The following is a 57,069-nucleotide window of genomic DNA, read 5'->3' on the forward strand; positions in this document are numbered from 1 at the left end:
AATTTGACCTGGGCCTGGTTATCGGGCGGGAATTGCGGATCTGCAGTCCAGCGCTGCAAGTCGAACTTCAACTGGTAGGTAGCGCCCGCGATCGTGGCGATGGTTTGCTGCAGGAAGCCAAGCTCGGTGGTGTTGAAGTCGCCGAACACGCGGTTGCTGGCGTTTGACAGCGGCGAACCTGTGGGATCGGTGCCGAAGGCCTGGCCGCCGCCGCCGGGGCTGACCAGCGTCCACATGCTGTAGTCGAGGTTTTCGAAATCACCGTTCGTGACCAGGTTGGGGCCAGCTTGCGCAAGTGATGCAGTCAGGAGCAGGATGGCGGTCAGTGCGGCACGGATTTTCATGGCTTGTTCCTTTTGGCGGATGGCTGAAGGTTGAGGTGGATCATACGACTGCGTATTGACAATCGAACATTTATTTGCATCAACGTGGCGCTTTTGCAAAGATTCCATATAATTTTGCAAGCCAGTTTGCGGCGCCCCAGAGTGCAATCTGCAATTCTTTAGATTGCAAGGGCTATAACAATGCCGCGTGGCAAATATTCATCAGTAAATTTCAGACTAAAAGACAGTTAATGCGCATCCTATTCCTCGCGCCCGCAGCCGTCCTGCTCGCGGGCTGCAGCAGCATTCCAGCGATACCGCCGCAAGGCTCGCAAGCCGCTTTCGTGATTCTCGAGACGACGGACTTGCACGCCAACGTGCGCGGTTACGACTACTACAAGCTGGCGCCCGACGCCTCGCTGGGGCTGGAGCGCACGGCGACCCTGATCCGCCAGGCGCGCAAGGAATTCCCGAATACACTGCTGCTCGATAATGGCGACACCATCCAGGGCACGGCGCTGGGCGACTACCAGGCATTGGTGGCGCCGGTCGGATGCGGCCAGCCGCTGGCCATCTACAAGGCCATGAATGCGCTGGGCTTTGAAGGCGGCTCGGTTGGCAACCACGAATTCAACTGGGGCCTGGATTACCTGGGGCAGGTCACAGCCAGCCGCTTCGGCGCGGAAGGCGCTTCGGTGCGCGCCCAGCCTTGCGCGGGCCCGGCATTTCCGGTGGTGCTGGCCAATGTGGTCGACGCCCGCACCGGCGTTCCGTTATTCGAGCCGTACCGGATCTTCGACAAGCGCGTGTCCGCTACCGGGCCGGATGGCAAGTCGCTTGCCACCACGGTCAAGGTTGGCATCATCGGCTTTACGACGCCGGCGATCATGGGTTGGGACAGGCGCTGGCTGGAAGGCCGCGTGCGCACGGAAGGGTGGCGCGAGACGGCGCAACGCTACATTCCCGAGATGCGCGCCAAAGGGGCAGAGGTGGTCGTAGCGATCTCGCATGCGGGGCTGGATGGTGCTGCCTACGTGCCGTCAATGGAAAACGGCAGCCTGTACCTGGCGCAGGTGCCGGCCATTGACGCGCTGCTGCTGGGGCATTCGCATGACGTGTTCCCTAACGCGGCGAGCAAGACCGCCGCCTTCAACCTGCCGGATGTCGATAAAGTGCAGGGGCGGGTGCATGGCGTGCCGACAGTGATGCCAGGCCTGTGGGGCAAGCATCTTGGCGTGATCCAGCTCGCGCTGCGCCATGACGGCAAGCGCTGGGTGTCCGACGCCGGTGCGGCGAAAGTCGAAACCCGCAGCATCCAGCGTCCCGACCGCAGCTTCGTCGAACCGGACCCGGAAATCGCCGCGCTGGTGAAAGCCGAACATGAGGCGACCATCGCCTACGTCAAAACGCCGATTGGCGATACGGACTTCCGCATGTCCGCTTACTTTGCCGATGTCGGCGACGTATCGGCGATCCAGGTAGTGAACCAGGCGCAGGCCGATTATGTGCGCCGCCATATCCAGGCCAGCATGCCCCAATATGCCCGGTTGCCGGTGCTGTCGATGTCAGCGCCGTTCAAGACTGGCGCGGCTGGCGTGGCCGATTACACCGACGTGGCGCCGGGCAAGCTGGCCCTGAACAACGCGGCAGACCTTTACCTGTACCCGAACGACCTGCACGCCGTGAAGGTCGACGGCGCGACGCTGAAGGCCTGGCTGGAGAAGGCCGCCGGCCGCTTCAACACCATCGATCCAACCCGCAGCGAGCCGCAGGAGCTGGTGAACACCGGCTTCGCGGGTTTCAATTTCGATATGCTGACGGACCCTGATGTGCACTACCAGATCGACGTGACGCAAGCTCCCGGCCAGCGCATCAAAGGCCTGACATGGCGCGGCCAGCCGGTGCGGGCAGACCAGGAATTCATCGTCGCAACCAATAACTTCCGGGCCAGCGGTGGCGGCGGTTTCCCGGGACTGGATGGTAGCAAGACCATTTTTGCGTCACCGGACAACAACCGTGCGGTACTGATCGACTACATCAAGTCGGTACAGCACTTGACCCGCCGGGCCAATGGCTCGGCGCGCAGTTGGCGCTTTGCGCCGGTAAAGACGAGTGGGCCGGTAGTATTTCATGCGGCGCCAGGCAAGCTGGCGCTGGCACGCGAGGCCGGGCTGGCCGGCGTATCGCTGCTGAAGGAAGAGGATGGAGGCGGTAAAGGTTACGCGCTGTATGCGATCGATCTCAATGCGGCTTCCGCTTCTCCTGCTGGACGAGAATAAACGGGCTGACGACGCTGGCCCACAGGTTGGCGTCGCTCGCGATCCATTCCTGGCACTGCTGGTCGGAGACCTTGGCGACCTGGCCGGCCTCCATCCAGGCTGAAATGCTGGCCTTGTCGTCGTGGGCGATGCGCACGGCGACGTCCACCAGGTCCAGTTCATCGGCCACCCACACCACATTGCCCTGGGCGAAGTGCTTCAGCAGTTCGCTCCACGGGATGCGTGCGGTTTCGCGGTTGACTTTGGCGCGGAGTTCCGCGTCTTTTTCTGGTTTCAGCTGCATTTTCAACTCTTAAATCGTGGGAATCTGCTCGACGATGGCCGTCGGCGAACCCCGCCATGTTAACCGATACGCCGGGCCTTTGCGAACATTGCCCACCAGCGCTGGGCGGAAGCACGCCAGGTTGGTCCCGCCAGCGCGGCGCACGCTTGGATAGATGATGCCGGTGGAGCCTTCGGCCAGCAGGCTGCGCGCCAGCCGTTGCGAGGCGACGTAGCTGTCCGGGTCCAGACAAGCGGCATATTCGGGCTGGCCGCAGATGTCGTGGAACTGGGCGCTGAAGTCCGAGAGCAGGGCCTGATAGCTGACGCTGTCGTCGAAACGGTCGATTTCGGCGTATTCCACGGTCTTGTGGAAGATCACTTCCGCCAGCGCCGTTTCGTGCTCGAAGGCGCAATACCAGGCGCCGCGCTGCCCGTCGTTGAAGCGGCTGCCTTGCGGACGGGCGTAGGTAAAGGCCGCATTGATGCTGCGGTAATTGGGGACGTAATAAACCAGTTCTTCGATACCGATACCGATAGCGCCGCCGTGTTCGGCGCGCAGGCGGGCATTGGTGGCGTTATCCAGTTCAAACAGCTGGTGCAGCTCGGCGTCGTTATCGGCGAGGGCGGCCAGCACGGAATCTTCTTTATAGACGAAGCGCGACGGAATCAAGCGCACGGTGTCGAATTGGCGCAGCAGGCGAAATGGCGGCAATTACAGGCCTCCGCGACGAGCGTCGAGCAACTGGCGCACGGTTTGCATGGCGAGCAGGCCGCCGGCTTCCATGTAATCGAGCGGGGTTCGGCCGCCGAAAATGCTGTTGCGGTTGGCAAGGCTGACCCACTCGTCAGCCAGCTTGTCGCCGTAAATGATGTGCAGCGACTTGTAGATGCCAAGCAGGTAGGAAATACGGGTAATGCGGTCGACTTCAAGCACGCGGTCGGGGTGCTTTTTCCACTCATAGAAGGCGCTGCTGGACAGGCCGCCCAGCAATTCGCGGGCGTCGTCGTCGCGTAACTTCCAGGCGGCGACCAGTTTGAAAAAGCCCTTGAGGGCGGCGTGCGACAGGCGTTCACGTTCTTCTTTGCGACTCAGGTCGACTGGTTGAGGAATCGTGTATTCGCTGTCGGGGTAGGCAAATGCGGGATTCATATGTCCTCCGTTTATGGATTATTTATACTCCATTTCCGTATTTGTTTCAAGTTGAATGTGTTTGTGCAGTGTCAAAACGCGGTTTGCTGCCCGCTGCCAATATTGCATTAAATCATCGAACAAGGGCGCGCGATGGAGAAAATGCTTGCTGCGCTGGAGGGCCAACTGCGACGATTCGCGACGAATGCCGGCAGCATGGCTGAGCGGCATCCCGGCTTGGCGGAGCAGCTTGGCTTCCGCGATTGGCCGCAGGACGCCCATGTCGACCGGTTGGTGCAGGGCGTTGCCACCCTCCACGCGCGGACGGCACTGGCCTTGCAGAGGGCGCGTTGCCAGCAGGATGAGCATTTGCTGGGTTTGCATTTCCCGGGGCAGTTGCAACCGTTCCCGGCGTGCTGGATTGGCTTGTCGCCTGCTGCAGGGCCGGCCGCAGCAATCGTCTCCGCCAGTTACCACCACGGCCCGCAGGCCTCGGTCGAATTGGTGCTTGATCTCGGCAAGGCCATTCGCCCGGGCGGCCCTGCCAACGCCCTGGACATCTTCATTGACGGTGACGCCGCTTTCAGTGCGGCCTTGCGCAGTGTCTTGCTTGGCGAGACAGGCTCGGCGCCTGCCCTTCGCGGGAATGATGCCGGCGAGTGGCTGCCGATTGCTCGCTGGCCATTCGAGCCATCAGGCCTTGATCCTGTGGAAGCGCTGCTCCACCGTGCGCCTGGCGCGCATGCCGGGCTGGCGCTGCTGCGCGAGTACTTCACTTTTCCCGCGCGCTTCAATATCCTGCGCCTTGACCTGTCGCCCTTTGCAGGCGCCAGGAGCGCGAAACTGAGGCTGCCGGCGCCCCCGGCGCGCCTCCTGCAGGCACTGCAAGCGGGCCACCTGCGCGCCGGCTGGACGGCGCGCGCCTGTCTGCAGCGTGTCGCCGCTTCGCCCATCCGCATCGATGGGCGCCGAACCGAATACCTGCTGTCGGTCCCGCCCGAACTGGAGATCTTCAGCATTGACCGGGTCCATGTCGGCGGTGCGGAGGACGTGGGATGGAGCGTGCGCAATGTCGACGATGCACCGGCAGGCCATGAATGGCGCATCGCCTTCCACGGCGCGTACGCCTGGCCGGCCGGCACAGTCGCATCGGTCGACGTGACCTGCTGCGAGCGGGACAAAGTGCTGGCACGGCCGGCTCGAGGTCCCGGCTGCCGCTGGCAGCTCAACGCCTTGCTGGCGCTGGACCGCCTGCCGCTTGATGCCGATGCCTTGCGCGAACTGATGGCCAGCCAGGCAATCGATCATTCCCCGGCGAGCCGCGCAATCATCAGCGCAGTGAGAGGGCTGGAGTTGCGGCCCGCGCTGTTGTGCCCCGGCCGCGCCTCGCCGCTTGCTGGCACTGAAATCCGATTGCAAGTCGAGGAAGGGGCATTCGCAGGCTGCGGCATGCTGCTGTTCGCGCAAGTCATGGACCGCTTCTTTGGCGAGTGCGCGCACATGAACACATTTAGCCGGCTGGTCCTGGTGTCGGCCGCCACCGGAGAGGAGCTGATGCGATGCAAAGCGAGGAACGCCGGCAAGCTGATGGAATGATCGCGGCCGATGCAACCGGATATGCCATCTTCCAGCTGGCAGGAATGCTTGGCGCGCCGGAATGGCGCAACAGCCTGTCCCTGGCATTCCCCGCCTGCGACGTGGTTGCGCTGGACAGCAGAGCGGTCACTCCAGGGTGCATAGGCTTGCTCGGCATGGCGGGCGCGCTGCCGTACTACTACACGGAGGCCGTGGCGCGCGCCGCCGGCGCCGGGGCACGCGCCTTCATCGACTTGTTGTCGGCGCCGGCAATCGATGCATTTTGCGCCGCATGGCGTGAAGGCCGTCCCGAATACACACCCTTGCCGCAATTGCCGCTCCAGCGCGGCCCGCTCAGGGCAAGGGCGCTCGGAGAGCGGCTTTCGCATGCCCTGGGCGTGCCGGTATGGATCGAGCAGTTTGCCGGGCGCTGGGAAATGCTGCCGCCAGGGCAGGCCAGCGCCCTCGGAAGCGGCAAAGCATGCTGCGGCGACGGGGCGCTCCTCGGCGAACGCCTGTGGCGGATCGATAGCGCCGTGCAGGTCCATGTCGGCCCGCTTGACGCGCAATCGGCCCAGGCATTCCTGCCCGGCGGCAGGGACGCGCTGGCATTGGGCCGGCTATGGCGGGCCTCCGCGGAGGATAGCGGCATCCAGGCCGAGGCTCGTGTACACCTTGGCGCTGGCGTGAGCGCAGTTGCGCAACTGGGTGCCGTGGCACGCCTGGGACATGACGCGCTGTTGGCCACGCAGCCGCCCGGCGAAAGGGATGACTTGCGCTACCGGCTTTGCTAGTATTTGGCCAGAAAACAAAGCGAGGAGGCAGAATGAAGAAGATGATCCCGCTGCTGGCGTTTGCGGCGACGGCTGCGTGCACCACCATCAAGGCACCGCCCAGTAACGCGGAGTTGAAACAGCAGGTCGCCGATACCGAGCGCGCCTTCGCGGCCACCATGGCCAGGCGCGATCATCAGGCATTCGCCTCCTTCCTGGCGGACGAGGCGATTTTCTACAGCGGCCCCAAGGTCTTGCGCGGCAGGGATACCGTAGCCGCCGAATGGAAAGCGTTTTATGAAAAGCCGGAAGCCCCGTTCAGCTGGGAGCCGGACCAGGTCGAAGTACTCGACTCCGGCACCCTGGCGCATTCGTCCGGCCCGGTGCGCGACCAGCAAGGCAAGGTTACCGGCCGATTCAACTCCGTCTGGCGGCAGGAAGCGCCAGGCAAATGGCGCATCGTGTTCGACAAGGGCGAACGTGTTTGCGATTGCAGGAAGCCGTAATCAAGCCGGTTCGGCGTGCTCCACCAGCAACTGGACGCGGGTCACGCCGTTGTATTCATTGGCATCCAGGCGGAAGGCCACGCGCGCCCGTTCGCCCAGCGCATCGGTATGGCCGAACCAGATGGCGTCGTAGCGTACGCCTTTCTTTTCCAGCATCAGCTTGAGGTGGCGGTCCTTCAGGATGCGCTGGCTTAGCACGCGGAATTCATCGCAGAACACCGGGGGCGCAAAGCCCTGGCCCCATACCTGGCCATCCAGCAGTTCAATGAACTGGGTGGTGTAGCAGTTGTCTTCCAAGGGACCATCGGTTTCGACCACGCGCTCCAGTTGCGATTCGCTCAGCCAGGCCTGGCCGACCGCCTCGAAGGCGGCGCAGAAATGCTCGAAGGCTTCGGCGCGCAAGCTAAGGCCCGCTGCCATGGCATGGCCGCCGAACTTGTCGATCACGCCAGGCGCCCGCTTGGATACCAGGTCCAGCGCGTCGCGCAGGTGGAAGCCGGGGATCGAACGGCCGGAACCCTTGATCATGCCGTCGCCCGCAGGGGCAAAGGTGATGGTGGGGCGGTAGAAGCGTTCTTTCAGGCGCGAGGCCACGATGCCGATCACGCCCTGGTGCCAGCTATCGTCGTAGACGCAAATCGTGGTGCTGTCTGCGGGCTGGAAATCGTCCAGGTGCAGCAGGGCGGCGTCCTGCATCTCCGCCTCGATCTCGCGGCGCTTCAGGTTGATGTCGTTAAGCTGCTGCGCCAGTTCCCAGGCGCGCGTCTCGTCGTCCGTCAGCAGGCATTCGATGCCGAGCGACATGTCTTCCAGCCGGCCTGCTGCGTTCAGCCGCGGGCCGAGAGCGAAGCCGAGGTCGAAAGGAGAGGCGGTGCGCACGGCGCGTCCGGAAACGCGGAACAGGGCAGCCACGCCGGCATGCATGCGGCCGGCGCGCATGCGCTTCAGTCCCTGGGCGACGAGGATGCGGTTATTGCTATCCAGGCGCACCACGTCGGCGACCGTGCCCAGGGCGACCAGGTCCAGCAGCGAATCGAGCTTTGGCTGCGACTGTGCGTCGAACACGCCGCGGCGGCGCATTTCGGCGCGCAGCGCCAGCAGCACGTAGAACACCACGCCCACGCCGGCCAGGTGCTTGGACGGGAAGCCGCAAGCGGGCTGGTTGGGGTTCACGATGACGCGGGCGTCGGGCAGGCTGTCGCCGGGCAGGTGGTGGTCGGTCACGACGACGTCGATGCCGCGCCGTTTGGCTTCTGCCACGCCTTCGATGCTGGCAATGCCGTTATCGACGGTAATGATGATGTCGGGCGCTTTCTCACGCGCGGTCAGGTCGACGATCTCCGGCGTCAGTCCGTAGCCGTATTCGAAGCGGTTGGGGACGATGAAGTCCACCTTGGCGCCCATGGCGCGCAAGCCGCGAATGGCGGTGGCGCAGGCAGTGGCGCCGTCGCAGTCGTAGTCGGCAACGATGACCATGCGTTTGCCGGCAGCGATGGAGTCGGCCAGGAATTCGGCAGCCCGGTCGATGTGCAGCAGGCCGGAGGGCTGGATCAGCGCAGCCAGTTCGCTGGAGATTTCTGCCGGGTTGTTCAGGCCTCGCGCGGCAAACAGGCGGGCCAGCACGGGATGGATGCCGCCCTGGCGCAGCAGTTCGGCTTCCTGCGACGGGCAGGGACGGATGGCGATACGGGTCATTGCGTGAGGTTCTTCAGGTTCTGTGCGCGCCAGAATTTGCGCAGCGCGGCTTTGCTGGTGCGGATTTCAGTCCAGCCTTCGCGGCTGGTCAGGATCATTGTCAGTTCATTTGTGCTGCCGTTGCGCAGGGCGGCCAGCAAGGGGGCGAACCATTCGTGTTCCAGTTGCTGCATGGCGCCCAGCCAGGCGCCCCAGTCATTGCCGGCGCCCATGGGAATCAGGTGTGGCAGCACGACCGGTCCATGTGCACCGGGCGCCGCCGCAGTACTGCCCGCCGAGAGGGCATTCAGCCAGGATGGCACGACCGCCGCCGCGGGCGTGGCTACGGCCATCGGCTGGTGCTCGGCCATGGGGGCTTCCGCCTGTGCGCCGCCCCACATCCAGAACGAATTCACGGGTGCAAGGCCGCGCTGCTGGCGGGCTTCGTTGACGGAATGCTCGTGCCACAGCATCTGGATCTCATTTTGCAGCTTCTTGAAGGCCAGGGCGTTCGGGCCGGCCGGCATCCAGTCGGCCAGGTTGCTGCCCATGGCGGCATCGGGCGAGGCGGCATCCAGGCCTTGCCAGCTATCGGCGCGCATGAACCAGGTCTCGGCGTCGCCCCAAAGCAGTTCATCGAAAAACGGCCTGGCCAGGTCGAACAGCACGCGCGAATCCGCCTCGTCCAGGCGCAAACGGCGCGAATCGGCCAGGACCAGGTGGTTGCGGGCGAGCTGGATGTGGACTGGATGGACGATGAACCAATAGCCTTCCTTAGGTGCCAGGCCGAAGCCGCGCATGACGGCTGCGGCAAGGCCGCCGCGCGCACGGGCCAGCCATGCTTCATGCGGCAATATGCGGCTATCGTCGGCGATAACATGCTTTTCCAGCAAGCTATTGCGTGAAAGTAACATCGCCAGGGACGGCGCCTGCAGGTTGCGGGAGAGTTCCGGGGCCAGTTCGGCGGGCGGCAATGCGAAGGGGAGGACGACGGTCGTGGAAGCCATGCGGCATTGTAGTGGAAACTCTTTATATGGCAAACTGCGGGCTTTACTGTGTCAATTTATTAAAAATGCCGTTTGAATGGCTGGTTGGCTTGCGCTACACACGCGCTGGCAGGCGCAATGGGCGCAATAGCTTTATCTCTTTTATCTCCGCGATTTCGATGGCAGGCATCGCTCTTGGCGTCACGGCCTTGATTGTCGTGCTATCGGTCTATAACGGCTTCCAGACGGTGGTGACCGAGCGCATGGTTTCCGTGCTTGGGCATGTGGAAGTCTATGAAGTGAGTGGGGCTGGCCTTGGCGACTGGCGTGCCACCGCGGCTTTGGCGGCCCGCAACCCGCAGGTGAAGGGGGCAGCGCCGTTCATCGAATTGCAAGGGATGCTCGTGCATGGCGGCGACTTGATGCGTCCTTCCATCGTGCGCGGCATCCTGCCGGGCGAAGAACCCAGGGTTTCCGATATCGGTAAGCAGATGAAACAAGGCGCGCTGGAGCTCTTGCAGCCCGGCTCTTCCCACATCATCCTCGGTGCGGAACTGGCCAATGAACTGGAAGTGAAGCCGGGCGACAAGGTGGCGCTGGCGATGGCACAGGGGAATTCCACCTCCAACATGGCGCCCACTCTGCACTCCTTCACCGTGGCGGGCACTTTCGAATCCGGCCACAACGAGTTCGACTCCGCGCTGGCGCTGATCCACCTGGCGGACGCCCAGGAACTGATCAACGTTGCCGGCCCGTTCGGCATGCGCCTGCGTTTGCAGGATATGCAGAAGGCTCCAGCCGTGGCGAATGAACTGCGCACCGTTTTGCCGGGCCAGTTGGTGATTCGTGACTGGACCAAGCTCAATGCCGGCTGGTTCGCAGCCGTGAAGTCGCAAAAGAACATGATGTTCATCATCCTGACCTTGATCATCGCGGTAGCAGCCTTCAACCTGGTCGCCACGCTGGTGATGACGGTGACCGACAAGCAGGCCGATATCGCCATCCTGCGCACGCTTGGGGCATCGCCGTTTTCCATCATGAAGATCTTCGTGGTCCAGGGAGCCCTGGTGGGAGTGGCCGGCACGGCCATCGGCGTTGTCTGCGGCGTTCTGCTGGCACTGAACGTAGGGACAATCGTGGGCGGGCTGGAAAGCCTGTTCGGCGTGCACTTCCTGTCCAAGGAAATCTATTTCATCAGTGCCGTGCCTTCGGACCTGCGCTGGGGCGATGTCGCCTCGATTGGCGTAACGTCCTTGCTGCTGGCACTTGTCTCGACCCTCTACCCAAGCTGGTGGGCCGCCCGCGTCAAACCTGCGGAGGCCCTGCGTTATGAGTAAAAACCTGCCTTTCGAATGGATCGTCGGCCTGCGCTATACCCGTGCGGGCAAGCGCAATAGCCGCAACAGCTTCATTTCCTTCATTTCGCTGATTTCGGTCGGCGGCATCGCGCTTGGCGTCGGCGCCATGATCATCATCCTGTCGGTGATGAACGGCTTCCGCAAGGACGTCACGGGCCGCATGTTGTCGGTACTGGCCCACGTGGAGGTCTTCGAACGGGGCACGAGCTTGCCGGACTGGCAAGACCTGGCCAAAAAGCTGCAAGCCAATCCCGAAGTGAAGGGCGCCGCGCCGTTCGTGCAGGCCGAGGCCATGCTGTCGCACGGCGGCGAGGCGCTGCGGCCCGCGGTGGTGCGCGGCGTGCTGCCCGAGGTGGAGCCGAACGTGTCCGACCTGGCAAAGACTACCCGTTACGGCAGTTTCAACGACCTGAAGCCGGGTGAGTTCCGCATCGTCCTGGGCATCGACATGGCCCGCGCCTTGCAAGTCAATCTCGGCGACAAGGTCACCATGGTGCTGCCGCAGGGGACGGTGACCCCGGCCGGCATCGTGCCGCGCATGCGCACCTTCACCGTGGCCGGCGTTTTCGTGGCGGGGCACCAGAAGTTCGACGAAAGCATGGCCTTCATCCATCTCGAGGATGCCCGGAAGCTACTGAGGCTTGAAGGCCCGGCGGGCCTGCGCCTGCGCTTGGCGGACATGCATCGCGCGCCTGAAGTGGCTGGCGAGCTGCAAAAGCTGGTGCCGAAGGAAATGACTGTACGGGATTGGTCAAAACTCAATGCGACCTGGTTCGCAGCGGTGCAAACTGAAAAGCGCATGATGTTCGTGGTGCTGGCGCTGATCGTGGCGGTAGCGGCTTTCAACCTCGTCTCGACCTTGGTCATGACCGTGACCGACAAGCAGGCCGATATCGCCATCCTGCGCACGATCGGCGCTTCGCCGCGCTCGATCCAGAAGATCTTCGTGATCCAGGGCGCGTTGGTCGGCTTGCTCGGCGCCGTGCTTGGCGTGGTCGGCGGCGTCTTGGTGTCGCTGAATATCGACGTCATCGTTCCATTTATTGAAAACCTCCTGGGAGTGCAGTTCTTGCCTAAAGATATATACACAATCAGCTCCGTGCCATCGGACATGCATTGGTCCGATGTTGGCGTGATCGGCGTGGTTGCCGTGTTGCTGGCGTTCGTGGCGACCTTGTACCCGAGCCGCTGGGCGGCCAACGTCAAACCTGCGGAGGCGCTGCGCTATGAGTAATGTGTTGACCTGCCGCGACCTCGGCAAGACCTTCACCCAGGGCAGTTACAAGGTCAAGGTGCTGGAAAAGATCAACCTGTCGGTCGCGCGCGGCGAACGCGTGGCGATTGTCGGGGCTTCGGGCTCAGGCAAGTCGACGCTGCTGCACCTGCTGGGCGGCCTGGATACGCCAACCAGCGGCAACGTGGTACTGAAAGGGAGCGACTTCGCTTCGATGAACGAGGCGGCGCGCGGCGACCTGCGCAACCGCGAGCTGGGCTTCGTCTACCAGTTCCATCACCTGCTGCCGGAATTCTCGGCACTGGACAACGTGGCAATGCCTTTGCTGATCCGTCGCGTCAAGCGCGCAGAGGCGGAGCAGGCGGCGCGTGAAATGCTGGCGCGCGTGGGCCTGGAAAAGCGCGTAACGCACGTGCCGGGCGAGCTCTCCGGCGGCGAACGCCAGCGCGTGGCCCTGGCGCGCGCGCTGGTAACGCAACCCGCTTGCGTGCTGGCCGATGAGCCGACCGGCAACCTGGATCATTCGACCGCGGAGAAGGTGTTCGACCTGATGCTCGAGCTGTCGCGCACGCTGGGCACGGCCTTCATCATTGTCACCCACGACGCAAGCCTGGCGGAGCGCTGCGACCGCATGCTGCGCCTGACCGACGAAGGCTTGAATCCTGCCTGAGGACCGCGCCATGTGGATCGATACCCATTGCCACCTTGACGCGCACGAATTCGGCGGCCAATCGCTGGCGCTGGCTGCGCGGGCGCAGGAACGCGGCGTGGGGATGGTGGTGATACCTGCGGTCGACAGCGCCAATTTTCCGGTGGTGCGCGAGCTGGCGCACCAGGCGCCGAATGCCAGTTACGCGCTGGGCATCCATCCCATCTACGTGCCGCATGCCGTGGAGGACGACCTGGCGTACATGCGCGAGGCCGTAGCGCAGGCGATGGACGATCCGCGCTTCGTGGCGGTCGGCGAGATTGGCCTGGATTTCTTTATTCCCATGCTGTGCGAGCCGGATATGCGCGAGAAGCAGGTGTTCTTCCTGCGCGAACAGCTCAAGATCGCACGGGATTTCGAATTGCCGGTGCTGTGCCATGTGCGCAAGTCGCAGGACCAGGTGCTGAAGCATGTGCGGCAGGTGGGGCCAGCGGGCGGCATCGCACACGCGTTCAACGGCAGTTTCCAGCAGGCGCAGGCCTATATCGATGCGGGCTTCAAGCTGGGGTTTGGCGGCAACCTGACTTTTACCCGCGCGCTGCAGATCCGCCGCCTGGCGGCTGAATTGCCGCTGTCCTCCATCGTCGTTGAGACGGATGCGCCGGACATTGCGCCTTCCTGGGTGCACCCGGGCGTGAACACGCCGGCCGAGGTCGCAGGGATCGGCGAAGCGCTGGCGGCCTTGCGTGGCGAGGAGCCAGCCGGGGTCGCTACGGCGACAACGCAAAATGCGTTGGATGTGATGCCGCGCTTGCGGGCCTTGATGGCCGCCTGACCGGCCAGCCAGCCGGGGAGGGGGAGATGCGCTGCGCAATCCTCGGCCTGATCGGCGGCGTGGCGTGGCTGCAGGGGCAGGCAGCCTTGCCGGGAGCGGGCGTCCAGCTGGCCTGCGTGCTCGGCGCGGTGCTCGCTGCCCTGGCCGTCCTGGTGCCTGCGTGGCGCGCCCGCCTGGCCTTTTCCTTCCTGCGCGCAGGACTTGCCGCTACGGCCGGTGCACTGGCCGGTTTCGCCTGGGCCGCCCTGGTCGCACAAGGCGCCCTGTCCGATGAACTTGCAAAGGCGGACGAGGGCCGCGACTTCGAGATCGTCGGCACGATCGACAGCCTGCCAAGCCGGCAGGACGGCAGCATTCGCTTCAATTTTGCCGTTGAATCGCCATCGGCCGTTCCGCCCCGTATCGTCCTGTCCTGGTATGCCGGGCCGCGCGCTGGCGGCGGCGCGCCGCCGCCCGAACTGCTGCCGGGCGAGCGCTGGCGCCTCAAAGTTCGCCTGCAGCGGCCGCATGGCAATGCCAACCCCTTTGGATTCGACTATGAATTGTGGCTGCTGGAGCAGGGTATCCGCGCCACAGGGTATGTGCGGGCCGAGGGCAGCAACGAACGGCTGGCCGGTTTCATGCCGACCGCGCACAACGCCGTCGAGCGCGCCCGTTACGCAATCCGCGAGCATATCAACGCTGCGTTGCCGGATGCGCGCTATGCGGGCGTGATAGTCGCGCTGGCAATGGGCGACCAGCGCGCGATCTCGCCGCAGGACTGGCAAGTGTTCAGCCGCACGGGGATTTCGCATCTCGTTTCCATATCAGGTTTGCACATCACCATGATCGCCGGCCTGGTGGCATGGCTGGCCGGCTGGCTTTGGCGAAAATCGTTCTTCATGCCGGAATGGCAGTTGCCGTTGCTGCTGCCTGCGGCGCGGCTGGCAGTGATTGCCGGCTTTTTTGCAGCGTGGGGCTACGTGGCGCTGGCGGGTTTCGGGGTGCCGGCGCAGCGCACTTTGTACATGCTGGCCGTGGTGGCGCTCGCGGTATGGCTGGACCGGCTGTCAGCCATTTCGCATGTGCTGGCCCTGGCCGCAGCCGTGGTGGTAATTCTCGACCCTTGGGCGGTGATGTGGCCGGGATTCTGGCTGTCGTTTGGGGCAGTCGCTGCGATCCTGTACGCGACGGTGGGCCGGTTGTCGCTTGCAGGCTCCGGGCCGGCCGCCGAAGTCGCAACGGGTGCAGCGTCGGCGATGCCCATTGATGGCGATTCGAAGCCCGGTGGCAGGTGGAAAGCGGCATGGTTCATCCGCCTGCGCGAGAACCTGCGCCTGGCTGCCGTAACGCAGGTCGCAGTGACTGTCGGCCTTGTTCCGCTGACGATGCTGCTGTTTTCTCAAGTCTCCTTGATCAGCCCACTGGCGAACGCCATCGCCATCCCCGCCATCAGCCTGCTGGTCACGCCGCTGGCGCTTGCGGGCAGCGTCTTGCCGGCCCCTTTGGCCGCGCCGGTGCTGCAATGCGCGCACTGGCTGCTGGAGTCGCTGCTCGACGTGTTGCAATGGCTCTCGGCCCAGCCACTGGCCGTGTGGTCCGCCCCCACGCCGGCCTGGCCCATTTTTGTCTTCGCCCTTGCCGGAACGGCCTGGATGCTGGCGCCTCGCGGCTGGCCCCTGCGCTGGCTCGGCCTGGCCTGCTGGCTGCCCCTGCTGTCCGCACAGCCGGAAAGCCCGCCGGCCGGCGAGTTGCGCGTCATCGCCTTCGATGTAGGGCAGGGCATGGCCATGCTGGTTGAAACGAGCGGTCATCGCCTGTTGTATGACACCGGCCCGGCCTACACCCCCGAAACCAACGGCGGCAACCGGGTAATTCTCCCTTACTTGCGGGCGCGCGGCATCAACGCCCTGGACGGAATGATCGTCACCCACAGCGACACTGACCATTCCGGCGGCGCCCTGGCGATATTGCGCGACATCCGTACCGGCTGGGTGCTGTCATCGCTGCCGGCCGGTCACCCGATCGCGGAAGCGTCGCCGCGGCACGCGCACTGCCTGGCGGGGCAACAATGGGAGTGGGACGGCATCCGCTTCGAAATGCTGCACCCGTCGGCCGCCAGCTATGAAGACCCGGGCCTGAAGCCCAATGCCCGCGGCTGTACGCTGCGCATCGCGGCGAGGAGCGGCAGCTTGCTGCTGCCGGCCGATATTGAAGCCAAGCAGGAAGCAGCGCTGGTAGCGGCTGTGCCGGACAAGCTGCGTGCCGATGTGCTCCTTGTGCCCCATCATGGCAGCGGCACCTCGTCGACCCCGGCCTTCCTGGCTGCGGTACGGCCGCAGCATGGAATTTTCCAGCTCGGTTACCGCAACCGCTACCACCATCCGCGTGCCGACGTGCTGCAACGATACGTGGACCTGGGCGCCGGCATCTGGCGCACCGACGAGGCGGGCGCAGTGTCGCTGGCGTTCGGCGATCGAACGGACGTCAGCGCATGGCGCGCGCAACATCCGCGTTACTGGCATGGGCGCTGACCGATGCTGGGATGTGCTTGATGACAACGTTATTATGGTATTTGCCACAAATCAATGTTATCATCTTGACTATTTGACTATCGTTCGAGCGGAAGGTGCAGCATCGTGGCAACTGATTATTGCGGGTATCACGCGGACAGGGCAGCAAACTGGAATTGCGTCGCTTGCGGCACGCTCCTGTGCCAGGAGTGCTTCCCGGCCTCGCCCCAGGCGACCCATTCGCTGTATTGCACACTGTGCACCGGCAAGATGCGCTACCTCGGCGTCGGCAATGCGCAGCCCTCGTTCTGGTCGCAGATGCCCCGCTTCTTCGCCTATCCGTTTGCGCTGAACGGATTGATTTTCCTCGCCTTGCTCGCCGGCCTGGCCAGCGCATCGGCGAAACTGTTCGACCCGCACAGCATCCTGATCTTCCTGCCGATTTTCATCGTGGTTGCGCTGGGCATCCGGCAAAGCCTGCGCGTGATCGAGTTTTGCAGCCAGGGCAGGACGCGGCCGCCCAGCATTGCCGACCTGTTCGACGGCAATCCCACGACGCTCAAGATGCTTGGATTGATGCTGGCCTATGGCATCCTCGTGGTCTGCCTGGGGCGCTTCGGCTTGCCCGGCGCCGCCATGATTATCTGCCTCTCGGGCTTGCTGCCGGCCAGCATCATGCTGCTGGCGATCCACGGTACCTTGCGGGACGCCCTCGATCCCATCCAGGTAGTGCAACTGGCATGGCGCATCGGCTGGTCCTATCTCGGCCTGCTTCTGGTCTTGCTCATCACCGCGCAAGGCCCGGAACGGGCGATTGGACTCATGCCTGCTGCGACACTGACTCACCTGGCGGAGCACTATCCCTACGTGCTCATCGCAATCCTCGTCGCAAGCACTGCCTATTTCAACATGGTCATGGGCGCGATGATGGGATACCTGCTGTTCCAGCACCACGAAGACCTGGGCATCGAGCCGGACGACGAGCATGCGGCCGGTCCTGCGGACGATCGCGCCCTGGAGCTGGCCCGTGCGGTGATACTGGTGCGGGAATCGCGTTACCCGGACGCGCTGCGGCACATGGCCGGCATGGTCGCCGACTACCCGAATGACCTGCATGTCCTCGATTATCATCACAAGCTGCTCTGCCAGTCGCGCGGCGACCCGGACCGCGTGCAGCTGCATACCGAGCGCTATCTCCAGGCCTTGCTCGACATGCAGCGCAAGAGCCGCATGATCGCCGTCCTGGAAGCGGCATGCCAGGTGGTGCCGCAGTACAAGCCGAAAAGCATCGCCGTGCGGCGGGCCTTGGCGGAGGAGTACTTTATCCAGAAGCGGTTCAAGCCGGCGATTGCGCTGATTGGCATGCTGCACAAGGAGGCGCCGACCAGCGACGAGCTGCCGGCGGCCTATTACCTGCTGGCGCGCATCTACTCGGAAGGCTTGCGCGACGATGGCAAGGCCGTCATGATCCTCGATTTCCTGCTGAAGCATCATGCCGGCCATGCCATCGCCGGCGAGGTCGAGAAATACCGCAAGGTGGTCCTGTCGCTCGGGCAGATGAGTCAGGCGACCGTGTGAGTGGCCAATTGGCGCGCTTCTTCCGAATCGGGGAAGCGCTCCCGTAACTGGTCGCGGTAGCGCTGCGCCTGCGCCGTCAGCCGTGCCTTGGCGGACAGGTTGGCCACCGACTGCAAGATTCTTGGCATCATCTCGTGCCGGCATTGCCGTTCCAGCAGGCGTTCGGCCAGGACGGCGAGCGGCTTGATATGCTCGACGCGTCCGAGGCGCGGCGCCAGCAGGAGCGACACCGACTCCGTCAGCGCGGGTGTCGCGCCACCGTTCCCGGTGTATGCATGCGCCACCTCTTCGATCAGTTCTTGCAGCGCCGGATCGCGGGCGGCATTGCCGGCCTGCTTGAACAAGGCGTGCACGGTCTCATGATATTGCCGGCTCTCGGGCGAGATTTTCACGACGCCATACAAGGCGCGCCACGCACGCGCATCATGCGGGTGCGCCTTGACCAACTGCGCAGCCGCCTGTCGCGCTTCATCCAGCTTCATCTTGACGACCAGCTCCTGAATCCGCGACAGCGCGGACTTGAATGGCGCGTCGTGATCAATCTTCTCGACAAAATCGCGGTTGTACTTGAGGCCCAGGCGCATCCAGAGGGCCAGCAGCACGTAGCCGAACAACAGTCCGCCCGTATGGGCCCAGTGCGCTATCCCGTCATTGCCGTTGCTCGCCCCGAACAACTCATAGCCGACCCAGATGGGAAAGACGATGAGGGCCGGTGCCCGCAGCTGTCCGGTGAAGAAAATCACGTTGTAGAAGAAGTTGATTTTTCTCAGGCCGTACACGGCGATATACATGCCCATCAAGCCCGATATCGCACCCGACGCACCCACGACGCCGTGATCGGTACCAAGGTTCGACATCCAGAACAACAAAGTGCCGCCCAGTCCGCTGCACAGGTAGAGCAAGAGGAATACACCGCGCCCGATCGCGATCTCCAAGGCAAAGCCGAACAGGAACAGGAATACCATATTCCCCAGCAGGTGGCCAAAGTCGCCGTGCAGGAACATACTGGTGATCCAGGTATCCCAGCGCGCTTCCCTGGCATTGAACGCATACGCCTTGCCGCTGACAGAATTGACCAATTGTTCGAAGCGGCTGCGATCCTCCCGCCATTCAGGGTCGCCGTCCAGCTCCTGGTGCAAAGCCTGGGAAAATTGCGAATCGTAGGCCGCATACTGGAACTGCGCGTCGCGCAGCTGCGGCGTGGCCTGGTCGCCAGCCGCATCGAGATCCTCCCGCAACTCGGGTTTTGTACGGCTCAGGTAGTGGCGAAATGGCTCTTTCTCGCGCTCATAGAGGCCTGATTCGACATACCACCGATAGGACTGCTCCACCCGTTGCGGGTCTTTGCCCTGATAGAAAAAGAAGATCAGGACGTTGACGAGGATGAGCAGCAGAGTCGCAACGGGCGGATTTTTCCAATCGGGCCGGTTTTCTACGGGGACAATAATCATGAAAGGGGCGCTATGCTGTACAAGAGGCACATTTTATTGCTATTTGGATATTTCTCAAAGGTGTGTGTCCTTGTCCGCTACTGGCATGGGAGGTGATCCTGAGCGATAATTACATGCTTTGCACGAAACACTTGTTGCCATTGCTTTTAGTGTAAGTAAATGACGAAACCGAAAGTCCATTTCGCCCACGCGAACAGTTACCCGGCAGGGACCTACCGCCAATTCTTCGAGTACCTCGGACAGGATTTCGATGTGCAGGCGCTCGACATGCACGGCCATAACCCTCGTTATCCGGTGGAAGATGGCTGGGCCAAGCTGGTCGAGGAACTGATCGCAGAGCTCGAAACACGCTACCAGAAGGAACCGGTGATCCTGGTCGGCCACTCGCTTGGGGGGCTGCTTAGCCTGATGGCTGCGGCTCAGCGCCCTGAGCTGGTGCGCTGCGTGGTGATGCTCGATTCCCCCGTGGTTGCCGGCTGGCGCGCCCAATTCTGGCGCCTGTTCAAAGGCACCCGCTTCTCCGACCGTTATTCCCCGGCGCGCTTCTCGGCCAAGCGCCGCAACGTCTGGGCGAGCCACAAGGAAGCATTGCGTCACTTCGCCAGCAAGGAAATCTTCGGCGCCTGGGCGCCCGGCGTCCTGCTCGATTACCTGGAACACGGCCTGGTCGAACATCCGGAAGGCGTTCAACTGCGCTTCAGCCGCGAAACCGAAACCGCAATCTACCGCAGCCTGCCGCACCATATCGGCACGCTGGTGAAAGGCCAGTTCCCAGTGCCGGTGGGCTATGTGGCGGGCGACAACTCCATGGAGAACCGGCAGGCCGGCCTGGAACACACGCGCAAGCTGGTGGGGCGCAATTTCCGCATGATGCGCGGTTCCCACCTGTTCCCGATGGAGATGCCGCGCCTCGCGGCCGAAATGACACGCGATCTGATCCGCCAGATGCTGGGCAGCGAGCTGCAGGCCGGGGAAGCGCCCCAGCGCATGCGCGCCTGATGTAAAATCCGCACCATTATTTAAACCAGAAAGCACCTGCGATGACGATTAAAAGCGACAAATGGATACGCCGCATGGCGGAACAACACGGCATGATCGAGCCGTATGAGCCCGGCCAGGTACGTGCCGTGGACGGCCGCAAGGTGATTTCCTACGGCACTTCCTCCTACGGCTACGACATTCGTTGTGCCGATGAATTCAAGGTGTTCACCAACATTAACAGCACCATCGTCGATCCGAAAAACTTCGATTCGAACTCCTTCGTCGACGTGAAGAGCGATGTCTGCATCATTCCGCCGAATTCCTTCGCGCTGGCCCGTACCATCGAGTATTTCCGCATTCCGCGCAATGTACTGACCGTTTGCCTGGGCAAGTCGACCTATGCGCGTTGCGGCATCATCGTCAACGTGACCCCGTTCGAGCCCGAGTGGGAAGGCTATGTAACGCTGGAATTCTCGAACACCACCCCGTTGCCAGCCAAGATCTACGCCGGCGAAGGCTGCGCCCAAGTGCTGTTCTTCGAGAGCGACGAAATCTGCGAAACCTCGTACAAGGACCGCAACGGCAAGTACCAGGGCCAGCATGGCGTGACCCTGCCGAAGGCTTGAGCGTCAGGCACTGAGCAAAGGGAGCGAGAGCTCCACACAAAGCCCGCCGCCGGTTCGATTGGCGGCGGCGATGCGGCCGCCGTGCTGCTGTACCACCTGCTGGGCGATTGCAAGGCCCAGTCCATGTCCATCCACGTCCTTTTCCGTGTTGCTGCTGCGGTAGAAGGGCTGGAAAATCTTCCCCAGGTCTTCCTGTGCCACCCCCGGCCCGTTGTCCATGACGCGGATGCGGATGAAGCGCGCATCGAGCGCGGTTTCCACTTCGACCTTGCCGCCGGCGGGGCTGTGCTTGATCGCGTTGCGGACCACGTTTTCGATGGCGCGCGCCAGCAATTCGGGCTGGCCGGTCAGCTGTGCGTCGGCGGTGCCGCTGAAATGCACTTCGCGGCCGTTGGTGGCGGCTTCGAATTTTGCATCCTGCACGATGTCGTCGAGCAGTTCGCCGATGCTGAATTCCTGCTTTGGCGCGTCGAAGGCGCCGGCTTCCAGGCGCGACAGGGTCAGCAGTTCGCCGACCAGCTTGTCCATTCGTACGCTTTCGCGCTCGATGCGCTCCATCGAGGCGGCCGTCTTTTCCGGCTGCTGGTGGGCCAGGCCGATAGCCGCCTGCAGGCGGGCCAGCGGTGAGCGCAGTTCGTGCGAGACGTCGTGCAGGAGATTCTTCTGGCCGTCAAGCAGGGCGCGCAGGCGGCCGGTCATGCGGTCGAAATCGCGGCCCAGGGTGGTGAGTTCGTCGCCGCCGGCGCGTGGCTTGGCGGTGAAGCGCGGCGCGAGGTCGCCGCTGGCTGCAGCGTCGAAGGCCTGGCGTAATGCGCGGATGGGGCGCGCAAAGTACCAGGCGAGCAAGGCGGCGAACAGCAGGCTTGCCAGCACGGCGGCGCCAATGGGGATAAAGGGCGTCAGTGGCCGGAAGCGGGGTGGGGGAGCGCCTGCACCGGCGCCGGGTGGCGGCTCGGGCGGCTGCTGGCCCGCGGCGTGTGGAATCGCCGGCCCGTCCGGTGGAGGCGCTGAAGGGCGGCGGCTGTCCGGGCGGCGGAAGGCGCGCGGGTCCAGGCCGGGGATGCCCGATCCTGCAAGCAGGGTACGGGAGTCGGGCGCGTCCAGCGTGCCCTGGTGGCGCCGCGAAGGCAGGAACAGCAGGTAACGCTGGCCGTCTGGCGCAGTCACCTGGCGCACGCCGCGCGGGTCCGGGCTAACGAGCATTTTCTGCGCTTCGGACAGCATGCTTGGCGTCGTGATGCGCCCCAGCAACTCCTTGCCATCGTCGCCAACGGCATACACGCGATGCCGCGGCATATTCTCCAGCAACTGGCGCAAGCCGTCGGTGCCGCCAAAGGCCAGGGTCGCGGCGGCGGATTCGATCGACATCTCCGCCGGCGGACCGGTCTCGATATCGGAAGGCCGCGCTTCAGCGGCAGCGCGCGCCTTGAGCCACACGGCGCCGCCGATTGCGGCGGTGGCTGCGACCTGGGCGAGCAGGATCGAAAAGAAGAACTTCCAGAAAAGACGGCCCACGGCTTACTCCCGGATCAGCTGATAGCCGAGGCGGTACACGGTTTGCAGGCAGGAGCGCCCGTCCGAAATGGAACCGAGCTTGTGGCGCAAGCTGCTCATATGGACGTCGATATTGCGGTCGAAGCGCGCCATCGGCCGCCCCAGCCCCTGCTCGGACAGCACGTTCTTGCTCACCGGCTTGCCGGCATTGCGCGCCAATACTTCGAGCAGGTTGAATTCGGTGCTGGTCAGCTCCAGCGGCACGCCGCCCCAGGCAGCGCGGCGCTGCTCGGGCCACATGGTGAGCTGGCCGACAACCAGCGGCCCGGAGCCCGTATCCGGCACGGCCTGCGTGCGGCGCAGGATGGCCCGGATGCGCGCCGTCAGTTCGCGCGGCGTGCACGGCTTGGTCACGTAATCGTCCGCGCCCAGTTCGAGGCCGACAATGCGGTCGGTATCGTCGCCGCGCGCGGTCAGCATCAGGATCGGCATCTGGCTCACGGCCCGGATCCGGCGCAGCGTTTCGAGGCCGTTCATGCGCGGCATCATCACATCGAGAACGGCAATGGCGAACGCCCCGGTCAGCGCACGGGTGGTGCCGGTTTCGCCATCGTGGGCGGTACTGACCTCGAAGCCTTCCTGCTCCAGGTATTCCTGGAACATGCCGACCAGTTCGACGTCATCGTCAATCAACAGGACCTTGTTCATGGCGCCCATGATAACAAAACGCTCCTGCCGGGTTGCTCCATCTTTACACGTTTTTACCTGCCACTTACGGCGCTTTACAGGCTGTAGCCAGAGAATGGAATCTCACCATCACCACTGGAGATTCACAATGAAGAAGAGCAAATTGACCCAGCTGCTGCTGGCCGCCGCAATGACCCTGCCGCTGCTGGCCGGGGCGGAAGAAAACCTGCCAGCTGAGGGCGAACACCCGCAGCTTGCAGGCCCGCAGCCGGAAGGCCCTCGCGGAGAATTTCCTGGCCGCCATCGCGGCGGGCACTTCGGCGCCCCCGGTTTGCCATTCCTGCATGGACTCGAACTGTCCGAGAGCCAGGAAGACAAGCTTTTCCAGCTGATGCACAACCAGGCGCCTTACCTGCGCGAGCAGCAGCGCGCCCACGAGAAGGCAATGCGCGCCCTGCATGACATGCGCAATGCCGAGAAATTCGATGACGCGGCCGCGGCCAAGCTGGCCCAAGCCGCGGCACAGGCGGAGGCCAACCTGACCCTGGCCCATATCCGTACCCACCAGAAGGTGCTGGCCCTGCTGACCCCTGAGCAGCGCAAGCAGCTAGACGAACGCAAGGCGCGTCGCCAGCAAGGAGGCTTCAATGAACGTTAATTCGATCAGCTCCAGCAGCTTTGCCGGCCAACTGGCCGCCAGCGGCAGCGGGCAGGCGCGCCAGGCGCCACCGCCTCCGCCGCCCGGACCGCCGCCGGGAGAGGGCGGTTTCGTCAACGCGATCGGCTCGGCGCTGGAATCGCTCGGCGTAACCGATGTCGCCGCCACCGACAAGGAAAGCGCCGCTTCGGCCCTGGGCAGCTTCCTCCAGGAGCTGATGTCGTCCCTGCACGAACAGGGCGAGGCAAATGGCGGACAAGGAGAGGAGCACGGTGGCCCGGGAGGCCCCGGCCGCCTGGCCGAAGACCTGCAAAGCCTGATCTCGTCGCTGCAAAGCGACGATACCGAAAGCGGCGAGGCTTCGCCGCTGGAGACTTCGTTCTCGTCCCTGCTGTCCGCGCTTGGCGGCGACAGCAGCGATTCGCAGTCCAGGCTGACGACGTTCCTGCAAGCGCTGGCCGACAAGCTGCCGCAAGCAGGCAGCAGCGGCAACCTGATCAACACCACGGCATAAAAAGGAGAATCTTATGGACGCGCATGACCACGGCCTGGCCGCAGACCTGGAAGCAATGATGAACATGGGCAGCACCCGGCGCCGCTCGCTGCGTTGGCTGCTGGCCGGCGCGGCCACGCTGCCGCTGATCGCCTGTGGCGGCGGCTCGGACAGCACGAGCACTGGCAGCAGCGCCAGCAGCGGCAGCAGCACGGGCGCCGGCAGCACCGGCACCACGACCGGAAGCTGTACCGTCATTCCTGAAGAAACCGGCGGGCCTTATCCTGGCGACGGCACCAACAGCAATGCGAGCGGCATCGTCAACGTATTGACGCAGACCGGCGTGGTGCGCAGCGACATCCGAAGCAGTTTCAACGGCGCCAGCGGCACAGCCGGCGGCATCCCATTGACGATCAAGCTGAAGATCGTCAATGCGAACAATAGCTGCGGTGCTGCCGGCGAGTTCGCGGTCTACCTGTGGCACTGCGACCGCGAAGGGCGCTATTCGCTGTATTCGAGCGGGGTAGCGGACCAGAACTACCTGCGCGGCGTGCAGGGAGCGGACGCCAATGGCGAGCTGTCCTTCACCACCATCTTCCCGGGATGTTACGACGGCCGCATGCCGCACGTGCACTTCGAGGTATATCGCAGCCTGGCGCAAAGCAGCAGCGCCGCCAATCGCATCAAGACTTCGCAATTCACCTTCCCGATGGCGACGTTGAACGAAGTGTATGCCACGTCGGGTTACAGCAGTTCCGCAAGCAACCTGTCGCGCATCAGCTATGCCACCGACAATATCTTCAGCGATGGCCATTCCCTGCAACTTGTCACGATCAGCGGCAACGTCACCGACGGCTACGTCGCCACGTTGACGGCGGCTGTCGCCGCCTGATCTTCCCTCGGGGCGAAGCCGGCTTCGCTCCGCATCCCCGTTTTTCGCCATTCCCCGAAACCGCTTTCGCCGCGGCCAGCGCTTCCCCGAGGGGGAGGCGCTGGCACACGCCTTGCAATACTCCCAGCATGGTTTAGGCAATGGAGAAAGCATGGACCGTCTGCTCAGCTATCGGCCGGAACTCGAACTGTCCCCGGCGGCGCCACAGGCAGCATGGCGCGATGAAAGCCTGCCGCAAGCAGCAGAACTGCTGGCGGCGCGGCGCGAGGGGCGCCTGCCGGCCTGGTTTCGCCATGTGGCGCCCGGCCTGGACGGCGTGCTGCCCAAGCTTGCCGACCAGGTGCTGTCGGCGGGTCCCAGGGCCGGCCGCATGCTCGGCATGGAGCTTGAGGGCCTGAGCGCCGAGGACCGCGAGTTCGAAACGGCACGCCAGTTCATGCGTTTTGCCGGGCTGGCAGCGCGCCGTGCCAGGCAGGCTGCCCGCGGCGATCCCCGCCAGGTGCGGCGCGCCGCGCTGAACATCGCGGCCAAGCAGTACGCACCAGGGCTGCTGCCCACCATCGTATCCATCATGGAACGGCATCCCGTTCCACCATCCGCAGCATCACATCAAAGGGGGCTAATCATGCATGACATCGACCGTACCACCCTGGAATTCGGCAACGAAACTTCCTATGAAGGCGAGTATGAGTTTGGCGAATCGGAATGGGGCGGCGAAATGGGCCAGCAAGGGATGCTGACCGAAGCCGAGGAAATGGAACTGGCCAGCGAACTGCTGTCGGTGACCAATGAAGCGGAACTGGAACAGTTCCTGGGCAGCTTCCTGAAGAAGGCGGCATCGTTCGCCGGCAACGTGATCCGCTCGCCGGTCGGCAAGGCCATCGGCGGCGCACTGAAAGGCGTGGCCAAGAAAGCGCTGCCTCTGGCCGGCGGCGCGATTGGCGGCTACTTCGGCGGCCCGCTGGGCGCCAAGATCGGCAGCGGCCTGGCGTCGGCTGCCGGTAGCGCCCTCGGGCTGGAGGCCGAAGGAGAGGTGTCCGGCGAGGACCGCGAGTTCGACGGCGCACGCACCTTCGTCAAGGTGGCTGCCGACACCGTCAACCGCGCAGCCCAGGCGCGCGGCGGCGATCCGCGCCAGATTGCCATGCAGGCGGCGACGGCGGCCGTCCGCCAGCACGCACCGGGCCTGCTGGCGCGTGCCGGGCAGCAGGGCGCCCAGCAGGGGGCAGCCGGGCGCGGCATGGGAGGCATGGCCGGCGCGATGCACGGCAATTCCGGACGCTGGGTGCGCCAGGGCCGCAAAATCGTCCTGTACGGAGCTTGAGCCAAATGAGCCCGTACGCCGCCTGGATGCTGGCACAGGAGGCGCGGTCCTTGCTGACGCGCCTGGCCCGGGTGCTGCCATTCGCCCTGATCGAGCCGATGGTGCCGGCTGCCGCCTTGCTGCCGCGGGCGCAGCTTGGCATCGATCGCCAGCTCGTGGCGGGGCGGCGCGAGCTGCGGGCGATGGTGCGCGGCTTCCTGCACTGGTTGCGCAGCCCCGCCGGGCGGCGCGCCAGCCCGGCGCATGCCCAGCGCCGCTTCACGTTCCTGCGCATGAAGTTCAATGCGGCGCTGATCCAGTTCGACATGTTCAACGACGTGGTGACGCAGCGCAGCGAACATCGCTACGGCGTATGGCTGGCAGGACTGGACGTCGCGTCGGCCGACGCCCTGGCCCTGCGCGGCGGCTACTACACGCCGCCGCCGGTGGTGTGCTACCTCGATCGCGGACCGGGGGCTGCTATCCGCCGCGCCCGCACGCGCCTGCCGGGCGGCGGCGACAATCCCGTCGCCATCATTCGGGTACCGCGCGAACGCATGGTTGGCGCCAGCATTGCGTCTTCCTTGTTCCATGAGGTGGGACACCAGGGCGCGGCGCTGCTGGACCTTGTGAACTCGCTGCGCCCGGTCCTGCAATCGCTGCAGTCCGGCGCCACCGGGCCGGCGCAGGTGTGGAAGTTGTGGGAGCGCTGGATTTCCGAAATCGTCGCCGACTTCTGGTCGCTGGGCAGGGTCGGCGTGGCTGCCACCCACGGCCTGATCGGCGTGGTCAGCCTGCCGCGCATTTTCGTCTTCCGCATCAATATCGACGACCCGCATCCGGTGCCCTGGATCCGGGTGCTCCTGAGCTGCGCAATGGGCGAGCAGCTCTACCCGCATCCGCAGTGGCAGCGCATGGCGCGCTTGTGGGAATCCTACTATCCCCTCGATGGCGTGCCGGAGGCCGACCGGCAACTGCTGATGGCCTTGCGCGATTCGATGCCGGCGCTGGCCGGCCTGCTGGCCAATCACCGTCCGGCCTTGCTGCGCGGTGCTTCGCTGCCGCAGGCGCTGCAGGTGGATCTGCGGCAGCCGGCCTACCTGGCGTTGCTGTTCCGGCTGTGGCAGCGCAAGCCCGAGCGCATGTACCAGGCTTCGCCGGTGCTGGTGTTCGCCGTGATCGGCCAGGCGCGTGCGGACGGCATCCTGAGCCCGGAACACGAAAGCATCCTGCTGGGGCGCCTGCTGACGCACTGGGCCCTTCGCAATACCTTGACTGATATTTGAGGAGAGTTCCATCATGACCAAAACGAGTGCGGCGGCCGCAGGAAAAAGCGGCAAAATCGATGTCAACGTGCGGGCCCGGATCTCGGACAATCGCTGGGTCCCGGTGGTGCATGCGCACCTGCTGCTGATGCAGCCTTCCGATGCGCAGGTGAAGCAGCTGCAATTGCTCAATGAGGACAAGGGCACGCCGGAAGAGGCGCGCAAGATGATGGCTGCCTGGCCCGTGCTGCGGCCGACCCATACCGGTCCGAATGGCCATGCGCGCTTCGACGGGCTGGAGATCGGCACCTACTACGTGGTCTTCAACAACGCCACCCCCTTCGACAAGGACTTCATGCGGTTCAACCGGGTCGACATCCTGGCCACCGACACGCGCGGCGAAACCGAATTCCTGCTGGACCCGCCATTCCGGCTCGAACCGGTCTTCTTTGCCAACGGCGACAACCAGGACCGGCCGCACGGATTGGTGGGCGATACTGTCTGGGTCTCGGTGGCGCACAGCGTGGCAGGACTGGGCAACCCGATGGAAGGCATGTATTACGTGCCGGAGCCGCCACTGCAAAGCCAGGCGCTGAAAGGCGTCAAGTCGAGCATGCGCCTGAACGCCACCGGCTCCACCGAGGTGGCGGTCAATGTCTACATGGCTGCGCTGGAGCCGGACGGCGTCACGCCGGACCCGAATGATGCCGCCCACTACCGCGCCTCGGAACCGATCATCGTCGACGAAGGCAGCGCGACCCAGGTGAGCGGCACGATCACCACCCAGGCGTCGCGTACGGAAGCGGAGTTCCGTCCCGTGCTTGCGCACTGGACCCTGATCCGCAACAGCGCCGATGCACTGTCATTCAATACGTACAAGCTGTTCATCGACCACCTGTTCTGCAACGATGCCGGCGGCGACGTGCCCGAGTTCGAGCGCAGCCGCTTCGACGAAAAGGAACGCGCATTCCGGCTGCTGGAGAAGCGGCGCACCCTGCCTTTCAGCGACTCGGATTCCTACCGTGTGCTGAAGGCCGCCACCGAAGCCTTCGTGATGGTGAACTGCGGCGTGCTGCGCACACCGTATGCGTTCCGGCCGCAGGAAGACGCCGATTACCTGGACCGGCGCGACCTGCCGGGGGACCGCAAGCTGGAGGATGAACTGGTCAAGCGCTACCTGACGTCGCTGGATCCGAAAACCCGCATCCTGCCTTACCTGGCGCTGATCCGCAGCAAGCTGCCGGACGTGCGCATCCACATGGACCACAAGGACCACCACGATGCCGAATTGTGCGCGGGCTTCATCCGTGACCGGCTGGTCAACCCCTGCATGATGGAGCTGATCTGGTCCTATTGGCAGGAAGAGGGCATGCTGGTGCAGACCATGAACGCGATCACGCGCCGCTTCCAGAACGTGCGCTCGCCGGCGCACGGCAACGGCCTCGACCCGCTGGCCAATATGGAAGTGGACATGCTGCGGCCCTTGAACAACCTGCTGTGGGGTTATGTACAGGATGAACAGCACCGCCTGAGCGTGGTGCGCCGCAATTACGAGTACGACCATCACTACGGCATCCACCTGGATGGAAGGGCGGTACGCGATTTCCGTCCGGCCGACAGCCGCTCCAAGTTCGTCGAGGCCTTCCACAACCTGCTGCGCCAGCTGATGCCGTTCTACCGCCAGGACGACGACACCACCGTCAAGGCCGACGCCTTCCCGATCCTGAATGCGCTGAAGGAAGTGCACCTGATCCTGTCGCAGGGCGCGCACAACCAGTTCGGCGACCTGCCGTCCACCGCGCGCATCGAAATGCTGATGCAGCAATGGATGCTGGCGCGTCCGGAATTCCGCGAATTCCTGCCGACGCGGCTGATGGTGGCGCATCCCGAACCGTGGATGGACCGCGTCGATGCAATGAAGAAGGTGCAGGGCTGGAGCGACACCAGCATCGCCCATTTCCGCGACCTGGCCATGTTCGGCGAACAGTTGCTGCTGTCGATCCGCTATACCCACTGGAGCGACGTGTACGACCCCACCGAGGCGTTTGCGTGGGCCCGCTTCTGGCGTCCGCAGGCGCAGGGCTATATGCACGCCTACCGTGCGGTGACAGGTGTCGACCTGACCTCGGAAGTCGCCAACCCCAAACTGGAAGCAACCATGCCGTCGGTGCTGCTGCGGCAGCGGCTGGAGGCCATGCCGCGCTCGGCGTGAGGCGGCGGTGCGCACCGACTTCACCAGTGCGCTGTACCTGGGCATGCGGCATGCCGCGCAGACGCTGCCTGCCTGGGACGAGCTGACTTTGGGAAAGCCGGCGGCGCTGGAGCCGGTGCCGGGCGAGACGGAACTGGGCGCCAGCCTGGCGCGCCTGATGGACTGCGAGGCCGCCTGCCTGCTGACTTCCAGCCTGCACCTGTTCTGGGACCTGTTCGGCTGGCTGGCGCCGGCACGGGTGGCGCTGCTGGTCGACAGCGCGGCATATCCGGTGGCACGCTGGGGCGCCGAGCGCGCGAGCGCACAGGGCGTGCCGCTGCAATGCTTCAGCCACTGCAATGCGGCCCAGGCCGCGGCGCTTGGGCGGCGCTGGCGCGAAGCAGGGCGCAGGCCGGTGATCCTGTCGGATGGCTATACGCCGGGCGATGCCGCCGCACCGCCGCTGGCGGCGTATGCCGACATCGCCGATGCATACGGCGGCTTGCTGCTGCTGGACGACACCCAGGCGCTTGGCGTCGCCGGCCTGGATGGGGGCGGATCGGTGGCCGAGCATGGCCTTGGCGGCGCACCGGTACTGGTGGGCGCCTCGATGGCCAAGGGCTTTGGCGCGCCGCTGGCGGTGCTGGCGGGGCCGCGCAAGCTGCTCGGCGGCTTCTTGTCAGCCAGCGAAACGCGGGTCCATTGCAGCCCGCCTTCGGTGGCGGCGATTGCAGCCGGCCGCTGTGCGCTGGACGCCAACCGCCGGTTGGGCCGGGCCTTGCGCGAGCGGCTGCGCGAGCGGATTGCGCAATTGCAGGCGAACCTGGCCGGTTTCGGGATCGCCTGCATGGGAGGCGATTTCCCGGTCCAGCGAATCGCGCTGCCGCCCTTGTGCGATGGCGAGGCGTTACGCAGCGAGCTTTCGCTGGCAGGTATTGAAGTGCTGTTGCAGGGGACACCGGCAAGGCAGGTCCTGACGTTGCTGCTGCGGGCTGACCACAGCGCACAGGAAGTCGCCTATGCCGCCCGCTCGATCGGACAACTGATGGAGGTGCTGCATGTTTGAGACAATGGAATTCGAATGGCGGCCCAAAGGCGGCCGCTCAATGGGTCGGGGCCGCACCCGTCCCGCCCGCAAAGTCCGCCCGGCGCCCGTGGTTGGCGGGGCCTGGCCTTACCGCGTGCCGGTATTCGAGCCGCTGCCGCTGCTCGAACCGCCAGCGGGCGACGAACCTGGTCCCGATGAAGGAGACGGCGACGGTGAAGTGCCGCCGACCATCGCTGCGGCTGTGGGGCGGATGCCGCCCGCCCTGCAGCCTGCCTATGCGCTCGTCGCTCCGCTCGATCGGGCGCCCAGCGACCCGCGCACGCACGGGCCGGGGCTGTACTACCTTGAATTCACGGTCAACGGCCAGCGCCGGGGCTATAGCGGACAGGCGCGCCACATGGGCCAGCGCCTGGCGCAACACCGGATCTGCGCGGGCATGATGGGCATCCGGCCATCCGAAGTCAGCGTGTATGTCGCGGCCAACCTGGCGGACGATGCGGACCGCCGCCGGCGCGAACGGACCCTGCACGACACGATGTTCAGGCACCACCAGGGCGTGCTGACCAACCAGCGCCGCGAACTGGAGTTCGAGGTGCTGGGCGAGGAGCACGAAGCGCCCTGCGGCTGCAAGCGCTGCCAGCATGGTCCGTTCAGCTCCGAGCAGGAAATGGAACTGGCGATGGAACTGCTCGGCGTGCAGAGCGAGGAGGAGATGGAGCAATTCCTGGGCAAGATGTTCAAGGGCGTCTGGAACGGCATCAAGAAAGTGGCGAAGCCCTTGGGCGGCATCCTGAAAGGGATCGCGAAAAAGGCCTTGCCCTTTGTCGGCGGTGCGCTCGGCTCCTTCATTCCGATTCCGGGCGTCGGCACGGCCCTGGGCCGCGCGCTGGGCGGGGCGCTGAGCAATGCCCTGGAAATGGAAATGCAGGAGATGCCGGAAGTGGACCGCGAGCTGGAAATGGCGCGCCGTTTCGTGCGCATTGCCGGCAGCGCCGCGCAGGCTGCCGGCGACAGCGATGGCAGCCCGCAAGCGGTCCGGCGCGCCGTGCTCGATGCCTTGCGGTCCCATGCCCCGCAGTTCGGCAAGTCATGATCATCGACTGCCATTGCCACGCAGGCCCCGGCGACGGCTTGACCGGCCCCTGGGACAGCGACGCCGCGCTGGGCCGCTACGCCCGGCGCGCGCGTGAAGCCGGCATCGATCGCACGGTGCTGCTGGCCGCCTTCCATTCCGATTACGGCGCCGCCAATGCCGGCGTGGCGCGCCTGGTGGCGGCGCACCCGGAACGCTACCTCGCCTTTGCCTTCGTGCACGCCCGTCGCGATGCCGGGCGGATTGCAGCGCTGGTACGCAAGGCGGTGGAGGAATACGGATTCGTCGGCATCAAGCTGCACCGGCATGACGCCCCGATCACGGGCGAGGTCTGCGAGGTGGCGCGGCACTTCGGGCTTCCGGTGCTGTACGACCCGGTCGGCGTGACTTCGGTGGCCGAACTGCTGGCAGGACAATATCCCGACGTGAACTTCATCTTGCCCCACCTTGGCAGCTTTGCCGACGACTGGGCGGCGCAACTGGCGCTGATCGACCACCTGGCGCGCCATCGCAACATCTACACCGACAGCGCCGGCGTGCGCCGCTTCGACCTGCTGGAGCAGGCGATCCGCCGCGCCGGCGCACACAAGGTCCTGTTCGGGACCGACGGGCCGTGGCTGCACCCCGGCGTGGAACTGGAAAAGATCCGCTTGCTGCGGCTGGGGGCAGGGGACGAAGGCCTGGTCCTGGGCGGCAACCTGCTGCGCCTCATCGGCCGCGGCTAGGCCGGCGCACTGCGTGCCTTGCGGCGCAATTGCAGCGTGCGGTCGGTCACGCCCAGGCGCAGGGCGGCGCGCTGGTTGTTGTCGCCCTCCTGCTGCAGCACCAGCTGGATGGCCGTGTCGGTAGCCGCCTGGCCGATGCGCGAGAGGCTGACGCCAAGGTCGACGGCGCGTCCAATGGCGTTGATGAAAGCCGCGTCGGGCCAGCAGGCGCCGCCCCCGGCGGGGCGTTCCTCGGGCGGCACATCGCCGATGGTGATCGGCCCGGGTCCGATATGGCGATGCCAGAGCCGCGCCACCGTCTGGCGCAGGTCGCGCACATTGCCGGGATAGCTGCGCGTAAGCAGGTATTGGCGCACGGCCGGATCGAGTTCGACATCCTGCCCGCCAAGCTGGCGCAGGAAGTGCTGCACCAGCGGCAGGATATCGCCTTGCCGTTCGCGCAGCGCCGGCGTCCGGCAGCGCCATGCGGCGATGCGGTAATACAGGTCGGCGCGAAAGGCGCCGCGCTGGACCTCCGCCTCCAGGTCGCGATTGGTGGCGCACACCAGGCGAAAGCGAGTCGGATGCCAGTCATTGCTGCCGACACGCCGGTATTGCTGTTCCTGGATGACGCGCAGGAGCTGCGCCTGTAGCGCCAGCGGCAATTCGCCCACTTCATCAAGGAACAATACGCCGCCGTTGGCTGCGGCAAAGGCGCCGTCGCGCGCGCTGTAGGCGCCAGTGAATGCGCCGCGTTCATGCCCGAACAATTCGCTGCCGGCCAGCTCCGGCGACAGCGTGGTGCAATCGACGACAGTGAGCGGCCCGGGGCCGCCATGCAGGCGATGTATGGCCTGGGCCAGCAAATCCTTGCCGGTGCCGGTCTCGCCGGTGATGAGGACCGGGGAATCGGTGAAGGCCGCCACTTCCACCAGGTTTTGCAGCATGCGCCGCCAGGGCGCGCTTTGCCCGACCAGGCAGGCGCGTATGCGGTCGGAAGACATGAGCTGGGCCACTTCGTGCCAGCGCTGCAGGCGGGCCAGTACCTGCGGCAGGATTGCCTCGCCAGTGCGCCACAGGATCAGGTCGGAAGCCCCGGCCGCCAGCACTTCCCACATGGCGTCGGCCGCCAGTTCGGCAGGTTCGCAGCAGATGGCCAGCATTTGCGGCGCGCCCGCCGCTTGCAGGTTGGCGGCCAGTTCGCCGTCCCACTGCCTGAACAGGAAAATGGAAGCGTCGCTTTCCTGCGGTGCTTCGATGAGGGATACGCCAGCGTCGGACAAGTCTGTCCGCAGCCTGTTGCTGGCATTTGCCGGCGCCTTCGCGGTCGCCAGGATGCAAGCTGAAAGCGCCATTTAGTCGCCCCTCCTGAAAGGACAGGACGTCAACTATAGTGCGAATTCAGGAAGCGTAGCGTTGAGCTTGCTCAATCGTGCGCCGCGGTGCGGCGCACGATCCACAGTGCAGATTTATTGCTTGACGCAGTCGACGAAGTAGTCTTTGCGGCCATTTACTTCGCGCTTCACGAGGCCGTGCACGTCGGTCTCGAAACCTGGGAAGCGTTCATTGAAGTCGCGCGCGAAACGCAGGTAGTCCACGATGGTCTTGTTGAAGCGCTCGCCCGGGATCAGCAGCGGAATGCCCGGCGGGTAAGGCGTCAGCAGGATCGACGTGATGCGGCCTTCCAGGTCGTCCAGCGCCACGCGCTCGATTTCGCGGTGCGCCATCTTGGCGAATGCGTCCGACGGCTTCATGGCAGGCACCATGTCCGACAGGTACATCTCGGTGGTCAGGCGCGCCACGTCGTAGGCCTTGTAGAAGTCGTGGATCTGCTGGCACAGGTCGCGCAGGCCCATTTGTTCGTAGCGCGGGTTGGCAGCCGAGAACTCCGGCAGGATGCGCCACATCGGGGCGTTCTTGTCGTAGTCGTCCTTGAACTGTTGCAGCGCGGTCAGCAGAGTGTTCCAGCGGCCTTTGGTGATGCCGATGGTGAACATGATGAAGAAGGAGTACAGGCCACACTTCTCGACGATCACCCCGTGTTCCGCCAGGTACTTGGTCACGATCGAGGCCGGGATGCCGGTCTCGCCGAACTGGCCGTCCAGCGACAGGCCCGGGTTGACGATGGTGGCCTTGATCGGGTCCAGCATGTTGAAGCCCGGCTTCAGGTCGCCGAAGCCGTGCCACTTCTTGCTCTCTTCGGTGAAGATCCAGTCTTCCTGCGAGCCGATGCCTTCTTCGGCGAAGCTGTCCGGGCCCCAGACCTTGAACCACCAGTCCTGGCCCCATTCCTCGTCGATCTTCTTCATCGCGCGGCGGAAGTCCAGCGCTTCCAGGATGGATTCTTCCACCAGGGCGGTGCCGCCCGGCGCTTCCATCATGGCCGCCGCCACGTCGCAGGAGGCGATGATCGAATACTGCGGCGAGGTCGAGGTGTGCATCAGGTAGGCCTCGTTGAAGGCATCCTTGTCCAGCTTCACGGTCTCGGAGTCGCGCACCAGAACCTGCGAAGCCTGGGACAGGCCGGCCAGCAGCTTGTGGGTCGACTGGGTCGAGAAGATCATCGACTCCTTGGCGCGCGGACGGTCCTTGCCGATCGCGTGCATGTTCTTGTAGAAGTCGTGGAAGGTGGCGTGCGGCAGCCAGGCTTCGTCGAAGTGCAGGGTGTCGATCTTGCCGTCCAACATTTCGCGCAGGGTTTCCACGTTGTAGACCACGCCGTCGTAGGTCGACTGCGTAATGGTCAGGATGCGCGGCTTCTTGTTGGCCGCAGCCTGGGCGAACGGGTTGTTGGCGATCTTGCGCTCGATGCTCTCCATCGAGAATTCTTCCAGCGGGATCGGGCCGATGATGCCCAGGTTGTTCCGGGTCGGCATCAGGAACACGGGGATCGCGCCGCACATGATGATCGAGTGCAGGATCGATTTGTGACAGTTGCGGTCCACCACGACGATGTCGCCCGGCGCCACGGTCGAATGCCACACCATCTTGTTGGAGGTGGAAGTGCCGTTGGTGACGAAGTAGGCGTGGTCGGCGTTGTAGATGCGGGCGGCGTTGCGCTCGGACGCGGCGACCGGGCCGGTGTGGTCCAGCAGCTGGCCCAGTTCCTCCACCGCGTTGCAGACGTCGGCGCGCAGCATGTTCTCGCCGAAGAACTGGTGGAACATCTGGCCGATCGGCGACTTCAGGAAGGCCACGCCGCCGGAGTGGCCAGGGCAGTGCCAGGAGTAGGAGCCGTCGTTCGCGTAGTGCACCAGGGCGCGGAAGAAGGGCGGCGCCAGGCTGTCCAGGTAGGACTTGGCTTCGCGGATGATGTGGCGCGCCACGAATTCCGGGGTGTCCTCGAACATGTGGATGAAGCCGTGCAGCTCGCGCAGGATATCGTTAGGGATATGGCGCGAAGTGCGGGTTTCGCCGTACAGGTAGATCGGGATGTCGGCGTTCTTGTGGCGGATCTCGGAAACGAAGGCGCGCAGGGAAGCCAGCGCGAAGTCGGTTTCTTCCGGGGTGCCGCCGCCGAACTCTTCGTCGTCGATCGACAGCACGAAGGCCGAGGCGCGCGACTGCTGCTGCGCAAACTGCGCCAGGTCGCCGTAGCTGGTCACACCCAGGACGTCCATGCCTTCGTTTTCCATCGCCGCGGCCAGGGCGCGAATACCCAGGCCGGACGTGTTCTCGGAACGGAAATCCTCGTCGATGATGACGATGGGGAAGCGGAATTTCATCGATGTTCTCCAGGCGCGACCAAGCGCCTCAAAAAAATAAGACCGGGAGTATCGCAGAAAACATTCCCCGGTGGTGGATTTTTTTACAGCATTGCCAGCACGCCGAGGCCAAGGCCTACCGCGGCCACGCCGTAGGTGGCATACATCAGCCATTTACGGTTGGTCAGCAGGGTGATTGCGGCCAGCGCAATAGCAATTTGTTCAGCCGTGGTAGCCAGCGCCCATTGGTGGTGCTTGTGCAGGGCATGGTCGGATTTATGGTCCCATTCGGCCGACTTGGCTTCCCACTCCTCGGCATCTTTCTTGATTGCCGACTTTTCTTCCTTGTAGCGCGCCACTTCCGCTTCGTAACGCTTCGGATCGACGTTCGGCAGGGTCATGGCCAGTTCGGCCAGGTTCTGCTTGGACGACTTGGCCTGGTAGTAGTTCCAGCGGTTGGACGCTTCGGTCTTGGCGATGGCCGCATTGTTCTTGAACAGGGCGGCATCGTTCTGCGTGGCCCCGCCCTGGTAGCCGAAGATGGCGCCCACGGTGGCCAGGATAGCCGTCGTCACGGCGATATTGCCGGAGAATTTGTCGTTGCTATGTGCTGCGTGTTCCACGGCGTGGTCGTGCGGGCCGTGGACGTGGAAACCGTGTCCGGACATGTTTAGTTCCTGCTAAAGCTAATGAATGAATAAGGCAGCCCGGCTGCCGAAACGTGATCCTCGCGCGCCACTTCCCGCCATTGGCCGGCAGCCAGCGCGGGGAAGAAGGCGTCGCACTCGTAGCTGCGGCCGATGCGGGTGATGACAAGCCTGTCAACCAGCGGCAAGGCTTGCTGGTAGACCTGCGCGCCGCCGATCACGAAAGCCTCGTCGGCGCCGGCGACCAGGGCCTGCGCTTCTTCCAGCGAGCCGACGCGTTCCACGCCCTCGTGCCGCCAATCGGCATTGCGGCTGATGACGATATTGCGGCGGTTGGGCAAAGGCCGGCCGATCGAATCGAAGGTCTTGCGGCCCATGATAATCGGATGGCCGGAAGTGAGGCGCTTGAAGTGCGCCAGGTCTTCCGGCAAGTGCCATGGAAGAGTGTTGTTGATACCTATGCCATTGCTGGAGTCAGTGGCAACGATGATGGTCAATTTTGTCATGGCCGACATTATATATCGGAGCACTTTGCACTTCGGTCACGTTGCGGAATTGCGCCACCGCAATTTATTTTCGCGCCCGAACAGGGCCTTGTGAAATTTGGATAGTTTTGGCGGGGGTGTGCCGGCGTATCGTAGCTTCCAGCGCGCTAGGAATTACTGCTGAGTAATTCTGTTTATTGGTTTTATAACGATATGGACCCCAGGAGAACCCCTGATGAAACACCCACTCAAGCATCCCAATGGGAATGCCGGGCGCGCTATTCTCGCATTGGCTGATGGCACCCTGTTCGAAGGCATCTCGATCGGTGCCAACGCGTCGACAGCCGGCGAAGTCGTATTCAATACCGCCATGAGCGGGTACCAGGAAATCCTGAGCGACCCAAGCTACAGCCGCCAGATTGTCACGCTGACCTATCCGCATATCGGCAACACGGGCGTCAACCGTGAAGACGGCGAAGCGCCGTTGATCCATGCGGCCGGCCTGGTGGTGAAGGACCTGCCTTTCATGGCCTCGAACTTCCGCAGCGAGCAGGACCTGTCGAGCTGGTTGACGGAGCAGGGCGTGGTGGCGATTGCAGGCATCGATACCCGCAAGCTGACCCGCATCCTGCGCGAGAAGGGCGCCCAGTCCGGCGCCATCATCGCCGGCGGCGCGGCGGAGGAAGCGCTGCGCCTGGCGCGCGAATTTCCGGGCCTGTCGGGCATGGACCTGGCGCAAACCGTCAGCACCGCCGCCCCTTATGAATGGACCGAGACCGAATGGATGCTGGGCCAGGGCCACGGCCGCCAGATGCAGCCGCGCTGCCACGTGGTCGCCTACGACTTCGGCGTGAAGGCGAATATCCTGCGCATGCTGGCCCAGCGCGGCTGCCGCGTCACGGTGCTGCCCGCGAAAGCCGGCGCCGCCGCCGCGCTGGCACTGAACCCGGACGGCATCTTCCTGTCGAACGGGCCGGGCGACCCGCAACCCTGCGATTACGCGATCGAAGCCGCGCGCGAACTGATCGAGCGCGGCGTGCCGACCTTCGGCATCTGCCTTGGGCACCAGATCATGGCGCTCGCTTCCGGCGCCCGCACCATGAAAATGAAATTCGGCCACCACGGCGCCAACCACCCCGTACAGGATATCGAAACCGGTCGCGTAATGATCACTTCCCAGAACCACGGCTTTGCCGTCGATCCCGATTCGCTGCCGAATAACTGCGCAGTCACGCATATTTCCCTGTTCGACGGTTCGTTGCAAGGCTTCCGCCGCACCGACAAGCCGGCGTTCTGCTTCCAGGGCCACCCCGAGGCGTCGCCCGGGCCGCACGACCTGGCGCCGCTGTTCGACCGTTTCGTGAGCATGATGGAGGGCGCACGCCATGGCTAAGCGTACCGACATCAAGCGCATCCTGATCATTGGCGCCGGCCCGATCGTGATCGGCCAGGCATGCGAATTCGATTATTCCGGCGCTCAGGCTTGCAAGGCCCTGCGCGAAGAAGGCTATGAAGTGGTGCTGGTCAACAGCAACCCGGCTACCATCATGACCGATCCGGGCATGGCCGACGTGACCTATATCGAGCCGATCACCTGGGAAACCGTGGCACGCATCATCGAGAAAGAGCGCCCGCAAGCCGTGCTGCCTACCATGGGCGGCCAGACCGCGCTGAATTGCGCGCTGGACCTGCATCGCCACGGCGTCCTGGAAAGCTTCAACGTGGAGCTGATCGGCGCCACGCCGGAAGCCATCGACCGCGCGGAGGACCGCGCCAAGTTCAAGGCAGCCATGGAGCGCATCGGCCTGCAGTCGGCCCGTTCCGGCATCGCCCACACCATGGCCGAAGCCTGGCAGGCGCAGGAACGCCTCGGCTTCCCGGTGATTATCCGTCCGTCCTTCACCATGGGCGGCAGCGGCGGCGGCATCGCCCGCAATGCCGATGAATTCACCGCCATCTGCCTGCGCGGCCTGGAGCTGTCGCCGACTTCCGAATTGCTGATCGAAGAATCGCTGATCGGCTGGAAGGAATTCGAGATGGAAGTGGTGCGCGACCGCAAGGACAACTGCATCATCGTCTGCTCGATCGAGAACCTGGACCCGATGGGCGTGCATACCGGCGATTCGATCACCGTAGCCCCGGCGCAGACCCTGACCGACAAGGAATACCAGATCATGCGCGACGCGTCGCTGAACGTGCTGCGCGAGATCGGCGTCGATACCGGCGGATCGAACGTGCAGTTCGCGGTCAACCCGCAAGACGGGCGCATGATCGTGATCGAGATGAACCCGCGCGTGTCGCGCTCCTCGGCGCTCGCTTCCAAGGCCACCGGCTTCCCGATCGCCCGCGTGGCCGCCAAGCTGGCGGTGGGCTTTACGCTGGACGAGCTGCAAAACGATATCACCGGCGGCGCCACCCCGGCTTCGTTCGAACCTGCGATCGACTACGTGGTCACCAAGATCCCGCGCTTCGCCTTCGAGAAATTCGCCGGCGCGAATGACCGCCTGACCACGCAGATGAAGTCCGTGGGCGAAGTGATGGCCATGGGGCGCACTTTCCAGGAATCGTTCCAGAAGGCGCTGCGCGGCCTGGATATCGGCGTGGACGGCCTGCAGCGCATCGCCACCGGCCGCGACGTGATCGAACAGGAACTGCGCCTGCCGGGCCCGCAACGCATCTGGTACGTCGGCGAAGCATTCGCGCAAGGCATGTCGCTGGCGGAGGTGAACCGCCTTTCCCATATCGACCCGTGGTTCCTGGCCCAGATCCATGACCTGGTGGAAGTCGAGGAATGGGTGGCTTCCCAGCAGCTGGGCGGTTTCGACCGCGACGTGCTGCGCCGCCTGAAACAGCAAGGCTTCAGCGACCGCCGCCTGGCGCACCTGCTGGGCGTGCATGAAGACGCGGTGCGCAAGCAGCGCCACGCCCAGGGCATCCGTCCGGTGTACAAGCGCGTCGACACCTGTGCCGGCGAGTTCGCGACCCGCACCGCCTATATGTATTCGACCTACGACGAGGAATGCGAGGCACAGCCGACCGGCGCTCGCAAGATCATGGTTCTGGGCGGGGGCCCGAACCGGATCGGCCAGGGCATCGAATTCGATTACTGCTGCGTGCATGCCGCGCTGGCGATGCGCGAGGATGGCTACGAGACCATCATGGTGAACTGCAACCCGGAAACCGTGTCGACTGATTACGATACCTCCGACCGCCTGTATTTCGAATCGTTGACGCTGGAGGACGTACTGGAAATCGTCGCCATCGAAAAGCCCGAAGGCGTGATCGTGCAGTACGGCGGCCAGACCCCGCTCAAACTGGCCCTGGCGCTGGAGGCGAACGGCGTGCCGATCATCGGCACCTCGCCCGACATGATCGACGCCGCCGAGGACCGCGAACGCTTCCAGAAACTGCTGTTCGAGCTGGACCTGCGCCAGCCTTCGAACCGCACCGCCCGCAACGAGCAGCAAGCCGTGGCCATGGCCGAGGAGATCGGCTACCCGCTGGTGGTGCGCCCATCGTACGTGCTGGGCGGCCGCGCCATGGAAATCGTGCACGAACGGGCCGACCTGGAGCGCTACATGCGCGAGGCGGTCAAGGTCTCGCACGACTCGCCGGTGCTGCTGGATCGCTTCCTGAACGATGCCATCGAGGTGGACGTGGACTGCGTCAGCGACGGCGCCGACGTGGTGATCGGCGGCGTGATGGAACACGTGGAACAGGCCGGCATCCACTCGGGCGATTCGGCCTGCAGCCTGCCTCCCTATTCGCTGTCCGAGGCCACCGTGGCCGAGATCAAGCGCCAGACCGTGCGCCTGGCGCGCGGCCTGAACGTGGTCGGCCTGATGAACGTGCAGTTCGCGGTGCAGCGCCAGAAAGCCGACGGCCGCATGCTGGACCGGATCTTCGTGCTGGAAGTGAATCCGCGCGCTTCGCGCACCGTACCGTTTGTATCGAAGGCGACCGGCGTGCAGCTGGCCAAGGTCGCAGCGCGCTGCATGGCCGGCCGTTCGCTCGCCGAGCAGGGCGTTACCGCGGAAGTGATTCCGCCTTATTACAGCGTCAAGGAGTCTGTATTGCCATTTGCGAAGTTCCCGGGCGTTGACACCATCCTTGGGCCGGAAATGAAATCCACCGGCGAAGTGATGGGGACCGGAACCACCTTCGGCGAGGCTTTCTTGAAGGCTGAACTGGGCGCCGGCGTGCGCATCCCGCTGGCGGGCTATGTCTATATGCGCGTGCGCAAGGCCGACCAGGCGCGCGCTGTCGCCTTGGCCCGCGAGCTGGCCGATGCCGGCTACCAGCTGTGCGCCAGCGAAGTGACTGCCGCAGTGCTGGAAGCAGGCGAGGTGCCCGTCAACACCATCGAGGACGAAACCCTGCTTGGCCTGCTGGCCCTGCGCGAGATCGCCATGGCCGTGGTCACGGTGGACGAGAAGCGCATCGCCATTGCGGCCACCCGCAGCCTGCGCACTGCGGCGCTGGCCTCGGGCACCGTGATGTTTACCACCATTGCAGCGGCCGAGGCAGCGGCGGAGGCGCGCAAGCACGCCGGCAACACCGCCGTGCGTTCGCTGCAGGAGCTGCATGCCATGGGCGGCAGCGAACGGCGCGAGGTGTCGCCGCCCGCGCCGCGTCCCGTGCCGGGCGCCGCGGACCTGGCAGCGGCAGCCTGGCAAATGCCGGAGCGCCGTGCGCAATCGCGCCAGCGCAGCGTCGGCGTGGAGCCGCTGAAAGTCTTCATCCGCCAGCCCTTCACGGAATCGGACGAACGCCAGCAGCGCATGATCGGTGAAATCATGCAGATGATCGACAGCGCCAACGGCCTGCCGCACGTCTTCGACTACCTCACCGGCTTGCAGGCCGAGAGCGCGGAAACCTTCCGCTCCTCGTTCGAGCGCAAGCAGGGCCTGCCTTTCACGCCGCAGAATTTCCGCCGCCACCGGCTTGCATTGCTGGACCAGGCGGACGTCATGGTCAACATCCGCGTCGGAATGAGCGAAAGCAGTGCGTTCGAGTTGAGCTATCACATATTCAGGGGCCGCCGAACGCCTATCCTGTTCCTGGTGTGGAAAGGCGCGCCGATCAAGACCACGCTGCTGCGCGAACTCGACGACCTGGTGGATATCACCTACATCGAGTTCGAGGAAGTCTCGGAGTTGCGTGGTCGTTTGCATCAGTTTTTCAAATGTTTGGTAAAGGAGTGAGCGATGTTCAATAATTTCAAGATCAAGACCCTGCTGGTTGGTGTGCTGGGTTTGCTGATTGGCCTGCTGGCGATTATTGGCGGCCTCGGAATCCTGAGCGCGGAGCGCTCGGTCGGACTGGTGAAAGACGTGACGGTTTCCAACCAGAAGAACATCGCGGAGCGCAACGCTATTCGCCTGGACATGGAAACGGGCCGCAGCCAGATCCTGCAGGCCTTGCAGCACAATCCTGAACTGGCCTGGAGCAAGCTGCACGACCACCCGCTGACCAACCACTTCAACATCGTCGACGAAGTCACGGCGCGCGTGAACAAGCGCTGGGAAGGCTACCTGGCCAGCATCAAGTTGCCGGAGGAGCGCAAGCTGGCCGAAGACTGGTTCGCCAAGAGCGACGGCCTGGGCGTTGAGCACGTCCGCGCCGCCACCGCCGCCGTCAAGGAAGGGCGCTGGGACGATGCGGAAACGGTGCTGATCAAGAAACTCAACCCGTCCTACCGCCTTGGCGACGGCGCACTGAAAGCGCTGTCCGAGCACGCCGACAAGCGCATCGAGGCCGATGCCGCCGCGGTCGCGGCCGGCCTGAGCCGCAACAGCACCACCGTCACCGTGGTCCTGGCCGGCGGCCTGGCGTTGAGCGTGTTCGCCGGCCTGGTGCTGCTGAAGGCGATTTCCGAACCGCTGGCGGAAGCCATGGACGTGGCGCACCGCGTCGCCGATGGCGACCTGAAAGGCCAGGCCACCAAGCATGCGGACAATGAATTCGGCGAATTGCTGCGCGCCCTGGACAAGATGCGCGACAACCTGGCCGCCATCGTGGCCGAAGTACGCGGCGGCAGCGACACGATCTCCAGCGCGTCGGCGCAGATCGCGGCCGGCAATATGGACTTGTCCGACCGCACCGGCGAACAGGCCGCCTCGCTGGAGGAAACCGCCTCCTCGATGGAAGAACTGACCAGCACCGTGCGCCAGAACGCCGACAATGCGCGCCAGGCCAACCAGCTTGCCGTTTCGGCATCATCGGTGGCGACCAAGGGCGGGGAAGTGGTTGAACAGGTGGTGGCGACCATGGGCTCGATCAACGAGTCGTCCAACAAGATCGTGGACATCATCGCGGTCATCGACGGTATCGCATTCCAGACCAATATCCTGGCCCTGAATGCGGCCGTGGAAGCTGCCCGGGCCGGCGAGCAGGGCCGCGGCTTCGCGGTGGTTGCCAGCGAGGTGCGCAACCTGGCGCAGCGTTCGGCCGCCGCCGCCAAGGAAATCAAGCAGTTGATCGACGATTCTGTTGGCAAAGTGGAAAGTGGCGCCAAGCTGGTCAACCAGGCCGGGCACACAATGAAGGAAATCGTGTCGAGCATTCAGCGCGTGACTGATATCATGGGGGAAATTACCAGTGCTACGCAGGAACAAACTGCCGGCCTGGAACAAATCCACCAGGCCATCACCGAGATGGATACAATCACCCAGCAGAACGTGGCGCTGGTGGAAGAGGCAGCTTCGGCGTCGACGGCCCTGCAAGACCAGGCCAACAGCCTGTCGAAAGTTGTCAGCGTGTTCCAGATCGACAGCGAGCGCCGCGAGCATCCTGCCGCCGTGCAGGCCCGCGCCGTGATCCAGGCAGTACGCACCAAGCCTGCATTGCTAGCCAAGGCCAAGCCGGTGCAGCGCGACGGCAAGGGAGCCGCATCGCGCAAGGTTGCCAATAGCGAGGTAGGAGACTGGGAAGAGTTTTAATGAAGGAGCATGATTGGAATACAAAGCGTTTGAGCACTTAGTCCGACGGCTGGAGCTGGATTCAAATTCCAGCCCGGAAGCCTTCCGCCGCAAGGTATTTGCCATCAGCCTGGCCGCCTATGCAACCCTGTTCGGGTTGCTGGCCGGGCTGCTTGCGTTATTCGCCATGCTGGTGCAATGGGCAATCGAGTCGCACCGTGCCTTTGCGATGATCAAGGCTGGCCTGGCCGGCCTGTTCCTCCTTTCCCTGATCTTTGTCATCCTGCGCGTGATGCTCATGCGGCTGGACCCGCCGACCGGGCGTGAACTGGTGCGCGATGAAGCGCCCAAGCTGTTCGATATCCTCGAAAAGCTGTACGGCAAGCTGAAAGGCCCGCGTATCGAGCACGTGCTGATTACAGACGAATACAATGCGGCGATCGTGCAGCATGCCCGATTCGGCATTTTCGGGGGCTACCGCAACTACCTGCTGGTTGGCCTGCCGTTCCTGCTCGGCTCTACGCCGAAGGAAATGCTGGCCGTGCTGGCCCACGAATACGGCCACCTGTGCGGCGACCACGCCAAAGGGTCCACCAGGATCTATCGCCAGCGCCGCCTGTTCGTCGCCATGTACCAGCACCTGGAGAGCAGTGCGGACGACAATGTCGTGAGCGCGGCGATCGTGCGCGCCCTGAAGCGCTTCTTCCCTTATTACAGCGCCTATACCTTCGTCCTGTCGCGCCAGGACGAATACGAGGCCGACCAGATCGCCGTCGACATGGCAGGCCACACGGCGACTTCCCAGATGCTGGTACGCGCCCGCCTGCTCGGCGACTGGATTGCCCGCGACTTCTGGCCCAGCATGTACGAGAACGCGGATCGGCTGGAGCGTCCGCCGTTCATGCCGTTCTCCTCCATGCGCCTGGCGATCAAGGCCAACTACGACGAATGGGCCACCAGGAAGGCGCTGGATGCCGCCTGGGCCACGCGTTCGGATCTTGACGACACCCATCCCTGCCTGCGCGAGCGGCTCGATGCCATCGAGATGGCGCCGGTCCTGCCGCCGCCGGTCGATACCTGCGCTGCGGACGTGATGCTGGCCTCCGGCGTCGGCAAGAAACTGGAAGCGGAGCTGGACCAGGATTGGTGGGACGTCAATTCGCGCGGCTGGGTTCACCGCTTCCGCCAGGTGCAGAATTCCCGTGTCCGCATCGGCGAGCTGTCGGCATCGCCGCTGTCGAAACTTTCGGTGCAGGATTTGCTGGAGCTGGCGTCGTTGAAGCTGGACTTCGAAGACACCGCGTCCGCCAAGCCGGCGCTGGTCGAATTGATGAAGCGCGGCGGCGGCCCGTATCCGCGCGCCTCGCTGATGTATGGACGCGTGCTGGTGGCCGAAGGCGACCGCCGTGGCGTCGACCACCTGCGCGAGGCCGCGCTGAATGAGCCGCGCCTGCTGGAGGAAGCCGCACAACGCGGCTACCAGTTCTTGCTGGAGAGGGACGGCGAAGCCGTTGCCAACCGCTGGTGGGGCAGCATCGTGCCCCAGGACGAACCGGCTTAAACGGCCATCGGCGCCGTCAGCGGCGCGTGGTGCTGGTAGCCTTCCAGCGTGAAGTCGGAAGGCTCGATCTTCTCCAGCCACTCCGGTTCGTACTTGCCGGTCTCGGCGAAAGCGGGTACGCGGCTATTGATGTGCAGTCGCGGCAGCGGCAGCGGCTCGCGCTTCAACTGCTCCTGCACCATGTCCATGTGGTTCTCGTAAATGTGCGCATCGCCGATAAAGTAGCTGAACCAGCGCGGCTGGTAGCCGGTCAGGCGGGCCACCAGGTGCAGCAGGGCGGCGCCTTCTGCGATATTGAAGGGCGTGCCCAGGCCGATATCGTTGCTGCGCACGTACAGGCACAGGGAGATCTCGCGCGTCGTGGCGTTCGGGATGAACTGGTACAGCAGGTGGCAGGCCGGCAGCGCCACCTGGTCCAGCACGGCCGGGTTCCAGCCGTGGAACAGGATGCGGCGGCTGGAGGGGTTGTTGACGATGGTGTCCAGGCATTCGCGCAACTGGTCGATGGCCTTGTACATCAACACTTTCTGCACGCCGTCTTCGTCCAGCGGGGCGACCTGGCGGAAGCCGTTGCGTTCTGCGTCCGCAATCTGCGCGGCGGCGGTGGCGTCCAGCACTTTGTAGCCCGGCCACTGGCGCCACTGCACGCCGTACACCGGGCCCAGGTCGTCAGTGCCGGTACGGTGCGGGTTGGCCAGCCATTGGGCGTTTTCATTGGCGTTCTGGTCCCACACCTTGCAGCCCAGGGCACGGAAGTCGGCGGCGCTGCGCGAGGCGCGCAGGAAGGCGCACAGCTCGCCAACCACCGATTTGAAGGCCAGCTTCTTGGTCGTCACGGCAGGGAAGCCGTCGTTCATGTCAAAGCGCATCATCGCGCCCGGCACGCTGAGGGTGCGGATGCCGGTGCGGTTGTCCTGCCAGCTTCCTTGTTCCAGCACGGTGCTGATCAATTCCTTGTACTGCTTCATGCGATTCTCCGTTTATCGTTTGTTGCCGCGGCCGCCGGGCTTGGAAGCTGCGCGGCCGGCGGCGCGTGCTGCCGACTTGGCGCCGCGCGTGGCGGTCACCACGACTTTGCCGCCGCCACTCGGGCCCACGGCGCCAGCGTCGCCGCGGTTTCCGTTAGCGCCCCTGCCGGCGCCGGGGCTTCCGGCGCGTGCGCCATAGATTGGTCCGCGCGAGCGTTCTTTTTCCTTTGGCGGCAGTTCTTCTTTCAGCCCGCCGAAACCGCCTGCCGGACGAGGGGTGTCATCGCGGGCTGGCTGCTGCTTGGCGGCCGCTCGCTGCGTGGGGCCGGTTGCCGTCCCTTTGGCCGGCCTGGTTGCGCCGCGGGCAGGCCTGGCGCCGGCGGTCCGTGATGCGGGCGCGCTCGGCGTGCCGGTCGAAGGCACGCGATGGTCCGCCTCGAAGCCCGCTTCTTCCTGACGCGGCAAGACCGCGCCTGTCAGCTTTTCGATTGCACGCAGCAGTTCGACTTCGTCGGCGCAAACGAGCGACACTGCCTCACCCTCGGCGCCGGCACGGCCGGTGCGGCCGATGCGGTGGACATAATCCTCGGCCACGGTCGGCAGGTCGAAATTGACCACCAGCGGCAGGGCTTCGATATCCAGGCCCCGGGCTGCAACGTCGGTCGCCACCAGGATCTGCACATCGTTGGCCTTGAAGCGCTTCAGCGCCTTGATGCGTGCCGGCTGCGGCTTGTCGCCATGGATTGAATCGGCCGGGATGCCTTGGCCCTGCAACAGGCCAAGCAACTGCTCGACACCCTTGCGTGTCTTGACGAAGACCAGGACCTGGCCCCAGCCCTCCTTGCGCAGCAGGTGCACGAACAGCTCCGGCTTGCTGCGCTTGTCGGTGGTGAACACCAGCTGGCGCACGGTGCGCGCTGCCGTGTTAGGAGCGCTGGCCTGGACGGTGAGCGGGTCGCGCAGCAACTGCCTGGCCATCGCCCGGATTGATTCCGGCATGGTGGCCGAGAACAGCAGGGTCTGGCGCTCGACCGGGAGTGCGGCAAACAGCAAATCCAGGTCGGCTGCAAAGCCCAGGTCCAGCATGCGGTCGGCTTCGTCCAGCACCAGGGCGGTCAACTGGCCGAACTCCAACGCACCTTTGCGATGGAGGTCGAGCAGGCGGCCGGGCGTGGCCACCAGCACATCCAGTCCCTTGCGCAGTTTTGCCAGCTGCGGCTCCATCGGCACGCCGCCATAGGCGACAGCGGAACGCAGCGGCAAGTTGAAGCCGTAGGTATGGAAGCTCTGGTACACCTGGTCGGCCAGTTCGCGCGTCGGAACCAGTACCAGGCAGCGCACATGGTTGGGGGCGGCCTGGCCGCCTTCCATGGCCAGGCGCTGCAGCAGGGGCAGCGCGAAAGCGGCGGTCTTGCCGGTACCGGTTTGCGCTGCGGCCAGCAGGTCGCGGCCTGCCAGGACTGCTGGAATGGCTTGTTTCTGAATTGGCGTCGGCGTCTTGTAGCCGATCGAATCGAGTGTGCGAAGGAGCCCGTCAATCAGGTCCAGCGAAGCAAAACTCATAGCGCGTCGCTCCATAAAGTGAGGGCGTGGCGGACTTGTTCGTCCGATAGTGCAAGCAGGTTATCGCCGACATACCATTCGGTATAGCTGGCGCCGGACAGTTGCGCGTGGGTTGCGCGGTTGAGCAGCCACACGCCATGCTGCGCAGCGATCTCGTTGCGGATCTGCAGCAGGCGGTCGCGCTCGACCGGCACATGGATATGCAACATGTTCGCATGCGGCCGCGCAGGATTGGCGCGCAGCCGGGGGTAGTCGCGCAAGGTGTCGTACAGCCATTGCGTACGGCGGAAATATTCGGGCATGGCCGCCAGCCGTGCATCGAACTCCATGGCAGCGCTGACCACGTAGGGCGTGCGGTGGATCACGTTGCCGCCCTGGCGGCGGAACCATTCCTGCGCACGGGCGATGAAGTCACGGCTGCCCAGCAGCATGGCGCCGCCCAGGCCGCCGATGCCCTTGTAAAGCGAAACGTAGACGCTATCGAAGCCCGCCGCCACCTCGGCCGGCGCTCGGCCGTAGCCGGCAGCAGCCTCCCACAGGCGCGCACCATCCATGTGCAAGTGGATGCCATGTTCGCGGCAGTGGGACTTGATCGCCGCCAGCTCGTCCCAGCGCGGCGACTGGCCGCCCAGTTCACGCGCCGGCAGTTCGAGCGCCACGGCTGCCAGCCGGTCGGGCACGGCCTGCAAATCTGCGAGCGTGAAGGGGCGGTGCAGGTCGCCCAGCTGGATGGCCTGGAAGTGGTCCAGCAGCTGGTGGTTGCTGCGTTCATGCTTGAAGATGTGCGCTGTCGGGTGCAGGCCCACCAGGCGGCTGCCGCGCTCCATGCAGGCCAGGCGCAGTGCCGTGACCTGGGTCATGGTGCCGGTGATGCAGAAGGCCGCGGCCTCGAAGCCCAGCAGCTCGGCGACTTTCTGCTCGAAAGACTGGATCAGTTCACCCTCGCCATACACGTCATGGGCGATGCCGTTGGCTTCGCACCAGGCGGACATGGCGCCAAAGACCTGCGCCGGCGAAGGCTGGCGATGGCCTGGCAGGATGGTGTGGCAACCCTGGCGCAGTTCGGCGTCGCTCACGTCGCGCCTCAATGGGTCACGTGGACATGGTGGAACTGCAGCGCCGCCAGGTTGGCGTAGATGCCGCCCAGCGCCACCAGCGACTGGTGGGTGCCGGTTTCGACGATCTTGCCGTCTTCCATGACGATGATGCGGTCGGCGCGCTGCACGGTGGCCAGGCGGTGCGCAATGATGATCGTGGTGCGGCCCACCATGGCTGCCTCGAGGGCGCCCTGCACCAGGCGTTCGGATTCGGCATCCAGGGCGCTGGTGGCTTCGTCGAGCAGCAGCAGCGGCGGGTTTTTCAGCAGGGCGCGGGCAATTGCAATGCGCTGGCGTTGGCCGCCGGACAGGCGCACGCCGCGCTCGCCCAGGAAGGACTTGTAGCCGTTAGGCAGGCGTTCGATAAATTCGTGGGCGGCAGCCAGGCGTGCGGCCTGGATCACTTCCTGGTCGGTTGCATCGGCACGGCCATAGCGGATGTTTTCCATCGCGTCGGCCGAGAAAATCACCGTATCCTGTGGAACGATGCCGATGGCGCCGCGCAGGGTATGCAGGTCCAGCAGGCGGATGTCGGTGCCGTCCAGGCGGATCGCGCCCGATTGCGGATCGTAGAATCGCAGCAGCATCTGGAACAGGGTGGTCTTGCCGGCGCCGGAGGGGCCAACCACGGCAACGGTTTCGCCCGGCTTGATATCGAGCGTCACGTGGTCCAGCGCCAGCGTGTCGGGGCGCGAAGGATAGCTGAACGATACCTCGGACAAGCTCAGGGCCGCGCCATTGGCGGCGCGCGGCGGCAGGGCTTGTGCTTGCGCCGGGTTCTGGATGTCGGAGCGCACGGCCAGCAATTCGAGCAGGCGCTCGGTCGCCCCGGCCGCGCGCTGGGCTTCTCCCATGACCTCTGACAGCGCGCCGATCGCGCCTGCGACGATGGAGGCGTACAGGATGAACTGGCCCAGGTCGCCGCCCGTCATGGTCCCCTCCAGCACCGCATGGGCGCCCAGCCACAGCACGAAAACGATGGTGCCGAATACCAGCACGATCGCCAGCATGGTCAGGAAAGCACGAGCCTGGATGCGGCGCATGGCGGTGCTGAACGCACCTTCGACGGAGCCGCCAAAGCGCTTCGCTTCCAGCCCTTCATGGGTAAAGGCTTGCACGGTCGGCATGGCATTCAGGATTTCGCCGGCCATGGCCGAAGCATCGGCCACGCGGTCCTGGGAGTCGCGCGACAGCTTGCGCACGCGGCGGCCAAACATCACGATCGGCAGCACGGTCAGCACCAGCAGGCCGATGATGATGGAGGACAGCTTGGGGCTGGTAATAAACAGCATCACCAGGCCGCCGAGGAAGAGCAGCACATTACGCAAGGCCATCGAAATGCTGGTGCCGACAACGCTCTGGATCAGGGTGGTGTCGGTGGTCAGGCGCGACAATACTTCGCCGGTCTTGGTGGTTTCGAAGAATTCGGGGCTTTGCTGAACCACGTGGGAATACACGGCGTTGCGGATGTCGGCGGTGACGCGTTCGCCGAGCCAGGACACGCTGTAGAAGCGCGCCGCCGTCGCCAGCGCCAAGACCGTAGCGACTGCGAACAGGGCCAGGAACACTTCGTTAACGTGGGTTGCGCTGCGCACGCCGGCATTGGCGCCGAAGCCCAGGTCGATCATCTGCTTGAAGGCGTAGGGGATCGCCAGCGTGGAGCCGGCAGCGACCACCAGCGCAATGCCGGCAATGACGAAGCGGTTGCGGTAAGGCTTGAGGAAGGGCAGCAGGCCCTTGAAGGCGGCCAGGCTGCCTTTCTTGAGTTCTCGGGCTTCAGGCTGGCCGTTGTCGGTGGTGCTCATTGCGTATTCTACGTTCTTGTTCAAAGTTTCATCGGACGGACATAGCCCGTCAACTCCAGGTAGCCGCGCCCCGCCGGTTTGCCGCCGCGCGTGACGGTCACCGCGCCCTCCCAATACACGGCGCCGGTCGAACGGCGCGAATCCAGTTCCTGGTCCTGCTGCAAAGGACTGACCTGCCACTGTTCGGGGCCGGTGGATATCAGGGTGGCGACGGGATACTCGGCGTGCGTGTGCGGCGATTTCCATCGCTGCTGCGGAGTAAAACTGACCTGGTCCTGCGAATAGTGCGTGATCTTACCGGATGCATCGCGCCATGTCGCGTGGGCCCACAGTTTACCACCTTGGCGGTCCCTGATCTGGAATGCCATCAGGGCGCCGCCATCATCGAGGTTGATGCCGGTCCAGTCCCAACCTGCGGCTGCGGGATCGAGCACCTGGCTTGACCATTCGTGATCGAGCCAGGTGACGCCTTGCACGGCCTGTGGCGCGGCTCCGCGGCGGGTGAGGGTGCCGCTGGTGCGCAGTTGCGGCTTGCTATAGTAATAACTTGCCTGTTCCGGCCTGGGGCCTTTGCGGGAAAAGCCGGCGTCGCCTTGCAGCAGGACTGGCTGGGTGGGCTGCAGCTTCAGCGCCAGCGTGAAAGCCGCGGCTTCGATGTCGATCTGATAAGTGCCGTCTTCGGCGCGCTCCATGCGCCAGCCATCCAGGTGCACGCTGGTGTCCGCGGTGGAGGCGCCGGCGAGGCCGAAGCCCGCGCGCGCAGTGCGCTGGTCGTGCAGCAGCTTGCCTTGCGCCGGATCGGACAGCGCGACGTGCGCGACGATGATGTCCTTCGGTGCAAACCGGCTCGGGTTGTCGCGGCCATGTCCCGTGCTGCTGCGGAAGAAGGTGACCTGGTAGCCGAGCTGGCGGCCGTCGGCGGTGCCGAGCCAGCCGGTGGCGTACCACCATTCGGTCTTGAAGCCGGGGTGGGCGCCGAAGTCGCGCGGGAACTGGAGCTGGACGCCAGGCGTGACCGGCGTGAAGTCGGCTGCCTTCAACGGCAGGTTGACAGCCAGCGCGAGCAGGAGGCAAAGCAGGGCGCGCATCACCAGTCCTCCCTCACGGCGCGGATTGGACCGCCGGACAGGGCCTGCCGGCCTGCGATGAGCGCAGTTGCTGCCGACGACAGCAGCAGGGCCAGGGCGACGGTCGCCAGCAGCGGCCAGGGATAGTGCATCTGCATCGTCCAGTGGAAAGATTGCGGGTTGATGACGTGGACCAGCACCAGGCTGATGACCCAGCCGAGGGCGAAGCCGGCCAGGATGCCGAGGGTGGTCAAGGCGGCACCTTCCAGCGCGAGGATGCCCAGCACCTGGCCGCGCGTGACGCCAACATGGCGCAGCATGCCGAACTCGCGGGCCCGTGCCAGCGTCTGGGCCGAGAATGTGGCGGCGACGCCAAACAGGCCGATGACGATGGCGATCGCTTCCAGCAGGTACGTCACTGCGAAGCTGCGGTCGAAGATTTTCAGCGTCAGGTTGCGGATCTCGGAGGGAACGCTGGTTTCGACCAGTTCGCCGAAGGGCAGCTTGCGGATGCTTTGCTGTACCTGGGCTGCGCTGGCGTTCTTGGCCAGCCAGATGGCGGCGTCGCCGGCGTCGCGGTCGCCGGTCATGGCAATGTAATCGGAGCGGCGCACGATGACGGCGCCTCCGGCGCGGGCGTAGTCGCGCCAGACGCCGGCGACGTGGAACTCGCGCAGCTTGCCCTGCAGCGGCAGGCGCAGCGTGGCGCCGGGGCGCAGGCCGTACAGGTCGGACATGGCTTCCGAGACCCAGGCCGGCGGCAGCGCGGTAGCCGCATGCGCCGTCCCCTCGACGAGGACCATTGCGCGCCCAGGGTCGGCCGGGTCGACTTCGCGCGCCAGCACGGCGACGTTGGCCCGGTCGGGCGCCAGGGAGACCGAGCGTACGCGCAGGAATTCGATGCGGGCGATGCCGGGAACGGTGCGCAACGCTGCCTGCTCGGCGGGCGAGAGGCCGCCGGTGGCGCCGGCCGATGCGCTGCGTGCGTACACGTCGGCCGGCAGGATGCGCAGCACCCATTCATCGACCGAGGTACGGAAGCTGGCTACCATGATGGCCATTGCCACCATCAGGCTGAAACTCGCCAGCACCCCACCCAGTGCTATGCCGGCCTGGCCTGATGCATTGGCAAGCCTGGCCAGCGCCAGGGTGAACACGGGACTTGCCGCTGCCGGGCCGGCGGTCGGGCGCGGGGCCGCGCGGCTGGATGCCGCATGGCGGGAGAGTGCGGCGAAAACAATGCCGGACAGCCGCGGCATCAGGGCAATGGCGCCAATGAGAAGCAGGGCAATCGACAGGTAGCCAAAGACCGGCAACTCCAGCACCGGCGGCGCGAAGGTCATGGCGCCGGCTGCGCCAAGGCAGGCCAGTCCGGGCCAGGGACGCGACAGCGGCCGCAGCGCAGTTTCGTCCGTGCCGGCCTTGAGCGCCACGGCAGGCCGCGCGCGGGCCGCGTCGAAAGCCGGCGCCAGGCCGCCAAGCAAGGCCACGCCCAGTCCCAGCCCGAAGTAGGCCAGTGCCGCAACCGGCACCCACTGCACGCTTGGCTGCACGCCGGCAAAGTAGCCTGCTCCAAGGTCGCCGCCAAACAGCCGCAGCACGGCAGCGGCCAGCGCGTAACCGCCAGCCACGCCGAGCACCGAGCCGATGCTGCCCAGCAGAGCGCCTTCCAGCAGCACCTGGCGGATCAACTGCCGGCGTTCCAGCCCCAATACCCGCAGCAGCGCAAACTCGCTGCGACGCCGCAGCACCGACAAGGCCTGCGACGAAAATACGAGGAAGGCGCCGGTGAACAAGGCGACCAGCGCCAGCACACTCAGGTTGACGCGATAGGCCCGGCTCAAATTCGCATTGCGGCTTTCCTGCTCCGCATCATTCGGTTGCCCTACCCGGAAGCGGCCCGGGAACTCGCGCTCCAGCTGTGCGGACAGCGAGCGTTCAAATGCGCCGCGATCGACGCCATCGCGCAACTTCAAATCGACGCGCGACAACTTGCCCAGCCGCTGGAAATGCCACTGCGCCGCAGCAATATCCATGACCGCAAAACGCTGCCCCACGCGTGCACGTTGCAGCGAACCGGCGACGCGCAGCACGGCGACCTGGCTGCCTGCCTGGAGCCGAAGTTCGCCGCCGGGCCGCGATTGCAGCCAATTCATCGCCGCGGGCGACAGGAAGATCGCGTCGTCAGCCAGCGTGTCGTAGGGCAGGTCTTCTTCCGGTGCGCCGATCAGGTCCGGCGTGATAAAGCCCGCCCGGAACACGTCAAGGCCGATAATTTTCAGTGCTTGCCGGGCACCGGGCAAGGAAGCGTCGAATTCAAGCACGGGCGAGGCCATAGCCACTTCCGGCAGGCGCGCGAGGATCGGGTAGGCCGCCTCATCGAACGTGGCTTCGGTCCCGCTGACCTGGATATCTGCCTGCCCCGACAAACTGTGGACAGCGGTAGTGAACTCGTTCAGCGCAGCTGCGTTGACGAGGTGGATGGCAAACCCCAGCGCCACCCCGATTGCAATCGCTGCAATAGCGGTCAGCGCCCGCACCGGGTGCGCGCGCCACTCGCCAATGGCCAGCCAGCGCGTCAGCCGCCGCATTCCAGGTGGTACATGTCTGCGGCGCGTTTCGCTTTCAGCCTGGCGCGTTCGGTGTTCTGGAGCGTGGCGCCGCGCGCATCTTCCTCCGCCCATTTGTGCTGCATCTGGAGTTTCTTGCATTTCTTGTTATGGCTGGCCACGGCCCGTGCCTCGGCCAGGCTTTCACGCTCCTCGCGCGCCTCCTTTTTGCGGCGCTGGCTGGCCATTTTCTCGGCTTCGCGTTCCTGGCGCTTCAGGTCCGCTGCGGCAGCGGGATCGGGCGCCGGCGCCGACGGCACGGCGATCGTGCTGGCGACTCCTTTCTCGCATGGTTGCTGCGAGTAGCTCACTTTTCCATCGACGGTGCACTTATGCAGGACTTGCGCGCCTGCGGGGAGCACCGTCGCCAACAGCAGCAAGAGCAGGATTTTCATAGGATTTTCCCGGGATTCATCAGGCCCAAAGGATCCAATGCGGCCTTGATGGCCCGCATCAGGTTCAACTCTACCGGCGACTTGTAGCGCGCCAGTTCGTCACGCTTCAAGGCGCCAATCCCGTGCTCGGCCGAAATCGAGCCGCCATAGGCTGCCACGGCATCGTGCACGACGCGGTTGACGGCCTCCTGGCTATGCAGGAAGTCTTCGTTCGCTACACCAGCCGGCGGCGCGACGTTGAAATGCAGGTTGCCATCGCCCAGGTGGCCGAAGCACACCAGCTGGCAACCGGGGAAAGCGGCCTGCAACTTCGGTTCCGTGCCGGCGATGAAGTCGGCAATCGAGGAAACCGGCAGCGAAATATCATGCTTGATGTTCTTGCCGTCGGCTGCCTGGGCCAGTGGAATATGCTCGCGCAGGTCCCACAGCCCGCGCGATTGCGCTGCGGAGCTGGCAACCACCGCATCCTGCACCGCGCCTTCGCCAAGCGCCGCGCCAAGTGCGCGCTCGAGCAGCGCCGCCGCATGGGCCTCCGATTCGCTGCTGGAGAGTTCCAGTAGGGCGTATTGCGCATGTCCGTCGGCCAGCGGCTGCGGCAGTGCCGGGAAGTGCTTGGCCACCAGGCGCATGCAAAACGCCGACATCAGCTCAAAGCCGGTCAGGCTCGCGCCGCAATGGTCCTGCATGACCGACAGCAGCCGCAGTGCGGCCGCCGGCGATTCCATCGCCGCCAGCGCCGTGACCGAAGCCTTGGGTTGCGGGTATAGCTTGAGCACTGCGCCGGTAATGATGCCCAGCGTGCCTTCGGCGCCGATGAACAGGTCGCGCAGGTCGTAGCCGGTATTGTCCTTGCGCAGGCCGCGCAGGCCGGACCAGACCTCGCCCTGCGGCGTGACGACTTCCAGCCCCAGGCAGAGTTCACGCGTATTGCCGTAGCGGAGCACGCCGGTGCCGCCGGCATTGGTGGACAGGTTGCCGCCAATGGTGCAACTGCCTTCCGCCGCCAGCGAGAGCGGGAACAGGCAGCCATGTTCGGCCGCTGCTTCCTGCGCTCGTTGCAGGATCACGCCGGCGTCGACCGTCATGGTGCGGTTGACCGCGTCGACCTGGCGCACCTTCTGCATGCGCGCGAGCGACAGCACCACGGCGCTTCCGCTGGCATCAGGCACGCTGCCCAGTACCAGTCCCGTGTTGCCGCCTTGCGGCACGATCGGAATGCGCGCTGCCACGCACAGCTTGACCGTGGCGGCGACTTGTTCGGTATCGGCCGGCCGCAGCACAGCCAGCGCGCGGCCGGTGAAACGTCCGCGCCAGTCGCGCAGAAAGGGCGCCATATCCGCTTCGCCGGAAATGACGTGGGCGTCGCCGAGCAGGGCGCGGCAAGCGCCCAGGAAAGCGGAATTATCCATGTTTACTTGGTCTTGCTGGTGTTGACCTTTTCCAGCAATTCGCGGGCGGCCTGCCTGGCCGCCTTCTTATAAGGCTGCACATAAAGGATGGCGCACAGGAAGTACACCACGACAATGGCAACTTCGCCCCAGCCGAGCCACGGCGTGACTTTGTCGCCGTAAGCGCGTACCACGCCTTCGATGAAGTAGACCAGGATCATCATCGAGGTCCACTGCAGCGTATAGATATCGCGCTTGATAACGCCCAGCAGCGGGAACAGCAGCGGTACCGCCTTCAGTACCAGCCAGGAGCCGCCCG

47 protein-coding genes and 1 pseudogene (2 of these 48 cut by a window edge) are annotated in these 57,069 nt (G+C 64.7%); 26 read left to right on the forward strand and 22 right to left on the reverse strand.

Features of this window, described 5'->3' with window-relative positions; all coding sequences use genetic code 11:
• Nucleotides 1-344 carry the 5' portion of a PEP-CTERM sorting domain-containing protein gene (locus tag ACN9MU_RS16130; protein WP_426343056.1) on the reverse strand. The gene continues 277 nt to the left of window position 1, outside the view, so only the first 344 of its 621 coding nucleotides appear in the window; it begins with the start codon at nt 342-344; the stop codon falls past the left edge of the window.
• Between the two features lie 230 nt (nt 345-574).
• On the opposite strand from ACN9MU_RS16130, the gene ACN9MU_RS16135 reads away from it, so the two are divergent.
• Complete coding sequence (locus ACN9MU_RS16135; protein ID WP_426343057.1) at nt 575-2,602, forward strand: bifunctional 2',3'-cyclic-nucleotide 2'-phosphodiesterase/3'-nucleotidase; 2,028 nt, start codon at nt 575-577, stop codon at nt 2,600-2,602.
• On the opposite strand, the gene ACN9MU_RS16140 is transcribed toward ACN9MU_RS16135, so the two are convergent.
• From ACN9MU_RS16140 to ACN9MU_RS16150, 3 genes are read right to left on the reverse strand one after another with little or no spacing between them, the layout of a single operon-like run.
• Nucleotides 2,565-2,885, reverse strand: a complete 321-nt coding sequence (locus ACN9MU_RS16140; protein ID WP_130314474.1) for a DUF2288 domain-containing protein — start codon at nt 2,883-2,885, stop codon at nt 2,565-2,567. The genes ACN9MU_RS16135 and ACN9MU_RS16140 overlap by 38 nt on opposite strands.
• A gap of 9 nt (nt 2,886-2,894) precedes the next feature.
• The gene (locus ACN9MU_RS16145) at nt 2,895-3,578 is read right to left on the reverse strand and encodes an RES family NAD+ phosphorylase (protein WP_426335720.1); all 684 of its coding nucleotides are present in this window, start codon (nt 3,576-3,578) and stop codon (nt 2,895-2,897) included.
• Nucleotides 3,579-4,016 (reverse strand): MbcA/ParS/Xre antitoxin family protein, encoded by a 438-nt coding sequence (locus tag ACN9MU_RS16150; protein ID WP_426172061.1) that lies wholly within the window; start codon nt 4,014-4,016, stop codon nt 3,579-3,581.
• 195 nt (nt 4,017-4,211) lie between these two features.
• On the opposite strand from ACN9MU_RS16150, the pseudogene ACN9MU_RS16155 reads away from it, so the two are divergent.
• From ACN9MU_RS16155 to ACN9MU_RS16170, 4 genes and pseudogenes are all read left to right on the forward strand, one after another.
• Nucleotides 4,212-4,358 (forward strand): annotated as a pseudogene (locus tag ACN9MU_RS16155) (type VI secretion system baseplate subunit TssF); the annotation flags it as partial.
• Between the two features lie 6 nt (nt 4,359-4,364).
• Nucleotides 4,365-5,591, forward strand: coding sequence for a type VI secretion system baseplate subunit TssF (locus ACN9MU_RS16160; RefSeq protein WP_426344891.1), 1,227 nt, complete (start codon nt 4,365-4,367; stop codon nt 5,589-5,591).
• Nucleotides 5,555-6,364: a type VI secretion system baseplate subunit TssG gene (locus ACN9MU_RS16165; protein WP_426343058.1), complete on the forward strand. Its 810-nt coding sequence runs from the start codon at nt 5,555-5,557 to the stop codon at nt 6,362-6,364. Before ACN9MU_RS16160 ends, ACN9MU_RS16165 begins: the two co-directional genes overlap by 37 nt.
• Nucleotides 6,365-6,396: 32 nt before the next feature.
• Nucleotides 6,397-6,849: a YybH family protein gene (locus ACN9MU_RS16170; RefSeq protein ID WP_426317876.1), complete on the forward strand. Its 453-nt coding sequence runs from the start codon at nt 6,397-6,399 to the stop codon at nt 6,847-6,849.
• On the opposite strand, the gene recJ is transcribed toward ACN9MU_RS16170, so the two are convergent.
• Entirely contained in the window at nt 6,850-8,544 is a 1,695-nt protein-coding gene (gene recJ, locus ACN9MU_RS16175; RefSeq protein ID WP_426343059.1) for a single-stranded-DNA-specific exonuclease RecJ, read from the reverse strand.
• Nucleotides 8,541-9,530, reverse strand: coding sequence for a hypothetical protein (locus tag ACN9MU_RS16180; RefSeq protein ID WP_426343060.1), 990 nt, complete (start codon nt 9,528-9,530; stop codon nt 8,541-8,543). Before ACN9MU_RS16180 ends, recJ begins: the two co-directional genes overlap by 4 nt.
• Nucleotides 9,531-9,556: 26 nt before the next feature.
• Between ACN9MU_RS16180 and ACN9MU_RS16185 the strand changes: the two genes are divergently transcribed.
• From ACN9MU_RS16185 to ACN9MU_RS16210, 6 genes are all read left to right on the forward strand, one after another.
• Nucleotides 9,557-10,846: a lipoprotein-releasing ABC transporter permease subunit gene (locus tag ACN9MU_RS16185; protein WP_426172070.1), complete on the forward strand. Its 1,290-nt coding sequence runs from the start codon at nt 9,557-9,559 to the stop codon at nt 10,844-10,846.
• Nucleotides 10,839-12,101: a lipoprotein-releasing ABC transporter permease subunit gene (locus tag ACN9MU_RS16190; RefSeq protein WP_426343061.1), complete on the forward strand. Its 1,263-nt coding sequence runs from the start codon at nt 10,839-10,841 to the stop codon at nt 12,099-12,101. Before ACN9MU_RS16185 ends, ACN9MU_RS16190 begins: the two co-directional genes overlap by 8 nt.
• Entirely contained in the window at nt 12,094-12,771 is a 678-nt protein-coding gene (gene lolD, locus ACN9MU_RS16195) for a lipoprotein-releasing ABC transporter ATP-binding protein LolD (RefSeq protein ID WP_426343062.1), read from the forward strand. Before ACN9MU_RS16190 ends, lolD begins: the two co-directional genes overlap by 8 nt.
• A 10-nt stretch (nt 12,772-12,781) precedes the next feature.
• The gene (locus ACN9MU_RS16200; RefSeq protein ID WP_426172074.1) at nt 12,782-13,585 is read left to right on the forward strand and encodes a TatD family hydrolase; all 804 of its coding nucleotides are present in this window, start codon (nt 12,782-12,784) and stop codon (nt 13,583-13,585) included.
• 26 nt (nt 13,586-13,611) lie between these two features.
• The gene (locus tag ACN9MU_RS16205) at nt 13,612-16,098 is read left to right on the forward strand and encodes a DNA internalization-related competence protein ComEC/Rec2 (RefSeq protein WP_426343063.1); all 2,487 of its coding nucleotides are present in this window, start codon (nt 13,612-13,614) and stop codon (nt 16,096-16,098) included.
• Between the two features lie 105 nt (nt 16,099-16,203).
• A complete protein-coding gene (locus ACN9MU_RS16210; RefSeq protein WP_426335725.1) occupies nt 16,204-17,655 on the forward strand; it encodes a hypothetical protein in 1,452 nt (483 codons plus the stop codon).
• Here ACN9MU_RS16210 and ACN9MU_RS16215 read toward each other — a convergent pair.
• Nucleotides 17,640-19,106 carry a rhomboid family intramembrane serine protease gene (locus tag ACN9MU_RS16215; RefSeq protein WP_426343064.1) on the reverse strand — a complete coding sequence of 489 codons (1,467 nt, stop codon included), beginning with the start codon at nt 19,104-19,106 and terminating at the stop codon, nt 17,640-17,642. The genes ACN9MU_RS16210 and ACN9MU_RS16215 overlap by 16 nt on opposite strands.
• A gap of 159 nt (nt 19,107-19,265) precedes the next feature.
• Between ACN9MU_RS16215 and ACN9MU_RS16220 the strand changes: the two genes are divergently transcribed.
• Together ACN9MU_RS16220 and dcd are read left to right on the forward strand one after the other, a co-directional pair.
• A complete protein-coding gene (locus ACN9MU_RS16220) occupies nt 19,266-20,105 on the forward strand; it encodes an alpha/beta fold hydrolase (RefSeq protein ID WP_426172080.1) in 840 nt (279 codons plus the stop codon).
• A gap of 41 nt (nt 20,106-20,146) precedes the next feature.
• Entirely contained in the window at nt 20,147-20,713 is a 567-nt protein-coding gene (gene dcd, locus ACN9MU_RS16225) for a dCTP deaminase (protein WP_090443665.1), read from the forward strand.
• A 3-nt stretch (nt 20,714-20,716) separates the two neighbouring features.
• Here the strand turns inward: dcd and ACN9MU_RS16230 are convergent, their stop codons facing one another.
• Together ACN9MU_RS16230 and ACN9MU_RS16235 are read right to left on the reverse strand one after the other, a co-directional pair.
• Nucleotides 20,717-22,228: a HAMP domain-containing sensor histidine kinase gene (locus tag ACN9MU_RS16230; RefSeq protein ID WP_426317884.1), complete on the reverse strand. Its 1,512-nt coding sequence runs from the start codon at nt 22,226-22,228 to the stop codon at nt 20,717-20,719.
• A 3-nt stretch (nt 22,229-22,231) separates the two neighbouring features.
• Nucleotides 22,232-22,915: a response regulator gene (locus ACN9MU_RS16235; RefSeq protein ID WP_426172213.1), complete on the reverse strand. Its 684-nt coding sequence runs from the start codon at nt 22,913-22,915 to the stop codon at nt 22,232-22,234.
• 127 nt (nt 22,916-23,042) lie between these two features.
• Here ACN9MU_RS16235 and ACN9MU_RS16240 point away from each other — a divergent pair, with 127 nt between their 5' ends.
• From ACN9MU_RS16240 to ACN9MU_RS16280, 9 genes are all read left to right on the forward strand, one after another.
• Nucleotides 23,043-23,552, forward strand: a complete 510-nt coding sequence (locus ACN9MU_RS16240; RefSeq protein ID WP_426335727.1) for a Spy/CpxP family protein refolding chaperone — start codon at nt 23,043-23,045, stop codon at nt 23,550-23,552.
• On the forward strand, nt 23,542-24,066 hold the full coding sequence (locus tag ACN9MU_RS16245; protein WP_426317886.1) for a hypothetical protein: 525 nt from the start codon (nt 23,542-23,544) through the stop codon (nt 24,064-24,066). Before ACN9MU_RS16240 ends, ACN9MU_RS16245 begins: the two co-directional genes overlap by 11 nt.
• A 13-nt stretch (nt 24,067-24,079) precedes the next feature.
• Nucleotides 24,080-24,937 carry an intradiol ring-cleavage dioxygenase gene (locus tag ACN9MU_RS16250; protein WP_426317887.1) on the forward strand — a complete coding sequence of 286 codons (858 nt, stop codon included), beginning with the start codon at nt 24,080-24,082 and terminating at the stop codon, nt 24,935-24,937.
• Nucleotides 24,938-25,088: 151 nt separating this feature from the next.
• Nucleotides 25,089-26,261 (forward strand): hypothetical protein, encoded by a 1,173-nt coding sequence (locus ACN9MU_RS16255; protein WP_426335728.1) that lies wholly within the window; start codon nt 25,089-25,091, stop codon nt 26,259-26,261.
• Nucleotides 26,262-26,266: 5 nt separating this feature from the next.
• A complete protein-coding gene (locus ACN9MU_RS16260; protein ID WP_426172090.1) occupies nt 26,267-27,526 on the forward strand; it encodes a hypothetical protein in 1,260 nt (419 codons plus the stop codon).
• 13 nt (nt 27,527-27,539) lie between these two features.
• The gene (locus tag ACN9MU_RS16265; RefSeq protein ID WP_426161390.1) at nt 27,540-29,717 is read left to right on the forward strand and encodes an 8-amino-7-oxononanoate synthase; all 2,178 of its coding nucleotides are present in this window, start codon (nt 27,540-27,542) and stop codon (nt 29,715-29,717) included.
• A 7-nt stretch (nt 29,718-29,724) separates the two neighbouring features.
• Complete coding sequence (locus tag ACN9MU_RS16270; protein WP_426317889.1) at nt 29,725-30,762, forward strand: aminotransferase class I/II-fold pyridoxal phosphate-dependent enzyme; 1,038 nt, start codon at nt 29,725-29,727, stop codon at nt 30,760-30,762.
• A complete protein-coding gene (locus tag ACN9MU_RS16275) occupies nt 30,755-31,837 on the forward strand; it encodes a hypothetical protein (RefSeq protein ID WP_426161392.1) in 1,083 nt (360 codons plus the stop codon). Before ACN9MU_RS16270 ends, ACN9MU_RS16275 begins: the two co-directional genes overlap by 8 nt.
• Nucleotides 31,834-32,562 (forward strand): amidohydrolase family protein, encoded by a 729-nt coding sequence (locus ACN9MU_RS16280; RefSeq protein ID WP_426161393.1) that lies wholly within the window; start codon nt 31,834-31,836, stop codon nt 32,560-32,562. The genes ACN9MU_RS16275 and ACN9MU_RS16280 overlap by 4 nt, the downstream gene beginning before the upstream one ends.
• Here the strand turns inward: ACN9MU_RS16280 and ACN9MU_RS16285 are convergent.
• The 4 genes from ACN9MU_RS16285 to ACN9MU_RS16300 all read right to left on the reverse strand — a co-directional run bounded on the left by ACN9MU_RS16285 (nt 32,559) and on the right by ACN9MU_RS16300 (nt 37,398).
• On the reverse strand, nt 32,559-33,896 hold the full coding sequence (locus ACN9MU_RS16285; protein WP_426161394.1) for a sigma 54-interacting transcriptional regulator: 1,338 nt from the start codon (nt 33,894-33,896) through the stop codon (nt 32,559-32,561). The two genes, ACN9MU_RS16280 and ACN9MU_RS16285, sit on opposite strands and share 4 nt — an antisense overlap.
• Before the next feature lie 114 nt (nt 33,897-34,010).
• Nucleotides 34,011-36,266, reverse strand: coding sequence for an Orn/Lys/Arg decarboxylase N-terminal domain-containing protein (locus tag ACN9MU_RS16290; protein WP_426161395.1), 2,256 nt, complete (start codon nt 36,264-36,266; stop codon nt 34,011-34,013).
• A gap of 83 nt (nt 36,267-36,349) precedes the next feature.
• Nucleotides 36,350-36,913, reverse strand: a complete 564-nt coding sequence (locus ACN9MU_RS16295; protein WP_426161396.1) for a DUF4337 domain-containing protein — start codon at nt 36,911-36,913, stop codon at nt 36,350-36,352.
• A 2-nt stretch (nt 36,914-36,915) separates the two neighbouring features.
• Nucleotides 36,916-37,398 carry a dihydrofolate reductase gene (locus ACN9MU_RS16300; RefSeq protein WP_426161397.1) on the reverse strand — a complete coding sequence of 161 codons (483 nt, stop codon included), beginning with the start codon at nt 37,396-37,398 and terminating at the stop codon, nt 36,916-36,918.
• Nucleotides 37,399-37,612: 214 nt separating this feature from the next.
• Here ACN9MU_RS16300 and carA point away from each other — a divergent pair, with 214 nt between their 5' ends.
• Genes carA through ACN9MU_RS16320 form a run of 4 tightly spaced genes read left to right on the forward strand, consistent with a single transcriptional unit; the run spans nt 37,613 to nt 45,858 of the window.
• A complete protein-coding gene (gene carA, locus ACN9MU_RS16305; RefSeq protein WP_426317890.1) occupies nt 37,613-38,770 on the forward strand; it encodes a glutamine-hydrolyzing carbamoyl-phosphate synthase small subunit in 1,158 nt (385 codons plus the stop codon).
• Nucleotides 38,763-42,581 (forward strand): carbamoyl-phosphate synthase large subunit, encoded by a 3,819-nt coding sequence (gene carB, locus ACN9MU_RS16310; protein WP_426343065.1) that lies wholly within the window; start codon nt 38,763-38,765, stop codon nt 42,579-42,581. The genes carA and carB overlap by 8 nt, the downstream gene beginning before the upstream one ends.
• A 3-nt stretch (nt 42,582-42,584) precedes the next feature.
• Nucleotides 42,585-44,318 (forward strand): methyl-accepting chemotaxis protein, encoded by a 1,734-nt coding sequence (locus ACN9MU_RS16315; protein ID WP_426343066.1) that lies wholly within the window; start codon nt 42,585-42,587, stop codon nt 44,316-44,318.
• Nucleotides 44,319-44,331: 13 nt separating this feature from the next.
• Nucleotides 44,332-45,858 (forward strand): M48 family metallopeptidase, encoded by a 1,527-nt coding sequence (locus ACN9MU_RS16320; protein ID WP_426161401.1) that lies wholly within the window; start codon nt 44,332-44,334, stop codon nt 45,856-45,858.
• Here the strand turns inward: ACN9MU_RS16320 and ACN9MU_RS16325 are convergent.
• The 9 genes in view from ACN9MU_RS16325 to ACN9MU_RS16365 are tightly spaced (at most 20 nt apart) and all read right to left on the reverse strand, a layout consistent with a single transcriptional unit that may run on beyond the window.
• A complete protein-coding gene (locus ACN9MU_RS16325; RefSeq protein WP_426317894.1) occupies nt 45,855-46,826 on the reverse strand; it encodes a thymidylate synthase in 972 nt (323 codons plus the stop codon). The genes ACN9MU_RS16320 and ACN9MU_RS16325 overlap by 4 nt on opposite strands.
• Nucleotides 46,827-46,838: 12 nt before the next feature.
• Entirely contained in the window at nt 46,839-48,389 is a 1,551-nt protein-coding gene (locus tag ACN9MU_RS16330; protein WP_426343067.1) for a DEAD/DEAH box helicase, read from the reverse strand.
• Nucleotides 48,386-49,465, reverse strand: coding sequence for a threonine aldolase family protein (locus ACN9MU_RS16335; RefSeq protein WP_426317896.1), 1,080 nt, complete (start codon nt 49,463-49,465; stop codon nt 48,386-48,388). Before ACN9MU_RS16335 ends, ACN9MU_RS16330 begins: the two co-directional genes overlap by 4 nt.
• Nucleotides 49,466-49,473: 8 nt before the next feature.
• Entirely contained in the window at nt 49,474-51,291 is a 1,818-nt protein-coding gene (locus ACN9MU_RS16340) for an ABC transporter transmembrane domain-containing protein (protein WP_426317897.1), read from the reverse strand.
• 20 nt (nt 51,292-51,311) lie between these two features.
• A complete protein-coding gene (locus ACN9MU_RS16345) occupies nt 51,312-52,379 on the reverse strand; it encodes a lipocalin-like domain-containing protein (protein ID WP_426317898.1) in 1,068 nt (355 codons plus the stop codon).
• Nucleotides 52,379-54,949 carry an FtsX-like permease family protein gene (locus ACN9MU_RS16350; RefSeq protein WP_426317899.1) on the reverse strand — a complete coding sequence of 857 codons (2,571 nt, stop codon included), beginning with the start codon at nt 54,947-54,949 and terminating at the stop codon, nt 52,379-52,381. Before ACN9MU_RS16350 ends, ACN9MU_RS16345 begins: the two co-directional genes overlap by 1 nt.
• Nucleotides 54,937-55,362 carry a DUF4124 domain-containing protein gene (locus ACN9MU_RS16355; RefSeq protein ID WP_426343068.1) on the reverse strand — a complete coding sequence of 142 codons (426 nt, stop codon included), beginning with the start codon at nt 55,360-55,362 and terminating at the stop codon, nt 54,937-54,939. Before ACN9MU_RS16355 ends, ACN9MU_RS16350 begins: the two co-directional genes overlap by 13 nt.
• Entirely contained in the window at nt 55,359-56,771 is a 1,413-nt protein-coding gene (locus tag ACN9MU_RS16360) for an FAD-binding oxidoreductase (RefSeq protein ID WP_426317901.1), read from the reverse strand. Before ACN9MU_RS16360 ends, ACN9MU_RS16355 begins: the two co-directional genes overlap by 4 nt.
• A 2-nt stretch (nt 56,772-56,773) precedes the next feature.
• A protein-coding gene (locus ACN9MU_RS16365; protein WP_426317902.1) for a DUF2069 domain-containing protein crosses the window boundary here: on the reverse strand, nt 56,774-57,069 show its 3' portion. Its footprint extends 106 nt past the window's final position; only the last 296 of its 402 coding nucleotides appear in the window; the start codon falls outside the window, past its right edge; the stop codon is at nt 56,774-56,776.

The sequence above is a fragment of the Pseudoduganella sp. R-32 genome (assembly GCF_049913245.1).
Taxonomy (GTDB): domain Bacteria; phylum Pseudomonadota; class Gammaproteobacteria; order Burkholderiales; family Burkholderiaceae_D; genus Rugamonas.

What these genes read in the sequence shown, in the direction of transcription:
- ACN9MU_RS16135 (WP_426343057.1), top strand. Translation starts at nt 575, where the DNA reads ATGCGCATCCTATTCCTCGCGCCCGCAGCCGTCCTGCTCGCGGGCTGC.
- ACN9MU_RS16140 (WP_130314474.1), bottom strand. Translation starts at nt 2,885, where the DNA reads ATGCAGCTGAAACCAGAAAAAGACGCGGAACTCCGCGCCAAAGTCAAC.
- ACN9MU_RS16150 (WP_426172061.1), bottom strand. Translation starts at nt 4,016, where the DNA reads ATGAATCCCGCATTTGCCTACCCCGACAGCGAATACACGATTCCTCAA.
- ACN9MU_RS16165 (WP_426343058.1), top strand. Translation starts at nt 5,555, where the DNA reads ATGCAAAGCGAGGAACGCCGGCAAGCTGATGGAATGATCGCGGCCGAT.
- ACN9MU_RS16170 (WP_426317876.1), top strand. Translation starts at nt 6,397, where the DNA reads ATGAAGAAGATGATCCCGCTGCTGGCGTTTGCGGCGACGGCTGCGTGC.
- recJ (WP_426343059.1), bottom strand. Translation starts at nt 8,544, where the DNA reads ATGACCCGTATCGCCATCCGTCCCTGCCCGTCGCAGGAAGCCGAACTG.
- ACN9MU_RS16180 (WP_426343060.1), bottom strand. Translation starts at nt 9,530, where the DNA reads ATGGCTTCCACGACCGTCGTCCTCCCCTTCGCATTGCCGCCCGCCGAA.
- ACN9MU_RS16185 (WP_426172070.1), top strand. Translation starts at nt 9,557, where the DNA reads ATGGCAAACTGCGGGCTTTACTGTGTCAATTTATTAAAAATGCCGTTT.
- ACN9MU_RS16190 (WP_426343061.1), top strand. Translation starts at nt 10,839, where the DNA reads ATGAGTAAAAACCTGCCTTTCGAATGGATCGTCGGCCTGCGCTATACC.
- lolD (WP_426343062.1), top strand. Translation starts at nt 12,094, where the DNA reads ATGAGTAATGTGTTGACCTGCCGCGACCTCGGCAAGACCTTCACCCAG.
- ACN9MU_RS16200 (WP_426172074.1), top strand. Translation starts at nt 12,782, where the DNA reads ATGTGGATCGATACCCATTGCCACCTTGACGCGCACGAATTCGGCGGC.
- ACN9MU_RS16205 (WP_426343063.1), top strand. Translation starts at nt 13,612, where the DNA reads ATGCGCTGCGCAATCCTCGGCCTGATCGGCGGCGTGGCGTGGCTGCAG.
- ACN9MU_RS16215 (WP_426343064.1), bottom strand. Translation starts at nt 19,106, where the DNA reads ATGATTATTGTCCCCGTAGAAAACCGGCCCGATTGGAAAAATCCGCCC.
- ACN9MU_RS16220 (WP_426172080.1), top strand. Translation starts at nt 19,266, where the DNA reads ATGACGAAACCGAAAGTCCATTTCGCCCACGCGAACAGTTACCCGGCA.
- dcd (WP_090443665.1), top strand. Translation starts at nt 20,147, where the DNA reads ATGACGATTAAAAGCGACAAATGGATACGCCGCATGGCGGAACAACAC.
- ACN9MU_RS16235 (WP_426172213.1), bottom strand. Translation starts at nt 22,915, where the DNA reads ATGAACAAGGTCCTGTTGATTGACGATGACGTCGAACTGGTCGGCATG.
- ACN9MU_RS16240 (WP_426335727.1), top strand. Translation starts at nt 23,043, where the DNA reads ATGAAGAAGAGCAAATTGACCCAGCTGCTGCTGGCCGCCGCAATGACC.
- ACN9MU_RS16245 (WP_426317886.1), top strand. Translation starts at nt 23,542, where the DNA reads ATGAACGTTAATTCGATCAGCTCCAGCAGCTTTGCCGGCCAACTGGCC.
- ACN9MU_RS16250 (WP_426317887.1), top strand. Translation starts at nt 24,080, where the DNA reads ATGGACGCGCATGACCACGGCCTGGCCGCAGACCTGGAAGCAATGATG.
- ACN9MU_RS16255 (WP_426335728.1), top strand. Translation starts at nt 25,089, where the DNA reads ATGGACCGTCTGCTCAGCTATCGGCCGGAACTCGAACTGTCCCCGGCG.
- ACN9MU_RS16260 (WP_426172090.1), top strand. Translation starts at nt 26,267, where the DNA reads ATGAGCCCGTACGCCGCCTGGATGCTGGCACAGGAGGCGCGGTCCTTG.
- ACN9MU_RS16265 (WP_426161390.1), top strand. Translation starts at nt 27,540, where the DNA reads ATGACCAAAACGAGTGCGGCGGCCGCAGGAAAAAGCGGCAAAATCGAT.
- ACN9MU_RS16275 (WP_426161392.1), top strand. Translation starts at nt 30,755, where the DNA reads ATGTTTGAGACAATGGAATTCGAATGGCGGCCCAAAGGCGGCCGCTCA.
- ACN9MU_RS16280 (WP_426161393.1), top strand. Translation starts at nt 31,834, where the DNA reads ATGATCATCGACTGCCATTGCCACGCAGGCCCCGGCGACGGCTTGACC.
- ACN9MU_RS16285 (WP_426161394.1), bottom strand. Translation starts at nt 33,896, where the DNA reads ATGGCGCTTTCAGCTTGCATCCTGGCGACCGCGAAGGCGCCGGCAAAT.
- ACN9MU_RS16290 (WP_426161395.1), bottom strand. Translation starts at nt 36,266, where the DNA reads ATGAAATTCCGCTTCCCCATCGTCATCATCGACGAGGATTTCCGTTCC.
- ACN9MU_RS16295 (WP_426161396.1), bottom strand. Translation starts at nt 36,913, where the DNA reads ATGTCCGGACACGGTTTCCACGTCCACGGCCCGCACGACCACGCCGTG.
- ACN9MU_RS16300 (WP_426161397.1), bottom strand. Translation starts at nt 37,398, where the DNA reads ATGACAAAATTGACCATCATCGTTGCCACTGACTCCAGCAATGGCATA.
- carA (WP_426317890.1), top strand. Translation starts at nt 37,613, where the DNA reads ATGAAACACCCACTCAAGCATCCCAATGGGAATGCCGGGCGCGCTATT.
- carB (WP_426343065.1), top strand. Translation starts at nt 38,763, where the DNA reads ATGGCTAAGCGTACCGACATCAAGCGCATCCTGATCATTGGCGCCGGC.
- ACN9MU_RS16315 (WP_426343066.1), top strand. Translation starts at nt 42,585, where the DNA reads ATGTTCAATAATTTCAAGATCAAGACCCTGCTGGTTGGTGTGCTGGGT.
- ACN9MU_RS16325 (WP_426317894.1), bottom strand. Translation starts at nt 46,826, where the DNA reads ATGAAGCAGTACAAGGAATTGATCAGCACCGTGCTGGAACAAGGAAGC.
- ACN9MU_RS16330 (WP_426343067.1), bottom strand. Translation starts at nt 48,389, where the DNA reads ATGAGTTTTGCTTCGCTGGACCTGATTGACGGGCTCCTTCGCACACTC.
- ACN9MU_RS16340 (WP_426317897.1), bottom strand. Translation starts at nt 51,291, where the DNA reads ATGAGCACCACCGACAACGGCCAGCCTGAAGCCCGAGAACTCAAGAAA.
- ACN9MU_RS16345 (WP_426317898.1), bottom strand. Translation starts at nt 52,379, where the DNA reads ATGCGCGCCCTGCTTTGCCTCCTGCTCGCGCTGGCTGTCAACCTGCCG.
- ACN9MU_RS16350 (WP_426317899.1), bottom strand. Translation starts at nt 54,949, where the DNA reads ATGCGGCGGCTGACGCGCTGGCTGGCCATTGGCGAGTGGCGCGCGCAC.
- ACN9MU_RS16355 (WP_426343068.1), bottom strand. Translation starts at nt 55,362, where the DNA reads ATGAAAATCCTGCTCTTGCTGCTGTTGGCGACGGTGCTCCCCGCAGGC.
- ACN9MU_RS16360 (WP_426317901.1), bottom strand. Translation starts at nt 56,771, where the DNA reads ATGGATAATTCCGCTTTCCTGGGCGCTTGCCGCGCCCTGCTCGGCGAC.